This is a genomic window from Bacillus sp. BHET2, assembly GCF_005938125.1.
GTDB lineage: Bacteria > Bacillota > Bacilli > Bacillales > Bacillaceae_B > Rossellomorea.
Map to the genome: position 1 here is coordinate 1381443 of NZ_VCQN01000001.1, position 57671 is coordinate 1439113.

Here is a 57671-nt window from a genome sequence, read left to right on the forward strand (position 1 = left end):
TTGCACTAATGTCGCCTGCTTGCAATTCTTTGAATAATATTCTCATTTCATCATTTTTGAGAACAGGTAATTTGGAAGTATCTACACCACAAATCTCGACTTTATTACGTGTCATTCTTTCCCCTCCTTGTAGGAGCTGCTGTACAAAATTCAGTATTTCCTTGAAGAGGAAAAATATGCATTTCATTCGAACAAGTTGTGGTCAATTCATCCCAAACCCCTTACGTTATCTGGATAAATCAGAGAAAATTTATTCGGAAATTGCTGTAAACGTAAAAGGCTGATCTTTTCGATTGAAAAGATCAGCCTTCACATTATTAAACCATTTTATTAAATTCTTTCTTTAAACGTTTTATAATCCGCTTTTCTAACCGGGAGATATAAGACTGGGAGATCCCTAGCATATCCGCTACATCCTTCTGTGTTTTTTCTTCTTCTCCCATTAAACCGAAACGAAGCTCCATGATTTGTTTTTCACGGTCTGAAAGCTGATGTAACGCATTAAAGAGCAATTTTTTATCAACAGTAGCTTCTAGGTCTTTTGTAATAATATCTTCATCGGTTCCAAGTACATCAGACAGTAGCAATTCGTTCCCATCCCAGTCAATATTAAGTGGTTCATCAAAGGAGACTTCTGAACGAATCTTGTTATTTCTTCTCAAATACATTAGGATCTCATTTTCTATACATCTCGAAGCATATGTGGCTAATTTGATTTTTTTCTCAGGGTTGAAGGTGTTAACTGCTTTAATGAGACCAATCGTTCCAATGCTGATCAGATCTTCTATATTGATTCCTGTATTTTCAAACTTTCTGGCGATATACACTACAAGCCTTAAGTTACGCTCAATCAGTAAAGAACGGGCCGCTTTGTCCCCATTAGGCAATTTGTTGAGTAGTACTTCCTCTTCCTCTTTCGTCAACGGAGGGGGAAGGGCTTCACTACCACCTATGTAGTAAATTTCATCTGTCTTTAGTCCAAGCTTGATTAAGAGTTTGTACCAATAGTATAAAAATTTAAATTTGAACTTTTTCATTGTTGCTCCCCCTTCTATTTCTTTAAATTGTGAGTATAGTAGTTATAATTGAACTACGAAACGTTCAGTACCGGTTTCCGTGAAGCCATTTTCGGATGAACGATTGCTTGAAAATTTCCATCAGCTGAAAATGGTTCTTCCCGAAAGGCAATTAATCCGTTTGGGATATTCCATTCTGATTCATGATCCATCAACACCAATGAATCCGGTTTGATAGCAGCTAGAAGCTGACTCTTTCTGCCTACCGATTGTGCAGGAACGATTCGCAGTCGATCAGTCCAGCGTGTATCAATGCTTTTCTCTCCTGAAAAAATATCATCAACATCATGGCATAATGCCTTTACTTCAGACGGAATACTCCCTTCTAATTCAGCAATCGATAGGATCATCACAGGGCTTTTGGAGATGGGGTCCTGGAGCTGATTCCCGCTGTCTACAAGGCCGGTAACAGTCCAATGATAATCTTCAATCTTGATGCTTACTTTCAGGAGTTGGTCGTATTGGAGCTTCACGTGCTCAATACTATCCAATCTCCCTTTTGAAAAATACCAGGCAATCGGCAACGCAAGCATAATGAATATCCAGCTTATCGGATCACCAAACCCCCGAATATTAGCTAATATAACCGATGATTCTGCACTGGGATCAAAACGAATAAAATAATGAGACCCAATCAATATCCCCCCTGTAAAGAAGGTAACAAAATAAAACATCAGAAGATTTGATAAATAATAGCGTAATCTTCTATAACCAAAGGCTGAATACACCATGAAAATGGAAAATAATAATTTAATAAATGGGTTTCCAGTAATATGTGCATAAGGTGAAAATGCAAGGAGAATAATAATTGATCCTATTAAACTCCCCATTCCAATTCTCCAGAAGGCATATTGTCTCTTTAAGATGATCCCTGTAAACCATAGCAAGAAAAAGTCTACTAACAGATTTAACAACCAGATGACATCCAGATATAAAGCCAATCTCTACCCTCCTTTTGAAACTTCACCTAGTCTATGTTTCTTGTCTCAATCTTTTATTCTTACGATGGGAATGACTTATCAGAAGTATATCCTACATACCCTTTAAAAGGTTGTCATTTTTTGTATGCTTCATAGAAAAACTTTTCAGAGATAAGAACGAAATATGTCATTATTTTTTTGTAATATTCATGAATATGTGCATAGGCTGTATTCGGTAGGATTTATGCTTAAAAAAAGCGAATAGTGGTTGAATACCGCTGAGTTCCTTCATAGTGATTAAATATAAGGCTCTTTTCGTAAACTTTGTTGCTATTGAAGGTAGCGAGTGGTGGTTGATTTCCGCTGCAGGTGCTCGCTTTCCGCGGGGCGTGAGTTGAGCCTCCTCCGGCTTTGCCCTGCGGGGTCTCAACTTTCCCGCAATTCCCGCAGGAGTCGAGCACCTTCCGCTACAATCAACTTTCTAAGCATGATGATGAATCTAATACCAAACACTTCTAGAAAATATCAATTTTCAACCTGTACAGTGATCGATTTTAGTTTCAATAGTTAAATTACTGTTGCATTCGTTTTTGTCACTATTAAGCTCTGTCACGACATCTTTATTGGATGGTGAGGGGAACGGCGTAGACTCCTGCGGAAAAACGGGCGTGCCGAGACCCCGGAAGCGTGAGCTGAGGAGGCTCGGCCGTTCGTCCGCCGGAAAGCGAAGCCGTTCCCCTCACCATCTATCGCACACACTCTTTGACAGAGCCTTGGCAGTTCCTATGTTAGAAAACAACAATCTTTACGAATACAGCCAAATATAAATAAAGGATTAGAAAATAGCATTTTTCGAAGTGTGCAGTAGTGGACTTAATCTCGTATAAGGAATTTCCTTTTTCGTTTTTCCTGGCTGATAGCTTAAGGATTCTTCCTTACCTTAGCCCAGTAAGTAGAGAGCTCTTTTTTTTATAGGTTTATAGCCTCTACTGACGTCCTATCATTGCATAAAAAAATCCCACCAGGCAAAAAGTGCCTGATGGGATTTCCTTGGTAAGTTTGTCGTGCTAAGCTAGCCGCACCTGCTTTACTTCTTATCGGCGGCGGTTACGGTTGCGCAGGAAAGTTGGAATGTCCAGAGTTTCTTCCGCACCTTGATTTGAAGAGGTTCTCACCGGCTCTTGCTGTTGAGGTTGCTCTTCACGCTTAGGTTGTTCACGTTTTACATGTTGGCTTGGATTCTGACTTTGATTTGGTTTCATTCCACCAAATGTAGGCCTTGTTTGCTTTGGAGGCTGAATTACCTCTTCATTGAACCCGGTTGCAATAACGGTGACGACGATATCATCTTTTAACTCTTCGTTAATGACAGAACCAAAGATCATGTTGACCTCTTGATCTGAAGCAGAAGCTACAATGTCAGCAGCCTCCTGAACTTCATAAAGGCTTAATGAAGTGCCTCCCGTAATATTCATCAGGACACCTTGTGCTCCATCAATGGAAGTTTCTAGCAAGGGACTTGAAACAGCTTTTTTAGCGGCTTCCGTCGCACGGTTTTCGCCAGATGCTGCACCGATTCCCATTAAAGCAGACCCTTTGTTAGACATGATTGTCTTAACATCAGCAAAGTCCAGGTTAATGAGACCAGGAGTAGCGATTAAATCTGAAATACCCTGTACACCTTGTCTCAACACATTATCCGCTTCACGGAAAGCTTCGAGCATCGGAGTACTCTTGTCCACAATCTCAAGAAGACGATCATTTGGGATAACGATAAGAGTATCTACTCCTTCTTTCATTGCAGCGATACCACCGCTTGCTTGATTAGAACGCTTTCTGCCTTCAAATGTGAATGGTCGTGTCACAACCCCAACGGTCAATGCTCCAATTTCACGAGCAATTTGAGCGATTACAGGAGCTGCACCAGTCCCAGTTCCTCCACCCATTCCAGCGGTAACAAAGACCATGTCCGCTCCTCTAAGAGCTTCTTCAATCTGTTCTTTACTTTCTTCAGCAGCTTTTTTACCAACTTCAGGATTGGCACCTGCGCCTAACCCTCTAGTTAATTTACCACCGATTTGCATTTTTATTTCGGCTTTTGATAGATTCAAAGCCTGTGCATCGGTATTTACAGCGATAAATTCAACACCCTGTACACCATGCTCGATCATGCGGTTAACAGCGTTGTTTCCTCCGCCACCGACACCAATAACTTTTATTGTCGCTAAAGAATCTAAATTTGTATCAAACTCCAACATGACAAATCCTCCTAACTCGTCGAATCTATGGATTCCTTTATTTATTCAAAGAAGTATCCAAAGAACTTTTTCACTTTTGACATGGCCTTCTCATCTTCATGTTCTTCTTCTTTAACCTTTGCAGGCTTTGGCTTTTTATTTACAGGTTTAGATTGACGCTTCTCAGCAGCCTCTACAGGCACTGGTTCTGCACTTACGGATCTTCCTTGCAATCTAGCATTCTTTTGAGCGTATTTGATTAAACCAACCGCAGTCGTATACTGGGGCTCTCTCACTCCGATATAATCCGGAATGGCCACTCGTACACGATTTTGGAAAACGATTTGTGCTAATTCTAACACACCTGGGAGATTTGCTACACCACCAGTTAGCACATAGCCACCTGGGAGGTCCCTAATCCCCAATCGTTTCAGTTCATGGTTAATGAGGTCTAAAATCTCTTCTAGCCTTGCTTCTATAATATCAGAAATTTCTAATTGATTAAATTGCTGATGTTGATCGCTGCCAATAATTGGTACACTGAACACTTCATCTTCTGACGCATGATCATAAAAAGCATGTCCATATTTGGTCTTGATTTTTTCAGCATCGTCCGTTGATGTACGTAAGCCGATAGATAAATCCTTCGTAATATGTTCTCCACCTACAGGCAGTACTGTTGTTGCTTTCAAGTGACCCTGTTCAAAAACCGCTATCGTAGTAGAGCCACCTCCAATATCAATTAATGCAGCTCCAAGACTCTTCTCATCTTTTGATAAAGCAACCGTACCAGCAGCTAAAGGCTGGAGGACGATATCTACGATTTCAAGGCCTGCCTTTTCTACACAACGGAGAGTATTATGTAAAATCGTCTTTGATCCCGTAATGATGGTTCCTTCCATTTCCAATCGGACACCAATCATTCCACGGGGATCCGTAATCTCATCCAGTCCATCAACGATAAACTGTCTCGGGATTACATTGATGATTTCTCTTTCTGGAGGAATAGATACAACCTGGGCCGCATCCATAACTCTAAGAACATCTTCATCGCCTATTTCTCGATTATCACTCGATACTGCTACCACTCCATGACAAGATTGAAGGGACACATGGTTTCCTGTAATGCCTACGATGACCTGGCTTATTGATAAACCAACCATTCTTTCAGCTTGTTCAACTGCCTTCTTAATTGTATGAACAGTTTCGTCTATATCTACGATGGAACCTTTTCTGATTCCTTCTGAGTTCACATTCCCTACACCGATTATGTTCAAGGAATCATTTGACATTTCACCAATGATCACTTTCACTGTGGATGTACCGATGTCTAGGCTAACGTAAATTTCATTGCTGTTCACTCTATGGCACCTCCTTAAAGAATGTTTGTTTGGAACAACAATCCTAGAAAAACATTATTCTAAGTATATCTTATTATGATATTCGTCGTAACAAAAACGATTCCCTTTTAAAATTCTAATTTTTTTCTCTTTTTTCTTGATTATTTGACCAATTACTAATCAATATTCTTCTAATCACTGCAATGTTCTGGAATAATCTCACTCCAAAAGCAAACACAGCCGCCAAGTATAAGTCTACACCAAGATGTACACCTAGAAAAGCTAAACTTGCTGCTAGTAATATATTAAAAAAGAATCCAGAAACAAAGACCTTGTCATCATAAATATTTTGGAGGTGAGCACGAATACCGCCAAATAATGTATCCAGTGCTGCTAGAACGGCGATCGATAAATAATTCGAGTACTCTTCTGGTATTCTTATATCTGTAAGAAGCCCCAAGACGACCCCTACTAGCAACCCTAAAACGGGAAGCCACATTTAATCGTTCCCTCCTCTTTCTTTAACCGGTTCCATAAGGCGGACACGGATTGTTTCTTTATATGGTGGTACAACCACTTTTTCTAAAGGCTTGGAAATAGTGACTCGTAGATTATCGATAAAGAAGTCTTCCACAGACCTTGAAACTTGCATTCGGCTATAGAGATCTTTTGCAGCTTTTAAATCTTTGGTCAACACCTTTACTTCAAACGGTATTTTCCTAATCGAATTTCCGTCCACTTTGGTCTCCCCATTAATATCCCGGATGACTGATGTATTGACTAGGCGATGATCATCTATCGAGATATCTACTGCATCGTAGAGATTCAATTCATTTACCAGTCTTTCCAAGAGCTCCGGTGATACATTCTGAACCTTCTGGCCGAGAAGCACTTCCTCCATGGCCGGTTCAATTGTTAAAATGAGACCTGGGCCAGTTTTCTCAGTCAGACCAATCTCAGTCCTTAATTCCTCCCACGTTTGCTTTAATGCCTGTTCGGGACTGGACGCCTGCTCTGTCTTATATTGTTCGAGCTTAGCCTCAACCGAACGCATTTCAGAATATAGACTGGAATTAACCTCTTTCTCTTTCAATAATGCTTCCCTCAGCTCCCAAATATCTCGTGTATCCCGGACAACAGGTTCTTTGACGGTTTGGAACTGAATCGCAATCATAAACCCGATGATGATTGTAATCACGGTAAAGCTAAGCTTAAGTTTGTTGTCCATTTAGTGCACCTTACTTTCACATCTAACCCGCACTTGGCAAATGCGCTATTCGTTCAAAGGAAAATGAACAAGCTTATGATTCACCGATGGTGGGTTCTAAAATAACTGAACTCTCTTTCTTCATTTCAAAAATGATATTATCATTGACGAGTTGATCTTTTACCCCGCCTGTTATATTCATAGCAGATGATAATACTTCCGAATCCCCTATAGCCGTAATTTTAAACGGGGCAGGATATTCGATTCCATCAATCTGGATAACCGGACCATTACACAATATGTAAGAATCATGCTTAAGTCTTTGTCCATTAATCGCAACAGCAGAAGCCCCTGCAATATATAATTCATTGATCACCTTAAAGACATGATGTTCATGGACAATATAATTGTTTGCGTTCTCTTCCTCCGGGTCGTATTTAGCATCGGACAGCGTTACGGTCACACCGGGTCCCTTCACTTTGGTTTTGCCTAGGTACATTCGATACTTCTCAGCATCCTCTGCCAAGTTAAAATAGATTTGTTTCTCCTTAGAGAATTCCTTCTCCATATTGACTACCTTGTCTTGTTTCTCATAAAGATCTTCTTGAAGATTATTATTCTTCTGTTGAAACTCCAGGATCTGGTCCCTTAATGCCTCTTCCTGTTTCCACTGGCCATTTGTTCGACTACCCTGTTCAGCTTGTTCTGAATTGGCCAGACTAAATGAAAATGCAAGGATGAAGCCCAACACTAAACATACAAGAGAGAGGACAACATGCTTACCTCTCACCTTCATCCTCTTCATCGTTTTGTTCACCTTCCGTTTCATATGCTCTGAAATATGAGCCTACCTCTAAATCAATGATCCCTTTTACTGAAGGATCTAATTGACTGACGATTGAAGGATAATGCACCATCTTTTCTGAAAAACTCCTTATGGTCGCGCTCACTTCGAAACCATCATTCATAAATAGGGTCAAGTGATATTGGTCCGTTTTCTTTGGAACAAGATTAATCTCTGAAATAAGGTGCTGAACTTCTTTCGGAAGCTCACCTAATTCTTTCACCATTTTGAGCAGAACCTTATCTTCTTCGAACCCTCTTAATAAAGGGGCATCGACAGGTATCGACTCTGTCCCTTTATCAAGTACCTTTCCATTTTCTAAAATGACAAAAAATTTATTGCCCTTCGAGAGATACGCTTTTTTACTATATTCTTGAATCGTAACCTCATAAGAATTGGGAAAGGAAAGCTTCACCGTTGCATTCTTCACTTCAGGTAGTTCCTTCAATTGATTTACTGTTTTCTCTTTGTTTACACTCCACACATTCATTCCATTGTTAATCCCACTTTTTTGAAGAACCGCCTTACTTGAAACAAGCTCATTTCCGTGTACGGTCACTTCCTTCACATGACTAAGAGGTGATTGAAAATATACAACCGATAATATCATGAGTAAGAATAAAGAAAGTAAAAACAGCAGCCTGCGGTTTGCCTTCTTTTTTCTGTGTTGTTTTAATTTAGGAATACGCTCTTCAATGGAAACAACATTTTCTTTTTTCATTTCGTTCTCCTCAACTTCACTTTGAATTCATTAAGCCATGAATACACTATTCGCACCACGTCTTATAATGAAAGTACACTTTACATTGGGATACCTTCTATTCTATACGAAGGAATCAGATGTTAAAAGAGGAACAGAACGCAATTTATGACCAAACACCATTTTTCGGAAACCCAATAAAAAAATAGAGTTGTAGGATGGACCAGTGCTCACCTTTTTAAATGGAAACGGAATAAAAGGAATGATTTAAGTAAGATGGATTATCTATACCGCTTTTCCTATATGTACGTATATTCCATATAAAGGGCCACCCTATGTATTACACTCTTGAACTCTATTTTAAACAACAATGCATGCTTTATGAATGCATGTCATTGAATTGTAAAAGTTTTGGCTAACAAAAGTAATAAACTCTCCTTAATTTTGAAAAGGTATGATCATTATGCATTACGTATATGTAATTTATTGTAACATCTCATCTTTCATTATCCTATTGTTATTTCTATAAAAAACGTAGAATTTATACGTTTTTCTAGAGCTTAGTGCCAATATCGTTGAAGTTTGATTCAATATAAGTGATCTTCAACCTTGAGTATAGAGTAAATCAATTCTTTAGAGTAAATACTTTCTACCAACTCTCATGAAGTATCAGTGAACAATCACTTGTGATAAAAGGATTTATTAGCACCATTCTTTTAGAAATAAAAAAAGAGACGGACAGGAATACAGGGAAGAGTGAAGAGTTAAACCCTGGAAACCGGATTTTCACTTTTCGTTTCTCGTCCTCTGTTATTCATCGTCAATCTCATTTTTTATCATTAATTCCTCGTGTAGCGGCTAATGTTCAACAGAACCCCTACAGCCATTAACATTAGGGTCAATGAAGACCCTCCGTAACTAAGAAATGGAAGAGTGATCCCAGTAACCGGCATAAGGCCCGTCACAACCCCCACATTGATCATCACTTGGATAGCGATCATGGAGACAATCCCTAAAGCCAGAAAGCTTCCAAATAGGTCCGGTGCACCTAATGCGATTCTGATCCCCCTCCACAATATCAATGAAAACAGAAGCAGAACCAGGGTGCCTCCTATAAAGCCGAGCTCTTCTGCCAAGATGGCAAATATAAAGTCGTTTTGTGGTTCTGGCAGATAAAAGAACTTTTGTCTGCTCTGACCAAGACCCAATCCGAACAAGCCACCAGGACCAATTGCATACAGTGACTGAATAATTTGGAAGCCACTATTTAACGGATCCTGCCAAGGGTCTAGAAAAGATGTAATTCTCTTGACTCGGTATGGTGCTGAAATAACGAGACCAACAAAGCCTATTAATCCTATCATTCCAAGTCCCACAAAGTGTTTAATTCTTGCTCCTGATATAAATATCATGACAACGGAAGTTCCGACCATCACGGTACCTGTACCTAGGTCAGGTTGCAGCATAATCATGCCAAATGCTGTAAACACCAACAACAAGGCTGGCAGGACACCTTTTCTAAATGACGTGATGTACTTTTGGTTCTCAGATAGATATTTTGAAAGAAATGCAATCATGGCAAGCTTCATGAACTCTGATGGCTGAATCGAGAAAGCACCAACCCCAATCCAGCTCCTTGAACCATTCCGTAATACCCCTATCCCAGGGATTAGAACGAGTAAAAGTAGGACGAAGCAAATGATGATGATGATTTTCGACCAATTCTTCCACGTCCAATACTCAACATTCATGATGAAGAACATAGCAAACAATCCTACACCGGCAAAGAGCACTTGCCTTTTCGCAAAGAAAAAGGAATCAGCAAACTTGTAATCCGCCCATACAGCACTCGCACTGTACACCATGATTAATCCAATCGCAAGCAAAGTAAGTGTGACCACAATGAGTATAAAATCGGGAGTCGATTTTTTTAAGGGCAATCTTAAACACCTCGAATAGACAATTTTAGAGCCGTTCGAGCAAAGAAAACTACTTATCTTGGATTGAATGACTGGTTGTAAAAGTATGGATGCTCTTTATGGACAAGCCCTTATTAAAGCTTATGCACTGCATCGATAAAAATGTCACCGCGTTCTTCAAAAGTTCGATATTGATCCCAGCTCGCACAAGCTGGAGACAACAAGACGACATCTCCTTCTTTAGCATGTTCGAAAGCAACAGGAACAGCCTTTTCAACATTATCGACAGGAATGATAGTCCGTATCCCTGCCTTTTCACCTGTTTTAACGAACTTCTCAGACGTTTCCCCAAATGTGATTAATACTTTCACTTTATCTAGAAACGGAAGAAGATCATCAAATTCATTCCCTCGATCCAAACCGCCTGCCAGCAATATGGTAGGGGATTCAAAGGCATTGAGGGCACTTTTCGTCGCTAGACTGTTCGTCGCTTTAGAATCATTGTAGAATTTAATGCCATTTACTTCACGAACAAATTGAGTCCGATGTTTCACTCCTGCAAACCCACTAAGCACCTTCTCAATGCTATAGTTGGATACACCATAAATCTTGCATGCAGCGACGGCACAAAGGATGTTTTCAAGATTATGTGCACCTGGTAACACGATGGAAGCTAATTCAACGACCCGTTCTTCCCTGAAGAAAACAGCGCCATCTTTAATATAAATTCCACCATCTACTTCTTTCTTTGTTGAAAAAGGAATCACTGTGGCTTTTGTAAAACGAACTGCGTCCCAGACATGTTCTTGATCCCCATTGATGATCAAATAGTCCTTTTCAGTTTGATTTTTTGTAATATTGGACTTCGCTTTCCAATATTCATCCAGATTTCCATGATAATCAAGATGGGCATCATACAAGTTCGTAATGATGGCGATATGAGGCGCAAATTCTTCGATCCCCATCAATTGAAATGATGAAAGTTCCACTACCATCTTCTCGTCTTCTTTCGCAATTTGGGCCACTTCACTAGCGACTGTCCCGATATTCCCCGCTATTAGAGGATTTTTCTTATCTTCATTCAGCATGTCGAACAGAAGTGTTGTTGTCGTGGTTTTCCCATTTGTTCCGGTAATCCCGATCATTTCTGCCTCTGAAATTAAATAAGCAAGCTCTACTTCCGTTAAAACAGGGATGTTCTTTTCAAGTGCCTTTTTTATTAATGGATTGTGATAAGGGATTCCAGGGTTTTTCACGACATATTGAAAGCCCTCGTCAAGCAGTTCGATTGGGTGGCTACCGCATATTACTTTGATTCCTTCCTGAAGAAGGCCCTGCGCTTCAGGGTTATCCGATAAAGGCTTTTGATCGTTTACTGTCACAAATGCATCTAACTTATGTAGAAGAGAGGCTGCACTTACCCCACTTTTCGCTAAACCTAATACGAGTACTTTTTTATGTTTAAACTTTGTAATGTTCTTCAATTATAACCACACCTCAATATAGATTCCTAAAACAGCAAAAAGCAATCCCACTGTCCAGAATGTTACGACAACACGCCACTCAGACCATCCGACCAACTCATAGTGATGATGCAGTGGACTCATTTTAAAAATTCGTTTCCCTGTGGTTTTAAAGGATGCGACCTGCAAGATGACTGAAAGAGTCTCAATGACGAAAACTCCACCAATAAGGATTAAGATTATTTCCAATTTGGTTAATATGGCAATCGCTGCGATTGCTCCACCGAGTGCCAATGACCCCGTATCTCCCATGAATACCTTCGCAGGATGAGCGTTGAATACTAGGAAGCCCAGTACCGCCCCAACTACCGCCACACCAAAGATTGCAACATCATACTGTGATTGATTCCAGGCTAAGACTGCTAGAGCACCGAAAGCGATTGCGCTTGTTCCGGATACCAACCCATCCAGACCATCTGTTAAATTGATTGCATTTGAAAATCCGACCAGCCAAAAGATGATGAATAAGCAATAAAACCAGCCTAATTCAAACGAAGTGTCCGTTAATGGAATTGAAACCGTTGTCGGGAAATCGTTCTGTTTAAAGATGAGATAAAAGATCACCGATATGACAATTTGGCCAAATAGTTTCTGCTTAGACGTTAATCCCAAATTCCTTTTCATAACGACTTTAATAAAGTCATCTAGAAAGCCCAATAGTCCAAAGCCGACAGTCACAAGAATCATTAAATATGTTTCAGGTCCTGGCTCAGAATATTTTCCTGTCATAACAAAAGTTGTAATAACAATGGCTACTAAAAAAACGATTCCACCCATCGTTGGTGTTCCAGTCTTTTTTTGATGGGACTCTGGTCCTTCGTCCCGGATGCTTTGCCCAAACTTCAATCTTCTAAGGAAGGGAATAAACACGGGGGCAAGTAATACGGTTATAAGAAATGACATGATAATTGTAAATAAGATCACTTGTTCCATCATTTTAATTCCCCTCCCTTTCCGCTGTTTGGATCCTTATTACTGTTGAATTCATTACTGGTTTGTTTTGTTTCGGATTCATTGCTGAAAATAAACTTCGTCATAATTTCCCACTTTTCTTGATTGTGATTTTGTTTGTATTGCTCCTGTAAATTTACATATGCTGTATATACATCTTCAACCATGAATAACGGAAAGTGGTTTGGAACAAATGATGGTATCAATTCACTCTTCGGCCAAAAAGAAGCAATCGCTCCATTTTCAATGCTTTTAAAAAGATTTATTTCATCACCAAAAGGGACATATAGTCCCTTTTCCATTCCCATCCTAGTTGAATTTGAAACTACTAGAAACGTAAAACCAGGCAGAAGTATTCCTTTTGTATCTGGAAATAATTTTTTCACCTCATCATAAAAGAGCATTTCTACATCCCCTTTATAATGTTTCTTGCAACTTCACGGTCATCGAAATCGAATACATTATTTCCGATGATCTGATACGTTTCATGACCTTTTCCTGCAATCAGTACCACATCTTCCGGTTCAGCAAGACTTATTGCTTCTTTGATTGCATCCTTACGATCTACGATTAATTGGTAGTGTTTCCCGACAACACCAGATTCCATATCATGCAAAATCTTGTGTGGAGCCTCTGTTCTCGGATTATCTGAGGTAAAAATGGCATAGTCCCCATAATCACATGCAATTTCTGCCATGATTGGCCTCTTAATCTTATCCCTGTCCCCTCCACAACCCACTACAACAATCACTTTCCCTTTCGTAATAGTCTGGATGGTTTCTAATACATTTTTCAAACCATCAGGAGTGTGGGCATAATCCACTATGACTGAAAAGGGCTGGCCCTCAGAAACCGTTTCAAACCTTCCTCTGACACCCTGCGCCATTTCAAGACTACAAATACTGTCTTCAATCGATATACCCGCAGCAGAAGCCGTTGCGATTGCAGCAAGTGCATTGTATACATTAAACTGTCCTGCTAACTTCAGGACCATCTTCCGCTCTCCAAATGGTGAAACAAGCGTGAAAATGGACTCTGTTGCTTTTAAGACGATATCTCTCGCATGGAAGTCAGCTGAGGGGGACAGGCCATATGTAAAAACATGGGCGGCTGTTGATTTAATGAAATAAGCAGCTGCTTCATCGTCTTTATTAATAATGGCATATTTAGGGGATTTCTTAAAATAAGTATTCCCTAATTGAGAAAACAATAAGCCTTTAGCGTTACGATATTCCTTCATGGATTTATGATAGTCAAGGTGATCCTGGGTGAGGTTTGTAAACACCGCTATATCAAAGTCACAACCATGAACCCGACCCTGATCTAGGGCATGGGATGAAACTTCCATGATCGCAGATGTAACCCCCTTATCACAAAATCGTCTAAAGGTTTGCTGCAAGGTTAAACTGTCTGGAGTCGTATTATGACTAACTTGTAACTCATCCCCCACTTTTATATGCAGAGTTCCGATTAAACCGGTCTTCATTCCACTATGAGCAAAAACCTGATCTATCAGATGGGTGGTCGTGGTTTTCCCGTTTGTACCTGTCACTCCGACCAAAAGAAGCTGATGGGAGGGCTGCTTATAAAAGTAATCTGCCAGAATGGCCATTGCTTTTTTCGTATCAGGCACAATGATCACCGGGATATCAGCCTCCAACTCCCTCTCGGCAAGAATCGCAACGGCACCGTTCTTCTCAGCAACCCCTGCAAGTGAATGACTATCGATTTCTAACCCAGTAATACAGATAAACAAATCACCAATCTTCACTTTCTTATGGTGGTTAGCGATGTTTGAAATAGCTGGATTCCCTTCACCCTGTACTGAGAAAAACGGTAGTACTTCCAGCAAAGTGTGCAATCTCATCTTTTCAACTCCTCACAGGTAGAAAGCAACCTTTTTATATTTTACAAAAAAAAGCGTTTGAAAGCTATCAACCTTTTAACTTAGTTCAATATTTTTATTGGAAGCTATCAAACACCCTATACAGACCAAGGGCTTTCATCACATTTAAAAAATTAAGCCCATGGCGCAAATGAAAAGTATATCATTAATCTGTTCCGATGTAGACCATCGTTATTGTTATTCCGACAAGTAGACCCTCACTTTTGATCCCTGTTTGATCTTCACCCCTGGGTCTGGTGACTGACTCACCACCTTTTCGCCATTTCCACTAATATCCAGGTCGAGGTTTACGAGCTGTTCCCGTAATTCATTTTTGGTCAATCCGATTAAGTCAGGGGTTTCTACCAATGGAATGTCCGTCCACGTCAATTCTTTTTCAATTTGCCCTTTACGTTTCGGCACACCCATTGCTTCTAGACTATCACCGATGATGCTCCCACCGATAGGGGCAGCAACTACTCCACCGAATTGAATCGTACCCTTCGGATTATCCACTGCAACATATACGACAATTTCAGGATCATCCGCAGGCGCCACTCCCATAAAAGAAACGATGTGATTGTTTTCTAGATATTTACCATCTTTTGCTTTTTGTGCGGTTCCCGTCTTCCCTCCTACCCGGTATCCATCTACAAAGGCTTTCTTACCACTACCTTTTGCAACAACGCTTTCCAACGCTTCACGAATTTGTTTCGAAGTTTCTTCGGAAATGACTCTTTTCTTGATTTGAGGTGTCTTTCTCATAACCACTTCTCCGGTTGAGGGATCAATAAGCTCTTTTGCAATATAAGGTTGATACAACACTCCACCGTTGACTGCTGCAGATACAGCCGCAACCTGTTGGATAGGGGTTACAGCCACACCTTGACCAAATGCTGTTGTCGCCTGCTCAACCGGCCCCACCCGGTCCAGATTAAATAGAATTCCCTTTCCTTCTCCTTGAAGATCTATTCCCGTCTTTTGACCAAATCCAAAATCATCAATATAACTGAACAATTTTTCTTTCCCAAGTCTCTGACCCAGTTCTACAAACCCAGGGTTACATGAGTTTTGTACCACTTCCAAAAACGTCTGGGTCCCGTGGCCACCTCGCTTCCAGCAATGCAGGGTCGATCCGGCAACTTCAATATAACCAGGGTCATGAAATGTTTCTTTATAAAGATCGACTTTCTTTTCTTCAAGGGCTGCAGCCAGGGTTATGATTTTAAATGTGGACCCCGGCTCATACGTGCTCCAAATCGGTAAGTTCCGGTTATATACTTCTTGAGGCACGTTTCGGAAATTCGCCGGATCAAAGGTCGGTCGGCTGGACATTGCCAATATTTCACCGTTCTTAGGATTCATGGCAATGGCGATAATACCATCCGGATTATAAGTAGCCTGGGCTATATCCAATTCACGCTCCACAATTGTTTGTACCTTTGAATCGATCGTTAACTTTAGATCCAGCCCATTTTCTGGTTTTTCAAAATCATCTGCCATGTCTGGCATTCTTTTTCCTTTTGCGTCAGAGAAAAACTTCACATATCCTTTATCTCCGCTAAGCTCTTCATCATATGAAAGTTCGAGTCCCATCAGGCCCTGATTATCAATACCAGCAAACCCAAGAACATGGGATAAATAGCTCCCATATGGGTAATATCGTTTAGAATCTTCGCCTAAATAAACACCCTTCAAGTTTAGATCCCTAACTTCCTTTGCTTTCTCATACGAGATCTTCCTCGCTTCTTTAATTAGCACCATATTGGCTTTCTGTGTTACATATTTATATGCAGATTCTACTGAAATATTAAGAACCGCCGCCAGTTTATCCGCAGTACCCTGAGGGTCTGTGACTTGTCTAGGGACGACAAATATCGTCGGTGCACTTTGATTTCCAGCGAGTTCAACTCCATTGCGGTCGACTATTTTCCCTCTCTCCGGTTGAAATGGGATATTTCGACTCCAGGAATCTTTCGCCAAACCGGTAAGCCAGTCCCCTTTGAAAAACTGAACATACCCCAACCTTATATCAATGATGGAGAAAACAAGGACACCTACCACAAGCGCTATAGCTAACCTTTTCCTTACTGTTACATTGGATACTCTTTTCACAAATGGAACCTCCCCTTCTATGGCTCGTTCCATTATATGCTTGGACTTATTGGGGTATGTTTGAAATCAATGATTGGCGTTTTGTATATACTTCACTACCGGTACCATTTCAAGGTGAATTTCTGGATAATTTGATTTGCAACATGATCAAATTATGAAGCGAAACAACAAAAAAGGGTGACCCGGACGGGGACTTTCCTTTTCCTGTTTCATCATCCTACAGGTAAAGGAAAGTCCCTCACATACACGAGTCAACCCTTTTTGCTAATTTAGCGGCTCTTCTTCATCTTCTTCCTTTGGCTCCGCTGCTTCTTCAGGAGTCTTGAAGTTAACGACAAGAGGCTCTCCCTTCTTGACATTTACCCCAGGCTGAATGTTTTGGCTAACCGCATAACCATTTCCAACCATATTGATTTTTAGGCCGGCAAGGTTAGCCACCTTAAAGACATCTCTTACTGACCATCCCTTCATATCAGGAATTGTCACTTCACCGTCGGTTTTGATTACCACTCTCTCACCTTCGAGAATTCCACTTCCGGCTTGAGGGAGCTGTTTAACCACTTTGGAACCATTCCCGACAACGATTGGTGAAACCCCTGCTTTTACGAGTTCTGTTTTCGCTTCTTCTACAGTCATGTCTCTTGTATCAGGAAGCTCCTGTTTTTTTAAGCTAACTTTTTCCTGTGGTTTGATATTTAAATATTTCAAGCTGTTTTGCATAACAGGTCTGAAAATAGCAGAGACAGGATCTGAACCTATCTCGGTCGGCTCCAATTCTGGCTGTTGAACTCCAACGTAAACAATTAATTGGGGATCATCGATCGGAGCCATTCCCATAAATGAGAAAAGATAATTTTCTTTTCCTACCATATATCTGCCATTAGCAGGATCAGGAATCTGACCGGAACCGGATTTACCACCGACACGATACCCTTCTATCGCAAACTTCTGCCCAGTCCCATGTTCAGAAGTGACGGTAGTTTCCAGGTACTCCCTTGTTTTTTCGGCCGTCTCTTTCGTAATGGGACTTCCTGATACTTCAGGCTTTGTCTCTTTAATCACTTTCTTTGTGTTCGGATCGACGATTTTAGATATAACATAAGGCTTCACCATTTTCCCATTGTTGGCAATCGCAGATTCGGCTTGGATCATTTGAAGCGGTGTTACGGTAGTACCTTGTCCGAAAATAGTCGTGTATTTCTCGATAGGGTAATGATATAAAATTGAACCTGATGCTTCATTGGGTAGGCCAACATGGGTGGTCTCACCAAATCCAAATTCATGTAAGTAATCCTCATATTTTTTGAATCCTATTTTATCCAGAAGGTTAGCAAATGCCACATTTGAAGATCTTTGGACACCTTCTAAGTAAGAGATGGTTCCCCAACCTTCCCCACCGTTATGATCCCGTATCGGGTTTGGGACATTATCAACGTAGAACTTACCAGATTCATAGGTTTCATTCGGATTAAACTTCCCTTCGTTCACAGCAGCAGCCAAAGAAAAGGACTTCATTGTGGAACCCGGCTCATACGTATCCTCGACAATGATGTTGGTCCAGTTGTCCAATAATCCTTCTCGTGAATCAGGATGGAATGTCGGCCTTTGAGACATGGCCAGTATCTGCCCAGTTTTCGGGTCTGAAACGATCGCAAACATCTTCTTCGGTTTATACTTCTTTTGGACTTCATTCATTGCTTCTTCAAGAAACGTTTGAACCTTCTTGTCTATCGTCAAATAAATGTCGTCTCCGTCTTCTGGAGGTGTAACATGCTCATCAGCATTGGGCAGCAGGTAGCCCCAAACATCACTTTTGTATGCTACTGAACCATCTTTCCCCTTTAAAACATCATTAAAGCTTGCTTCTACTCCCATCTTCCCAACAGTTGTAGAATCGCCGTTATCTAAGGTTGTTTTTTGAGCAAACCCTATCAAATGTGAAGCAAATGAACCATTCGGATAGAACCGTTTCGCTTCTTTCCTGAATGTAACACCTGGCAGGTTTTTTTCTTTAATGTCCAACATTAATTGGTGGGATAAATCTCTCCCTGCAGCCCCGAGTTCCACTTGATAAGGACCCTTTTTATTTAATCGGGCGTAAATTTCACTTTCCTTCATGTCCAGATACTGAGCCAATACCTTAGCCGTTTTCCCGGGATCGGTCACATGTTTCGGTTTTTTAGGGTCACTCGTAATGCTGGGATCCAAGATAGCAACGAGTGTATATGCAGAGGTATCCTCCGCTATGACCTCTCCTTTACCATCGAAAATCGTTCCTCTATGGGCTTCTAAAATATGACTTTTTATATATTTTTTTGCCGCTTGGGATGCAAGTACTTCCCCTTCCGCTTCCCCCGTTACCTGAATCGTGACAAAGCGAACCATTAATACAAAAAAGAGCAAGCCGAAAATCCCGAAAAGGATGGCTGCCCCTATGTTCATACTTGGTCTTTTTTTCATTACTGTTCAACAACCTTAACATTCTTTTCTTTTAAGTTAAGTCCAAGCTCTTTGGCTTTTTCAAGGATACGCTCGTACGTACTCAATTCACTGACTTGAAGTTTCAGGTCATTGTTCGCCTTTTGTTGTTTTTCAATTGTGGATTCAACATGCTGAACCTCTTTATTCACATCATAGATAGCGGCTTGAGTAGAAACAATTTGCACCGCTAAGAAGCAGAATATCATTGCGAAGATAGCCACAAGGATTTTTTCACCCGGAGTGACAACTGACCTTCTTTCTTCTCTGAGACGCTGAGGTTTGGCTTGTACAGACTGATAGGAATTCTCCACTTTTTGTTGCTCATAATTTCTGGCTAAGTTACTCAAAATTCTCCCTCCCGATTCCTTCTATTTATATATTTTTTTCTGCGATTCTTAATTTAGCTGACCTAGCTCGATTGTTTTCTTCTAATTCTTCTTCACTAGGTAAGATTGGCTTTCTCGTAACAAGTTTAAGCTCTGCTTCATAACCCTCTGGAATAATTGGCAATCCATGGGGCAGGTCTGGCCCTGACGCTTTTTCCTTAAACATCGTTTTACAAATTCGATCCTCTAAGGAATGAAATGTTATGACACTAACTCTTCCGCCTTTATGAAGCAGTTCAATCGTCTGCTCAAGGGAATCCTCAAACGCTCCAAGCTCATCATTGACGGCAATTCGGATTGCTTGAAATACTCTCTTAGCAGGGTGGCCACCCTTTCGTCTCGCAGGGGCAGGAATTCCATCTTTGATCAGTTCGACAAGTTTTCCGGTGGTTTCAATTGCTTTAACCTCCCGGGCTGCTTCAATCTTTCTTGCAATTTGCTTAGAGAACTTTTCTTCCCCGTATCGATAAAAGATGCGGACTAAGTCTCCAAACGACCAATGATTTACAACATCATAAGCGGTTACGTCTCCTTGCAGGTCCATTCTCATATCGAGTGGTGCATCATGATGATAACTAAAGCCTCTTTCTGGAGTGTCCAGTTGAGGTGATGACACACCTAGATCGTATAAAATCCCATCCACACTATGTACTCCAAGATGTTCAAGCTCTTCCTTAATGTTTCGGAAATTTGATTGAACGAATGTTATTCTGTCTTGGTATGAAGAAAGCTTCTCTTTCGCGTGGTTGATGGCTGTTTCATCCTGATCAAAGCAATACAGATGTCCTTCAGACGATAACTGGCTGACAAGATATTCACTATGTCCAGCCCCGCCTAACGTACAATCTACATAAATTCCATCTTCTTTAATATTCAAGCCATCTACCGTTTCCCTTAATAATACAGTGGTATGTTTAAACATGTTGATTTCACCTTTCCAATCGAACGTTTTGTGGGGATTAGATATCGAACCCTACCATATTCTCTGCAAGCTCAGCAAAAGAATCTTCAGACTGTGTAAAATAGTCTTCCCATAATGACTTACTCCAAATCTCAATTCGATTGGAAACTCCCAAAATAATGCATTCTTTATCCAATTTTGCATAATTCACAAGTGTAGCAGGAATATTGACTCTACCTGTTTTATCCAGTTCACTCTCAGTTGCTCCCGAGAAGAAAAAACGTGTAAAGGCACGGGCATCTTTCTTTGTAAGTGGCAGGGCTTTGAGCTTTTCTTCAAGAGCTCTCCATTCTTCCATGGGATAACCAAATAAACATTGATCCAGCCCCCGTGTGATGACAAATGCATCTCCGAGGTGATCACGGAACTTGGCAGGTACGATTAAACGGCCTTTATTATCAATGTTATGTTGATATTCGCCCATGAACATATGCACTGCCCCCACTTTCTAACACAAATGTACCACATCCCCCCACTTTTCTCCACTCTTTTCTAAATTCTTTCTTTACAAAAAATCCCCTCTATTTTTCATTAGTCTTTTTCTTTCTTTTATAGACAATTTAGCACCGCAGAAATTTGTCTTTATACAACGTAAAAAGGACCTAATTCGCAAGATAAAGCGAATTAGGTCCTTTTATTTTTATGATTGTCGAGAATTACTTTTTCTATTAAAGATATACCACCTTATGGGTACCATCAAAAGTGAAGTCTTGAAGGGTGAGATCTGTCACGAAACCGGGACCATATTTATTAAGGAAGTAGAGGAGATTCCATGTTCTTTCCTGTGGTCCTCCATTTGGCCTAATGCTATTTTCCACCTTCATAAACTGAGCAAACGTTAATGAGTGCTTATCCTCCTGTGCTTTATCCACTTTTTTTCGCAAATAATTGAATTGAGCAAGGTGAAATTCAAGGTTCTTATCGATAATGGAATTCAATCCTTTATCAATCATAGCCGCCTGTTGCCTGATCATTTCATACTTCCGTTTAAGTTCTTCTTCTATTTCTTTCATTTCTGACTCTAATCGCGGGCTTTCAAGAGACTTCCAGAAGGCATCACGAGCAGTTGAAACCCCTTCAGTTATTACTCCATGAAGAGTTAATTGAAGGTCGCGGATCTTCTTATCCACTTCTCTTTCCACGATTGTAATATTCAGTCGAGGTACAACCGGAGGCATCTTTAGGTCTACAAATTCAAATGCTTTTTTTAATTCTCCCCAATAGGCAATTTCACCTGGACCTGCTATGAACGCAAGTGTAGGGAATAGCCATTCCTGCATCAAGGGTCTTGTCACAACATTGTTGCTAAATGTCTCCGGGCTTTCTTCCAATTTTGATAACAATTCCATTAAAGAATAGTTTCGGCCATTATTCTTCTCAAAGAACGTATTCCCATCTCTATCTAACAAAGCCCGCTCATTTCGGATTTGCAGAAATAGGTTCGCCGATGTCGGAGCGATGTCCAATTGAGGATGAAATCCATTTCCTCGAATCTCATCTTGCTGCTTAAGAACCTCATTAGTAATCGACTGACTGTTTTCAATTAAGTATTGAAAATGTTGGGATTCAAGTCTTCTTAAAGAAGGATAGGAAGAATCTATGACTAGTAAACCGAAATCCTTGAATAAACTCATGATAATACGAGCAAAGAAGCGAACGATGGATTCTTCATTGTCTATCATCTCATAGAGCTCTACAGAAAGAGGTTTTGTATATTCGGTTTCTCCAAAGGCAGCCAAAATCTCATCAAGCCACTTCTTCATCACGGATTTGGTATAAGTGATTTGAGATGTCATCTTCTTATCAATCACTCTTTCAGGGTAACCGGTCTTTTCTAACTTTGAACCTTTCTCTACATAAATATGGTTCACTTCTTGATAATCGTGATCTTCTCCAGCAATCCAAAATACGGGTACAACAGGATGTTTTAATTCAGCTTCCTGCTGTCTGGCCAATTGAATAACTGATATTATTTTATGTATCGTATAAAGTGGGCCTGTCAATAAACCTGCCTGTTGACCGGCTACGACAGTTACTGCGTCCTTTTTTATCTTTTCAAGTGATTCTTCTACTTTTTTAGACCCTGGCAATTCTTCCATGTAAGATGATATGCATTCTGCCAGTCCTGCTCTCGGAAACCCGCGTGACTGTATATCGTTCATCCGTTCAGAGTAGACTGTTGGGCTGTTTAGATTATAGTGAAAAAAAGAAGTGACAGGCTCTTCTTGTTTTAAGTATTGAGAGGCAAATCGATTTATTGCTGGAATGTTTAAGCTTTCCAATTCCATATGAATTACTCCTTTTCTAGCTCTTTATATCCTAACGATGAGTATATCATTCCACATTCGGAAAAGGAAAAAACTTGCCTGACTTTTTTACGGGGCACGTTATGCAAGTGTGTGGAGTGAAGCGTAGTGAACCTCTGCTCACACAAAGGTTACATAATCCGCCTTTTAGTACAAGTCAAGAATACGGAGTATCAAGCCTGTGATCATTAACGTAATGTACGCTGTGAAAAATAACAGGAAATTCATGCGCCAGAAACCCCTTAACAGCTTCGGATAGTGAATTTCTCCTTTCACCTTCCAATATGTAATGACAAAAAGAACCCCTATTGAACAAATCGCCAAAAAAATGAGCCATAAATAAGAGGTTTGCCAAATGGCAATCACAATAAAGTGCACAGAGATAATTAATAGAAATGTGGTAATATCGATAGCGACATGAACCGCTTTACGGTGATTTTTCAGGATTTCCTTTGCCAGGATAAAGCTAATAAAATATCCTAAAAATGGAATCATCACGAAAATGGCGATAATCGTTGAAAAAACGGAAGCCATTTTATCCCCCCAGACCTTCTCTTTCTATTCCTTTAACTAAACTGTAAAGTATATTCATGATGGGCACAAAATGGTTTTCTTCATGGGCTCTCTCTAGCAGAACGCCTAAGATCGATTCGATTTCTGTTTTTCTTAGTGTCTCAATATCCTTCAACATAGATGATCTGTTTAGATATGTATTATGACAAATTCCTATTACATCCTCTATAGAAATTATGCCTTCCATATGAGGAAACAGGAGAAGAAGCTCATGGAATAGTTCTCTCTGTATTCGGTGAAAATGCGGGTTATCAACTAGCTTTCCATTCGTCACGCCGGTTAAAGCTGTCAGAGGATTGATCAATACATTAATAAATAACTTTGATAGAAGCATTTCCTCGTAGTCTGACTTATATAAAAATGGAAAGGTATCAATGCTCTTTGCTGCTACTTCTTCTACAACTCCCCATTCTCCCCTAATTAAAGCAATATTTGTCTTTGCTTCCCCGAGATGACGCACTGTATCGTCATTTACTCTCATTGCTCCATGCTCGACCGATGCTGCGACAAGATTGGGGTGGGGCAACGATTTCACCCAATTGATGTGTCCGATTCCATTTTGAACAAATAGTATTGGCAGAGTTATCCCAATTTCAATAAGCTCGTTTTCAATAGAGCTCAAATCGTATTCCTTTACTGTCACTATTACGAGATTGAAATCAGACTCGGCTTTCATGCTAGTTGTCGCTTGTACGATCGTTGTGATGGAAGTGCTCTCTTTGTGGATCGTCACCCCATTCCTTAATAGGGCATTTACTTGTGACTCTCTTCTTACGATAAGTGTGACATCGAATAATTCCCCTAAATATCCTGCAAATAGGAGACCTATTGACCCACCTCCAACAATTCCTATTTTCATAATAACCCCTTGTTGTTCATAATTACTATTATTTTACCAAATTTTTCTCATTAAGAAAACAATAGGCTGAAAGAATCACTCTTCAAATATAAGGAAGGACCCGTTCTATAGAACGAGCCCCACTCAAATCATCTTATACAGGATAGACAGGATGTTTTCTTTCACTGAATTGAACATCCTTTGTTTCATAAAGCTTATAACGTTGGATCAATACCGAACGTAATTCGTTTGGAGCGGTGATCTCATCAACAATCAATTCGGAAGCCAATTTGTAAATATCAATATGCTCTTTATATTCTTTCTGCTTTTGTTGCACATACTGAATTCTTTCTTTCGGATCTTCGATGGCTTGAATTTTGTTCGAATAAACAGCATTCACCGCGGCTTCCGGTCCCATTACAGCAATTTGAGCTGTAGGAAGTGCGATGCATACATCCGGATCGAAAGCGGGGCCAGCCATCGCATATAATCCTGCTCCATAGGCTTTTCTTACGATTACAGAAATCTTGGTGACCGTCGCAGAACTCATGGCTGCGATCAACTTCGCACCATGACGAATGATTCCAGCTCTTTCCACTTTTGTCCCGATCATAAAGCCTGGTACATCAGCAAGGAATAGTAACGGAATGTGGAAAGCATCACATAACTGAATGAATTTTGCCCCCTTGTCAGCCGAGTCATGGAAAAGGACTCCTCCTTTGACTTTTGGCTGATTGGCAATAATCCCTACTACATTCCCATCCAGTCGTCCGAAACCTGTAATCAATTCTGGAGCAAAGAGCTTTTTCATCTCAAAGAAGCTACCTTCATCAATCAACGTGTCTATACAGTCGTACATATTAAATGGTGCATTTTGATGTTCTGGAATAATGTCTTCTAATAGCTTTTCGTGTTTAGGAGCCAGTCCATCTTTTACTTTAGGCTTATTTTGATAATTCGCCGGGAAATAGCTTAAGTATCGTTTGGCCTCTTCAATCGCTTCCTCTTCTGAAGCAGCGAGCAGGTCTCCACATCCACTCACAGAGCAGTGCATTCTTGCTCCACCCATTTCCTCCAGAGTAACCTTCTCCCCTATTACTTTCTCTGCCATACGAGGAGAACCCAGATACATGGAAGCATTCCCATCTACCATGATTACAATATCGCAAAACGCAGGAATATATGCTCCTCCGGCTGCAGAAGGTCCGAAAAGGACACAGATTTGCGGAACCATCCCTGACATCTTCACTTGGTTATGAAAGATCTTACCTGCTCCACGTCTGTTTGGAAACATATCCAACTGATCGGTAATGCGTGCCCCTGCTGAATCCACCAAATAGAAAATCGGCACTTTTAAATTCAATGCCGTTTCTTGTATCCGGATGATTTTCTCAACCGTTCTAGCCCCCCATGACCCAGCCTTTACTGTGGAGTCATTGGCCATCACACATATTGTCTGACCTCCCACTTTCCCAATCGCTGTGACGACACCATCGGCAGGTAGATCTTCGGCTTTATTGTTTGCAAACATACCATCTTCTTGATAATCCCCATTATCAAAGAGTTGTTGAAGTCGATCACGAACAAACATCTTCTTTTGTTCTTTTAATTTCTCATGATACTTAGATTGGCCGCCTGATGCGATCCTTTCTCTCGTTTCTTCGAGAGTATCGGTGATTGTTTTAGATGTAGACATACTATCCCCTCCGTCGTAATATACATGATCCTATTCCTCATAATTCAGGTTCTAATTAATCGTCAAATGATGGAGAAGTCAGAGATTAAGGAATAATCTCTGACAGTCTCGATTGATTAGTCTATCACCCTTCAATGACCAGTAATACGTCTCCTTCGTTCACGAAATCTCCTATATTTACTTTTATTTCAGAAACTTTCCCTGCAGATTCAGCTTCGACAGGTATTTCCATTTTCATTGATTCAAGCATTAGCACCGTATCTCCAATAGAGACTTCGCTATTTTGTTCTACCATTACATTTAATACCGTACCAGCCATAGTTGATGTGATTTCTTTCATGATTGATTCCTCCAGTTTGTTCTCTTTATAGTTGAGTGGTGTTAGTTTACACACCATTAGTTACGTCCGGTTGGCAGTTAAAAAGTCCTGAAGCCATTGGGTCGTATAGGTTCCTTCAATAAAGCCTGCATCTTCTATAATATCCTTGAATAATGTGACATTCGTTTTGACTCCCTCAATAGATACACCATCGAAGAAGAGCTTCGCTTTATGTAATGCATCTTCACGATCGCTCCCTTTGATGATACATTTTGAAATCATGGGATCATAGAACGGAGTGACTTTATTCCCTTCTTCATATCCGCTATCGATCCGGACATATTCCCCTTCTCCCCAAGCCAATGTCGTTAACTGACCAGGTGATGGGTAAAAGGTCTTTGGATCTTCTGCATAAACTCTAAACTCAATGGCATGGCCATCAGCAGATATTTCTTCTTGCTTACATAGCGGCAAAGCTTCTCCCGCTGCCACAAGAAGTTGCCATTTCACTAAATCTAATCCTGTAATCGCTTCAGTGACCGGGTGTTCTACCTGGAGGCGCGTATTCATCTCCAAGAAGTAGAAATTTTCTTCTTCATCCACAATAAATTCGACTGTTCCTGCATTCGTATAGTGAACAGCCTTGCCAGCTTTTACAGCCGCAGCGAACATATTCTCTTTCGTTTCCTTCGAAAGTGCAGGGGAAGGTGATTCTTCAATTACCTTCTGATTTCTCCGTTGTACGGAACAATTACGTTCAAAAAGATGAACCAAATTCCCGTGGTCATCTCCGAAAATTTGCACTTCTACATGGCGTGCATTTTCGATGCATTTCTCAAGGAAAACTTCTTCTTTACCAAAATAGGCTTTTGCACGATTTTTAGTAGAATCAAAGTTTTGAACGAGCGCTTGCTCATTTTCACAGCGAATCATTCCGATTCCACCGCCACCACCACTTGCTTTCAACATGACCGGGTATCCGATTTCAGCTGCCACAAGTTTAGCTGTTTCAATGTTTTCCACACCCCCGTCACTTCCGGGCACAACAGGAACCGACGCTTGTTGCATCGCTCTCCTAGCTTCTACCTTATCCCCCATTTTTTCAATAATGCCATGAGCTGGCCCAATAAAGACCATTCCCTCTTCTGTCACTCTTCTAGCAAAATTTGCATTTTCAGATAATAGACCATAGCCAGGATGGATCCCATCTACTTGTTCTCTTTTCGCTACATCGAGTATATTCTCCATTACCAAATATGAACGATTCACTTGCGATTCACCTATACGGTGTGCAACATCCGCTTCTTTAACAAAGGGCATATCCTGATCTGCATCTGAATACACAGCGACTGTTTGAATGTTTAATTGTTTACACGTTTTAATAATCCTTGAAGCAATTTCTCCCCTATTTGCAATTAAAATCTTTTGCACAATCTCTCCCCTTTCTTCTAAAACACACCTGTTCATAATACGAATTCTACAAAAACCGTCGAATTCCTTCTTCTCTATTGTAAACGTTTTCTTAATTAAGTGCAGAATTTTTTGTTTTTTTGTTATATAATAATAATAAATACTTGTTTAACCATTTGAACAATTGCACAAGGATACATGATTCATCATGTTTTCCTAGAATTATTTTTCAGTATTTTAGGAGGTAAAACGATGGCAGTGAAAGTAGAGAAATTAAAAGTAAATTATAAAACTCTTGAAGAGTTTAAGAAATTTAAAGAATATGGTGTTCAGGAATTATCTATGTTGGAGGACTTACAGGCAAACATCATTGAAAATGATAGTGAGTCACCATTTTACGGAATATACTTTGGTGATACACTGGTTGCTAGAATGAGCTTATATCAACGGAATACACGGTTTGATCAGTACTTCGATCCACCCCAAAATTACCTGGAGCTTTGGAAACTTGAAGTACTTCCCAAGTACCAAAACAAAAGCTATGGGAAAACGCTTGTGGATTTCGCCAAAAGCTTTGGGTTACCGATCAAGACAAATTCACGAATAAAATCTCAAGGATTCTGGGATAAAATGGGATTCGAAGCCGTAACCTATGATGTGGAAAGAGATTTAGGTGAAAATCCATATGTATGGTTCCCTGAAGGAGTAACTGAGCAAAAAATCGGTTAATACCCTTTCACTTCTTTTATCAGTGACAAATATGAGGGGAACTTACCGGTAGGACGCCTTCCGGCTCTCTGGTAGATTCTTCTTATGTTCCTGGGACACCTTCAAGTACTAAATGATTTTGACACTACTTACATAAAAAATACGAAAATAGACCGGCCAATGAGATTCTTTGGCCGGTCTATTCTTCATTTCATTTATTCAACCTTTGTAAATTCCCATTCTTATCCATTTGAAATTTCACTTTGTCCTCATTCCCTTGCAGAAGTGCCATTTTTCTGGCCTTTTCAAAAATGGACAACAATGATTTATGATCTTCTTCAAGAAGGTTAAATTTTGCTTCATATTCTTGCAAAACTGTTTCTGCTTCTTGAAGCTTTTCCTGAAGTTGAGAGATTTGTTCTTTAAACTGGCTGTTTTCAGTTCTAACTATTTCTTCATTTCGAACAGCCTCTTCAGCTTTTTGAAGGTATTTTATCATACCGTCCATTGAAAATACTTCTGGAGTAACTCGTTCTGTCGCACTCTCTTCCTTCGTTCCCTTAGGTTCAGTATATGTTTTACTTACATGAGAATGCTTCTTAGATTGTTTCCTTTGTTTTTTAGCAAGTTCTATCCCAGATTTGTATTGTTTTCGTACGAACGAGTTCCAACGAAAGCCACATGCCGCAGACGTTCTTGATAGTTTTCTTCCAACCTCTTCAAATGCTTGCAGTTGTGTTCCGCCTTCTCTTATATATCGTAATACTACTTCTGCCAACAACACATCTTCATCTTGACTCCATGCATCTTGTCTATTTGAAGACATTTCCATCCCCCCTGTAAAGGTCAGTTTCTCCATACATATGCTCTTACTAGAGAAGATAGAATCTGCATCGAATTTTTTAACCCAAAAAATAGGAACAGGTTCATCCTTTCACCTGTTCCCTCGCAGGATCAATACCCTTATTTATTTAAGAAGCTATCCACCGCTTCATGATGCTCATCACTTGCCCAAAGCTTGGCACATTGCCTAACTTCTTTCATGATATTTTCTTCTATCCTTTTTTTATCCCACTTATTCAGAATTTGCTGTTTATATGCCTTTAACACGCCCTCAGATTTAGATGAAATCATCTTTATAAAAGGGATCTCATGGACTAGCATACAATCATCAACTAATTCGTCTATAAAACCTATGTCCAAAAGGGTTTCAGCGTTTTCCACACGGGCAGTCATTAGCAGGGACAGGGCGATATTTGCTGGAAATTTTTCTAACAGCAGCGTCCCTCCTCCCCAACCGGTGGTGATGGCAAGCTTCCCCTGTACAAACCCCATTTCAGACGTTCTTTTTGATATTCTAAAATCGCATGCGGTTGCGATTTCACATCCACCTCCAATGGCAGTCCCATTGATGAAAGCAATCGTAGGTTTTGGAAATAAGGCCAGTCTTGTCAGGATTGAACCCATTTGACGTAGCATTTCAAAGCTTTCATTCTCTGTTTTCAAACTGTGAAACTGTGATAAATCCCCACCGGAACAAAAAGCCTGATCACCACTGCCAGTTATGAGTACAGCCTTCACATGGTCATTCTGAATACCTTCATCCAGCGCTTTGCTGAGCCCCTCCATGACTTCATAACTCACAGCATTTCGTTTTTCAGGTCGGTCTATGATAAACTGCATGATCCCTTCTTCGTTCGTATGTATCAAATATTCTCCCAAATCCGTACCCCTCCTGTCTTACTTATAGTGTATGGTTTTTCATATTGGATGAACAGATATTTCTATCTAATATTCCATTAATCTGGGTGATAGTCTACATTTACATCATTCGTCCATTTCCCGACTATTCTTATATACACCAAAAAAAGCGTGAAGAGCCATGGCCTCTTCACGCTTTTTTCCGAAGTAAACAATTATTTGCTTACAACTTCTTTTCCTTTATACGTTCCGCACTCTTTACAAACACGGTGTGCTAATTTCATTTCACCACAGTTTGGGCATGCTACCATACCTGGTACACGTAGTTTGAAGTGTGTACGACGTTGTCTTTTTGCTGTTTTAGAAGTTCTTCTAAAAGGTACTGCCATTCTTCCCACCTCCTTAAAAGAGATTCATACTTATTATGAAGCCAGTCGAACTGGTACTTCGCTTTTAAGATTTCTTGTTTTGATCAAGAAGTTTTGCTAAATCAGCGAGACGAGGATCCACTTTCTTCTCTTCCTCTTGTTCGACTTGATAAGCTTGCTCTTCAGTCAGAACTTCCCAGTTCTTACCAGAAGGCATCTCATCTTGTTCTCTCGCTTCATCACTGATTACTTGCATCGGAATCTCAAGTAATAGTAATTCTCTTATAGCAGGTTTCAAATCAATAACATCACCTTGGATACGATGTATTTCCTCTTCTTCGTACTGATCATAATCAGCTTCATTTAGAAGATACGTTTCAATCGTATTGATGTCAACAGGTAAATCAACATCCACAAGGGTTCTTGAGCAAGGTAACACTAACTTTCCTTCTATATGAAGATGGAAAGTGACACGGTTGGAACCGATATCTGCCTTTCCAGACACTCGAATAGGCGAGACTTCTATAATTTGGGGATCGATTTCTTTCAGTTCGTCCAAATTAATTGATTCGTCTATGGAAAGTCCCTTGTCTCTAAATTTTTGTAATTGTATTATTGACCATTTCAATGTAATCACCTCAAGGCAACAAAGGTAATTATAGCTTTCATAATACCGTTTGTCAATATTTTTTCTTTACACTCATTACAACCATAGTGATGTAATTATAACGTTTAAATACAACGTCTTTCAAATATTTTATTTCTTTCGTGATGATTCTTTCAAAAAAGGGGAGAAACTATATCATTTCCTTATATAATGAACAGTATAAGCACATAGTGAGAATATAGAAAGGATGAGTGGAATTTCATGAAAGCCACAGGTGTAGTAGTAGAATATAATCCCTTTCATAATGGGCATTTACATCATTTAAGGAAAACCAGGGAAACGACAGGCGCGGATATCGTAGTCGCTGTGATGAGCGGTCACTTCCTGCAACGGGGTGAACCGGCCCTTATCTCCAAATGGTCCCGTACAAAAATGGCAATAGAAGCTGGTGTTGACGTTGTCATTGAGCTTCCATATAGCTTCGCCACTCAGCATGCCGAAATCTTTTCGAAAGGAGCTATTTCACTACTAAATAGCATTGGCTGTGAGAGCTTTTGCTTCGGAAGTGAAGACGGGGACATTGATGCCTTTGAGGAAACGATACGGTTTATTCAGGGAAATCGAGCTCAATATAATTTTCACATTAGAGAATGTATGCAGGAAGGGATGAGTTATCCTTCCGCACTTGCCAAAGCATTCAAAATGTTAGGGGAAAAGGAATCAATTCTTGATTTAAGCAAGCCGAATAATATCTTGGGATTTCATTACATGGAAGCAAGAAATCAACTTTCATCTTCATTAAAGGCCTATACCATTACAAGAGAATCTGCAGGATACCATGATCAACACTTTTCTTCCCCTTCCATCGCAAGTGCTACCAGCATACGAAAAAGTATATTCGATCCAGACAGCAAAGATGAAATCGGGTCTTATCTACCCGATACGTCTGTAGACGAGCTACAAAAATATCAAATTGAGTACGGAGGTTATCATCGTTGGGAAAATTATTGGTCTCTCTTACAATACAAACTCTTATCTTCTACTAAAGAGGAACTGAAGGGAATATATGAAATAGAAGAAGGCATCGAAAACAGGATGATCGAATGTGCGATAGCGTCTTCGTCCTTTGAAGAATTCATGACGAATTTGAAGACAAAGCGTTATACTTGGACCCGACTCCAACGGATGCTCCTTCATATATTAACCAATACCCACAAAGAAACCATGCGGGAAAGGCATCATTCTCCTAGCTACATCCGACTGCTTGGCATGAACCAAAAGGGGAGAGGATTTATTCATCATCAGAAAAAAAAGCTATCTCTGCCTTTGATCAGCAAGCTCTCTAGTGCCAACCCACGGGACATTGAGTTAGACATCAAGGCTGCTGAAATTTATGCAATGGGATTAGAAAATGTAACTGCCCGTAAAAAACTGCTTCATCAAGAGTGGTCTCAACCACCTCTTATGATTTAGGCATAAAAATAACAAAGAGACTGCCCTGATTGAAGGCAGTCTCTTTGTTTATTCCTCTATTGAATTCAGGAAAGTCAATGCTTCATCAAACGTTTTGACAGGTATCACTTTCATATCCGTACCAATGTCTTCTGCTGTTCTTTTTGCTGCGATATAATTTGACTCAAGATCAGGGTATTTATCTTTCATTTCCTTCGTAATCGTTTCATGTGGAGCAAGAAAATACTCTGCACCTGCTTTGTCTGCTGCAATGATTTTCTGTTCAATGCCTCCGATGCGCCCCACTTCCCCATCCTCAGAAATTGTACCGGTCCCTGCAATCCGATGTCCTTTCGCAAGGTCGTCTTTTGTTAATTGATCGTAGATTTCAAGACTGAACATTAAACCGGCAGATGGTCCACCAATTTCGTCGGTATCAAGGTCTACCGGGGGATCTGTCTTGATCTCTTTATCATCGCTTAGTGTGATTCCGAGACCAATTTTATCTTTCATATCCGGAAATGATTGCAGGGGAATCGTTTCATCCATTTTTTTATTATCTCTGACAAAAGTGATTTCTACCTTATCCCCTTGCTTTTTCCCACTGACATAGTTAATAAATTCTTCTGATGACTGAAATATTTGACCATCGATGGCAGTGATGCGATCACCAGGTTTAAGTATCTTTTCAGCAGGCATAGAAGGATATATGTTCAAGACGTAAATTCCATTATACTTGTATTCATAGGGTTTTCCTGCTTTTTTATAAGCGACTTCAATGGCATGACTTTGAGAATTGGCCATGAGCTGCAGCTGGCGAAGATTGTACTCTTCATCACTTTCGTGGGGACTTCTGATATCCTCTACTGGAAAGATATATTCATATTTCCTTATGCTCGCCATAAGATAAGCATAAATATTCGCCCTTCCCATTCTGACGGTTGTAAGCATCAATTCACCTTCATCATCATACCCATTTTCCACATGGACGATTGGATCCAGTTCATGTGCACTTCCAGGTTTCGTTACATAAAAGGGTAGATAATAAAAAGAAGTGGCCACCATAATAATCGTCATGATGACTAGGGTTCTTATAAGTGTTTTCGTTTTCATACGTTTACTCCTTCCAATTGTCTAATGCTTTTTGAATTGAAGGAATAACCTTCTTCGCCTCTTCTTCACCCATATCGATAATTTCTTCAATATTCTTGAAAGCCCTGGTACTGTACATTTCTACATGGGGTCTAATCATGAAATCAGAAGCAAATTCCCGGTGAGCGACAATTTCGAGCTGTAGGATATCGATGCTTTGCATGATCACGTCATAAATGTTTGTGATTTCTGCATTTCGCTTCACGTGGGATACATCGACCCCTATCACAATATCCGCACCCATCTCTTTCACAACGGAAACCGGGACACGATCAATTACTCCCCCATCAACCAAAAGACGGCCGTTTATTCGTTCTGGCACAAAAATCCCTGGTATTGCAATACTTGCCCTAACAGCACTTGAAATAGGACCAGTGGTAAAGATGACTTTTTCCCCGTTTGTAATGTCTGTTGCCACAACACTTATTGGAATATTTAACTCTTCAATATTTTTATTATGTGTAAATAGTTGAATGAATTCTTTAATTCTTTTGCCTGCGATAAAGCCCATTTTAGGCACGGTAAAGTCTAAGTAATACTTCCTTCTGAAAGTGGTGGAAAGCTTATATAGGTCCTCCATCTTATGACCCACTCCATATAAGCAGCCGACCAACGCCCCCATGCTGCTTCCTGCAATCATGTCAATCGGAATATTTGCATCATCAAATGCCTTTAATACACCTAAGTGAGCAAATCCTCTTGCGCCGCCCGAGCCGAGGGCTAATCCGATTTTTGGTCTGTCCATGCCCTTCCCCCTTTTCCCGAGTTATCGGTTTATTCATCATATGGTCTATTTCCATTATGTATGAGTATATTGAATAATATGAGGACAAGTTGAATTAATCTCATTTTATCATTCTTTTCCTTTTTCACAAGGAAATGAGATAGAGGATACCTTATTCATAAGAGGGGGACGTCCGGTTGTTTAAATCAAAGCTCAAAACCTTGGCATTATCCATCGGCATCACCGTATTTGCTTCATCCCTCATCCTGATGCCAGGGGAATCTCTTGAAGCATCCATCAGGGGATTGGATATGTGGTGGGAGATTGTATTTCCATCTTTATTACCTTTTTTTATTGTTTCTGAGATGTTGATCGGATTTGGCGTAGTCCGGTTTATAGGTGTAATGCTTGAACCATTAATGAGACCCTTATTTAGAGTTCCAGGTGTCGGAGGATTTGTGTGGGCAATGGGGATGGCCTCTGGATTTCCCTCTGGTGCAAAATTGACGGCTCGTCTTCGTCAGGAAGAACAAATCACGAAACTTGAAGCAGAACGTCTCGTTTCCTTCACCAATTCCTCCAATCCCCTCTTTATATTCGGGGCTGTTTCCGTCGGTTTTTTTCAAAACGCCACGCTCGGCATTGTATTAGCTGCCGCTCACTATATTGGAAACTTCTTTGTGGGAATCACCATGAGGTTCTATGGCGGAAAAGAGAACACTGACATAAGAGAAAGTGCATCAAAGAAAAACAGGTTCATCCTCATGGAAGCCTTTACAGCTCTTCATCAAACAAGACAAGAGGACAAGCGTCCCATCGGGAAGTTAGTAGGGGATGCCGTTACCTCATCTATTCAAACTTTATTAATGATTGGAGGCTTCATCATCTTATTTTCCGTCATTAATAAAATGCTTTATCACTTGCATATCACGACCTTTATTGCTGAAGGCTTATCTTCTCTATTTATACTGCTCCAATTGCCTGAACAGTTGAGCATTCCGTTAATTTCAGGCTTGTTTGAGATTACATTAGGGTCAAAACTCACAAGTGGGGTGTCAGAAGCGAGCCTTCTCCATCAAGCGATTATTACTAGTTTTATTTTGGGTTTCAGCGGGTTCAGCGTTCAGGCACAAGTAGCGAGTATTCTGGCCGAAACAGATATTCGGTTTAAACCTTTTTTCTATGCACGTTTTATTCATGGACTTGCAGCCGCAGTCATAACCTTACTCATTTGGAAGCCGGTATATGAACGATTCTCCGATGAACAACTCTCCAATGCCATTCCAGTGTTCGCAAGGGGCAATGACGCATTCTGGGGCGAGATGCTTTATTGGTTCAAAACATGCGGTCCGGTTATTACCATTCTCAGCCTGATAGTGTATATGATCCTGTACAGAAACAGGTCTATGAATGAAAAACAGGGATGATATCCTATGCCTTCTTCACAATTTGAGAAAGGTAGATGGAATCATCCCCGTATTATTAATCGTTCTTATTTAATTCATGGTATTTTTCCTTCAACGATTCTTCCACACGCTTGGGTACTAGTTCAGAGATATCGCCACCGTATTTAGCTACCTCTTTCACAATGCTTGAACTCAAGAATGAGTATTGGTTATTCGTCATAATAAAGAATGTCTCAATATCATCATCAAGAACCCGGTTCATAGATGTAATTTGCATTTCGTATTCAAAGTCTGAAACTGCACGCAACCCTCTTATAATCGCTTTTGCATTCACGTTCTTTGCATAATCGACTAATAAGCCTTGAAATGAATCAACTACTACATTTGGAATGTTACCCGTGACTTCTTGAATTAATTCAATTCGTTCCTCCACAGAAAATAGCGGTTTTTTAGAAGAGTTATTCAACACTACTACATAAATTTGATCGAATACTTTGGCTCCCCGTGTAATAATATCTAAATGCCCGTAAGTAATGGGATCGAAACTCCCGGGACAAACTGCAATGCTTGGCATTTTCTTACCCCCTACCTGATTACCTATTCTTCAATCATTCACTCTGGAAAAAATCGATATCCTGATGATTCCATAGGTCTCTTCCCTGATTTTCTTCAAATTCCCTGACTTATCCGCCAATGTAATTTCCGATCCATGTTCACACATAACGAAACCGCTTTCATTTAGAAGATTGTGTTCGTCGATGAATTCCAGGAGTTGTTGAAGCTTTTGCTGTTTATAAGGGGGATCCAAGAAGATGTAGTCAAAGACTACCTCTCTTTTCACTATCGCCTTTAACGCTCTCGTCGCTTCATTTCGATACACTTCACTTTGATCCGAAAAATGGCAGTCTTCAAGATTGGACTTGATGGTTTGAAATGCCTTTGCGTCTCGGTCCACGAAGATGACCGAATCCAGTCCGCGGCTAAGGGCTTCAATTCCCAGACCACCACTTCCTGCAAACAAATCCAAACCAGTCCCGCCTTCAAAATAGGGTCCTAGCATATTAAAAATAGATTCTTTCACTTTATCTGTTGTGGGTCTCGTGCCGCTTCCAGGAACAGCCTTGAGCGGCCTACCCTTTAATGTACCTGATATTACTCTCATAATCATCCACCATATATGTATTTTTTCTTCACTATCCTATCATATCTTGACACATATCGCCACAATCTAAAATTGATCAAAAAAATGTATAAAAACATTTTGGTAGGTGATAATAAAACTAACAGCATCCTAACTGATGTTGTTGCCAACCGCGGAGAAGACTTACGATTCCCCATAAGTTCTTCCTCCGGTTTCTCCTCTCCCTTTGCCTTCTTTCCAGAGATGGATATAGAAGGACCCTGCAGAAAGTTCTGCAGGGCTTTTTATGTTTCATTTAAAACCTGGATGGAGTCAGTCTTTCTCCTCACCTTTACCTTAAACAATTTCTCAAACCAGTGGACATCCATATAAACGGAATCACCTATCGTCTGGACAGGCTTTATGAGTAGCCCATAATTTTCTTCATTATAGATAAAATAATCTTCATTCACATAGAACCTAAATGTATTTCCATTCTTAGATGCAAAAAATACTCCAGGCTGAAGTTCTTTGATTTCTATTCCCAATCCCTTCACTGCTTCAGGAAATTGAATGAATTCCTTCTGTTTATAAGAGATATAAGTGAATTCAACTGATTCCTTATTGAAGACGATGGGCTTATTCGTGATCAGGACAAGAGGGATATTCTCTTTCCCTTTATCATTTTCAGTAAAAAAAGAAGTTTGAAACCCTGTCACAGATTCTACTATAGCATCAAGTTTCATGGCACCTACTGATTGAATCCTCTCATTGTCAATCCTTTGTCTAAACTTATCGAGTTGAGGTGGACTCAATCCTTCGACTATCTCCTTATACGACCATGATGACTTTGAAGTATAAGGAGGAGCTTTGAGGAGGATTGCCGCAATAAATTCCTTCATCCAGTCATCTTCGTCCTTTGAGGAATAAGATTGATACAGCAAACTTCTCATTAAATCACCCCGAGTCTCTCCTGTGATTTCATTCAACACAATCAAGTGAGGGGAGTGATGTGGTTTGATTTTATTTGATATGATTACCGTCAGGAAGCCTTTGAAAGTCCCCAAACCTTCTAACTGCTCCTGAATACCATCTAAACCCGCACCATCAGAGTATACTCTTCCAGTGGACGTTTCCTTTTCATTCCATTCATCGATTGTCCACACTAAATCAGATGGTTCCCCTTTACCATCAAAGAAATAATAATCAATATAATCAAGCTTTTTATGACTCGACGATTGATAACCCGCTATCCATTTACCATTCCTGAAGCTCTTTTCCGTTAATTGAATATCTGTTTGGACTGTAGCAACGGATGAAAGAACTGGATACCAATCCTTTACTAACATGACATCAGATTTAGGTGGCTGCTTTAAGGAATACGTGATAATGATTTCCTTACTATCATTATTCACATTAATCAAAAGGAATTTCCCGTTCTCTTTCGATAGACAATCTACTCCTTTATTATTACTGCAAGCATAACCCTCAGCACCTTCCGGCCATTCAATTGTCATCCGCTCAGGTACCGTTGATAAGAAACGGACGGTTTGAGTGATCAGGAACCGATCAGCCTTATGTGTAACGGAATAAGACTGATTCACCTCAACGGTACCAGACTCTTCAGCACTTTCTGTAGAAAAACCCATCCATTGGAAGATGAGGATGCTCGAACTAATAAGGACCATACTAAAAATGAAAGTGAATAGAAAACGTTTCATACCTTACCCCTTAACTCCTTTTATTACTTATACGATAGCAGATTATTAAACCTGATGGTGAACTTTTTTGGGGGAAATGCGAGGTTTTCATCCCATATCCATATTCTTGCTTTCAATGAATGCTGTGTCATTATCTAAATGGTCTGTAAGTATTTGAATCCATTCTCCTTCATCCACAACTCCATGAACGAGTAGAGCGTGTTGAAGATCAATCAGAGTGAAAGCTTCCCATTCTTTTTCCTGTGCAAGTGAAATCATTCCATGGGCGGCTAAAGCGGAAAGGGTTGCCGTGACAATAAATGAATCACTATCTTTAGTCTGAATATCTTTTCCCTCACTTCTTCCTCCTATCATATACATGACCGATAATCCTAGGACGATACAAAGGAATACCCATATCATTTAGATCACTCCCATACCTTATTGTAGAATCTTTACTTATGACTATATGTTTGAAATAATAAGGAATTGATTAACTCAGTGAGAAAAGGGGATTAGAAGAATGATTCAACGTTTTATTGAATTAGGAGAAGGATATTCAGATATTTATGAGCTTATGGAGCTTGCAGAATCGAATAAAGGACGCTTACAGCACATGATGGCGTTCCATACCGTTGTAAAGAATCGTGCTGTAACCTCTTTAGCTCTTGTCATGAACCCGACAGAACAAGGGAAGTTCCAAGCCATCTATGTGTCCAGAGAAGGAATTCCGAATCCGAATATCACACCAAACCAGCGCTATTCGCTTTTTGAAGAGACTGCGAAAAAGGTGGACAAGGTCATTATCCAAATGGATGTAAAACCTTCCTCACTTTTTCCTGAAACGGTACTTTACTATCAACACTTGATTGCCATCCTGCGATTAAATCATTACATACTTCCTCTTCAATGATTGTTTAGGTCCACAGAGTAGCTTTTAGCAAAAGAAAACATTTTGTGGGCCTATAAAAAAAGCTGCCAAGACAACATTCTTTGGCAGCAATCACTAAAATCCCATTTTGTAATCATATTCCTTCGCTTTATCTGGTCGGGAATTTTCAAAAACTGACTTGATAAATGGTTTAAAAGAAGGATCTACTTTTTTTACATATGAGTAAGTAGATATTCGTTCCATCACCGAATCAATTTCATCCTGATTACAATAAAGCACAACATATTTCATTTTCTTCGATACATAGTGAACATTCCCAAATCGTCTAAGGGACTTGGCATGTTTCAAGCTATGTAACCAAACAACTAAACCTTGTCTTTGCGTTAACATATAGTTTCCCCTCTAGGAATCACTTTTTTATAAGTCTAGCATAAAAATATGGGAATTAGCAATACGAAAAGCGTAGGTGGCTTGCCCAGAGGCGACAAGCATAAGCCAAGTTAAGCGGAAAGGTGCTTTTTACCTTTTTGGTTAACTTGGCTTATGACCTCGAGCCTCTAGCCACCGGAGCTAGACAATACGAAAAGCGTAGGTGGCCCGTCAAGCACAACTTTCTCACACAAATTGAGATTTATGCACACTATCATTAAATATTGGGTAAAGTGAATACTACATACTGAGGATAGGAAATGGGGGATATTCATGGATTTGAATATGATTTGGGACTTTTTCATCGAACAACTTCAGCTGGAGGACGGGATTGAGGCTGCACATGTAAAAAGAAGTGCAGGCATTCCATTTCTCTATATTCAATCCAATAAAGATAAACCTGATATTGAGCATTCTATTAAAAAGTGGTCTGCCAAGGCAATGCGTGGAAAGAGATTACATTCAGACACGATATTTTTCAGGGAGAAGGAATCACTATATGTATATCGACATCGGTTCTACGTTCCCCAGGAAAAAATGTTTTGCTGTGGAAACCTTTGCGTTGATTGTGTTCGTTTAAAGCAATAGACTAAGGTTTTCTCTAATAAGAAAAAGAGCAGACAGTATGTCTGCTCTTTTTCTTATTATGCTGAACATCCGCAACCTCCGCCAGAGCCGCATCCGCCTCCGCAAGAACTTCCACTTGAGAAGAAAGGATTTCCTGATGGGACCTTTACACTTTTAGACACGGAATGTCCAATTAAGTGGCTCACTTGATCAAGGAGATCTTGCAGTTCATTCTCTGCCCTTCGGAATTCGGCTACATTTTCATCTAGATCCATTTCTCTTTTGATCTCACGGATCTCTTTCATGATGGTCTTGTAATCCGGGTGGTACCGGCCAAACCGCTGAACTTCTTCGTAACTCTCTTTCATTCGGGAAAAGGTTTGTACTTTTCGCTGAGTACCTGAGTTGTTGCGAAGTTTATATAAAGACTTACGATAGTTTTCTGCCACATCAGATTCCAAAATCCACTGAGATAATTCATCAGCTGAATCTAATATTTCCATTCTTTCTATAGTAGCAAGCATTATGCCCACCTCCGTAAAGACATTTTAACACGTTTCACGAAAGGAAGCGAATAGGCTAACACAATAAAAAGGAAAAAACATACAGGAATATCCTTTATGGTTAAGGCACGGAATGTTTTTACTAAGAATATGAGAAAAAGCCGTCATGATGGTATATCTACCGGCGGCTTTTTTCCATTCCCTATTGAATCGTCACATAGAATTGTTTTTTCATCCCTAGTGGTTTGTTGTTCTTCCCCACTATTTCAACATTGAGAAGATGAACTCCTTTTGGTAAGTTTTTCACAACAAATGCTGCAGTATGGTACTCTTTGTAAAGATTACCAGTATTTGAACGGACGACAATCTTCCCTTTCTCCGCCCCTTTTTTGCTAGAAGTGAATGTTACGTTGGGAACGATACATTCAATATATACCTGATTACCTTGTACCATATGTTTAATGGAAAGGTCCTTGTTCTCATGATTAGCTGCTTCAGCTTTTTTAGTGAATGCAAAGCTCTCAGGTTCAGGCATTTTTTCCTTACAGCCGCTTAATAGTATTAGCAAACATACAGATAGAAAAATGATTTTCTTCATCGTCTATACCACTCCTTACTTATAGCCTTTCCCAACCAAGACGATTATTACTCAATTCAATGTAAAGAGAGGCTGATCCACGCTAACCCAATGCATGAATTTCTTGTTAGATGTGAGACCCTTCACACTCCTTTAGAAAATCGGCAAAAAAAAATAGTGCATCAATTATCGGCACTATTCATTGATTGAAACATACTGATCATCATGGAGGCCATTTGGACTCCATTTGAGAACTTTTGTACACGGTGTGGAATGGTTTTCTGAAAATGGTTTATGGACGCAATCTCGAATTTCCCCAGCTCATTGGGGCTTCTGGAAAGGGTACGGTACCACTGTGGTTGATCTCTTAAGAATAATTTCAAATCTTCTTTGGAATAAATATATTCAATAACATCTGCTCTCATTTTCTTTATAGCCCCCTAGTCTTTACGAAATGAGAAAGGATGGGAAGGTTTGGATGGTGTTTCCGTTTTAGTCGAAGTTGAGCCCCCCCGATTGCTGCCGCTTTGAAATTGACTAAGTACCCCCTGGACTGTTCCAAGTGCCTCACTCAAGCTGTTAATATGCTGCTGCAATTGATTAGCGTCCATCTTCTTTACCATCTCTCCCACTTGATCCATCCACCCCCCTTTATTTTCTGGGTTATTTGAAGTCGTATCCTTTTCTTTCATCGAATCGTCTTTGTATTTTTCCCATCTCGTATCATCTTCTCCAAGTAGGTACCAGTCTTCAAATAGGTCTTGCCAATTTGCATCCCCATTCCTAACATCTTTCACAATTTTGGGATGTTTTTTCACAAACCCTTTAAACTCTTTGACTTTAGGGTGTAATGTTTTACCCATCTTTTGAACACCTCCATTACAGTCATCTACCTATTACACTTTATGAAGAGATGAAAAGAATGGTGATACATTCCTTTTTGTAGTAATATTTACATGTATCTCGGTTCATTATTAAACAAACAGTTACCGATAGATGCTAGCTGTGAAAACAGAAAAGGATGTATAAAAGATGAAGCAACAGGTTCAGGAATTATTTAATGAATGTCTTTCAGGAGCGACAGATGAAGAACTTCTGATTATAAACCAGCTTTTAGAAGGTGTACAACGGAAGAAAAAGAATGAAAATGGATCCATCATTGGCGGAATATTCGCCATGGACCGTGAAGTGAAAGACGGAAATTTTGAAGTGAGTATTCCGATCACCTCGGTTACGCATAATTCTCTGCAGATCGTCCATGGAGGAGTAACTGCTACATTGGTGGATACAGCCATGGGAACATTGGCCAATATGGTTCTTCCGGATGGGTTTGGTGCTGTAACGACCAACTTAAACGTACATTATTTGGCCCCAGGGGTCGGTGAACGCCTGACAGCTCATGCGACTATTGTTCATCAAGGAAGCAAGACACTCGTAGTGGACGGCAAAGTCGTGAGCTCAGAAGGTAAGGTCGTGGCTCATTCAACGGGATCCTTTTTTATATTCAAAAAGAAAGAATAAACAAAAGATGGATCCCCCAATCAGTATTGGAGGATCCATCTTTTTGTTTATTCTTCTTCATCTGTTTTTTCGATAAAATTCTGAGTATATAAACCTTTATACACACCTACCCCTATGTGGGTGAAATCCTGTTCCAGTAATATCTTTCGATGGCCTTCAGAATTCAGCCAGCCATGTACAGCTTCAGGGGCATCGGAATACTGTGAAGCAATATTTTCTCCAGCTGCCTTAAACATTACTCCTTCTTGCTCCAAGCGCTGGCTCAGATCACCATATGTAGGCGATTCATGAGAAAAGTAATCCTTGTCGTACATTTCTATACTGTGTCCTCTTGCAACCTGTGCTGTGTCTTCATCCCATTCAAGTGCATTTTCTTCGAATTGGTGTCTGAGCACGTTGGTAATATCAAAAATCTGTTGCTCACTTGCCCTATTCACTTTTTCCCACTCATCATCACTTCGTTCTTTCTCTTCAGCCAATTCACCTCGATACATCATTTCATAAGGATGCATTTCAATCAGCGTCTGGCTATCCAGAAAGCGTATGCTTGTCAGCTTACCTGTGAATTTATCCAAATAAAGCTGCGCATAGATATCACCTAAAGGTACTAGTAGCCGTGTATTCAAATCTTCTTCATTTAATTCAAATTGATAGGCGCCCGAATCATCGTTCACGACAATTTCCGAGTCCACAATCGTAAAGCGATAGATGTCTTCTAACCTTTGACCAAGCTTATAAGGTGCAACATCCACTTGATTACCTATTGCGTACAGTGTAACGACTTTATGATTCTGAACACCCATTTGTATGTATTGATTCGTTGATATCGGGTAGACCCACCATTCATAACCATAGGAGCTTGGTTCGATCCTTTTAGGCTCGCCAAATGATTCCTTTACCTTTTGGATGTCTTTTCCAATCCATGTGGTCAATCCGGATGTTGGCCTTTCCCCTGGTGTTTCAATGTGTTGATTCAATTGATTATCTTTGTTTTCCTTAAGAGTTTGGGTTTCTGGTCCTCTAAGTGGTTCATTTTCCTGTTTTTGACCTTGATAAATACCAATAATTAAAATAATGACAAGAATGATCAAAATACGCAAAACCGATCTCAGAATTTTCCCTCCTCTCTACTTTCCATATCAACATATGACACAATTACTAGAATTATTATACCACTAATGTTGATTCTAAAAATTGTGTCTACTAGTAAGAATAGCATATTTTCTTTTCTTCTAAAACTAACGAACTCTTCATAGATTACTGACTAACAAAAAGGAGATGATCATATGATATGACCACCTCCTTACGATTAAAATGGTTTATTCCTAAAATTCGATTCTGAAATATTTTCAAGCGCGACATAAGCTTGTCTACCCAAAGATTCCCTAATGGCAAAATCACCTAACGAAATCATTCCAATCAAACGTTGACCTTCTACAATGGGAAGTCGTCTGACCTGATGTTCAGCCATAATATGAGCTGCTTCATCAGCTAATGTGTCTGGACCTACTGTTATTAAATGTTTGCTCATTATATCTTCTACTTTCGAAGAGGCTGGATGTTTTTCAGCAATACATCTGAGGACAATATCCCGATCTGTCATCATTCCGACAAGTTTTTCTGCGTCTACAATTGGGATGGATCCAAGGTTATGTTCTTTCATTTTTAGGGCAACCTCATAAACATTGTCGAGTAACGAGCATGTTTCAACTTCTTTTGTCATAATATACTTGAGTTTTGTCATAATGATCCTCCTCTAGTCCTCTAGCTATGTTCATCTTCCCTTTAATTTTTCCTTTTTCAGGAAATATATTCACCTTTTGTCATTTCGTCCTAATCAAATGATCGAAGACATTGCAAGATAAAGATTTTTCCACTATTATTAAGAATGAGAAATACCGCATTTAGTATCAAAATACATATTGCGATATAAATGCTGCTACCATACGAACAGCATCTGGGCTAAATTGAACAAAAAAGTCCTCATGCAAGCCAATATAGGAGGGAAACATTATGCGTTTTGAAGCAACTGAATTTGAAAGCTTAAAAGTAGATTTAAACCGATTAGACGAAATCATGGAATCTCACGGACTTGTTCGTGCAGGTCAATGGGATTATGAGCGTGTGACATATGATCGCAAATTCGAAATTAGAGAAGGTATTTTCTATTTGCGAATCCAAGGTCTTGCAGTGGAAGGGGATATCGGAAAACATGATGCCGTAATCCAATTAATGACTCCGCTTCTAGGGAAACATTACTATCCACATGGAGTCGAATATGGTGAAGGCGAAGAATTCCCTAAACACCTTATCACTTCATGTGAAAAGCTGCTTGCAGATGTTAAAAAAGATGCAACCACCTTCGCTTGGTAATACTCATGTAAAGACTGTCTGCCCTTAAGACAGTCTTTATCTATATTTTCTTCACTATGTGATTCTTTTCCCATCATATTATCGAAATCCTGTCAGGATAAATAAATTGCTCCAACTCCTTCAAAATTTCACTTTCTACCCTCTGTTCATTCTTCTCCCACTCTAATATAATAAGAAGAAGAGGTTCCTGTTAGAAAGGGGTACACAATTGTCCAAGTTTTTCACTAAAAAGGTATTAATGATCACCTTGATCATCACCATAATAGCCATCATCGCATTTTTCGTTTTACCTGTTTCCGTCACGCTAATTATGGCGATTATTACCGCTCTTTTTTTAGAACCTGCGGTAAGCTTTATTCAAAGGCGCTTCTCGGCCAAACGTCGAATTGCGGTACTCTCTGTTTTCATTCTGTTTTTGCTTCTTATTAGCGTTTCAACCTTTTTTGTCACAACTAAAGTAGTTGGAGAAGGGATAAATCTAATTGAAGACGCTCCAAAGTATGTGAATCAGTTAAGTGATATTTGGCTTGAATATGAAGATAGACTATTAAATGCAACTGAGGATCTTCCGGATGAATTGGTGAAAAGCTTTAGCGAAGACGTGCAGAGTTTCTTAAACAGCGGGAAAACAAAAATCCTGAACTCGTTCAATATAGAAAGAATAAGCGTATTTTTGTCGTACATTCCAAATTATTTAGTTAGCTTCCTCGTATACTTGATCGCTCTCTTTCTGTTCATGTTAGATTTACCCCGGATTAAAAAGTCTATCTATGGACACCTTACGGAAAGAACAGCTGAGAAAGTTACCTTTATGACTTCGAGGCTGACTTACGTCATTTTTGGATTTTTCAAAGCACAATTTTTAGTAAGTATCATTATCTTTTTCGTTTCGTTGATCGGCCTTCTCTTTATCGCTCCGGAAGTTGCCGTTGTGATGTCGATTATTATTTGGGTCATTGATTTCATCCCTCTGATCGGGTCCATTGTAGTCCTGGGTCCCTGGGCCATATTCCATTTGTTGACTGGAAGCATTGCATTAGGAACACAATTAGCTGTATTAGCCGCCATTCTATTGATCATCCGCAGAACCGTAGAACCTAAAGTAATGGGTACTCATATTGGATTGTCTCCTCTTGCTACGCTCATTGCCATGTATCTCGGTTTGAAACTCTTTGGTGTATTGGGATTTATTATCGGACCATTGATCCTTATAGTGTTTAATTCGGCTAAAGAAGCAGGAATCATTAAAACGAATTTCAAATTATAAAAGGCAAATCCACATGTAGTGGATTTGCCTTTATTTGATTCATACGAAAAAAACTGCCATGTTAACATTCATGACAGGTTTCCTTCATTAATAACCCAGGATGGCTCTGATAGCAGATGTTGTTTCTCCGCCCTTGTAGAAAACATAAAGAAGCATATAAACAGCAACGCCTGTTATGGCAGTAAAGAACCAAATGAAGCTCGTAATTGGTCCAAGCTTCCGATGCCTCTTCAAACGATCGTTATAACCTGTCCAGAGGCTCAAAATACCAAACACAGCGCCTACTGTAGCCAAAGTAATATGAAAAACTAAGAAAATCGTATAATAAAGCTTGATAGAATCAGGTCCACCAAAAGAGGTATTTCCGATAAAAATGGTTCTACTTAAATAGATGATGAAGAAAGTGAGCGCAAAGATCCCTGCAAGTGTCATCGTCTTCTGATGTTGCTCGATCTTTCTCTGTTTAATCTGCCACCAGCCGATGGCCACTGTAATAGCACTCAACACGATAAAACTTGTGCTAATGGAAGGTAATATAGGTAAATCCATCTGGTTTCCTCTCTTTTCTTAAAAATTATTAATCAGGTCAGGAATATTGATTCCCCTTCTTCAAGGCGATAATAACATAACCTATGTACTTTCAGGGACAACTGATCTAAAAGGTGTTATCCCTATCCTCTCTTTATTGTTCAGGCAATGTCGAATCGACTACAGGATCGTAGGAAAGATTTTCTTGCTGCTCCTGATCCTTTCGATACCACTGGAAGAATAAATTAAAGAGAACGACTCCAAATACAATTTCCTGCACGATTTTCATCAGTACTCCACCTAACTGCTGGTCGTTCAGGGTAGACATGGACGTAAACAATTCCGGCCCTGTCAATGTCAATCCTTCAAGTGTATTCACCGGCACACAAAGTGATAATGCCTGAAGCCATTCATTTGGGTCATAATAGGTCGCATACATTGGATTTTCAGCAAAAATGATTAATCCGCATGCAGGAGTTAATAATACAGCACTTCCAAGTATATATCCCATTCGTTTTAATCCGCTTAGTTCAATATCATCATCCACAGGGTTAATCAATGGCCACCACATAAATAATGATAGAAGAAACAATATGAAGGTGGTCAAGGAGTGTAAAGTAATATCTGTTCGGACGTTATCAAAAATTAACGGGATATGATAAACCGAGAAGACCAAGTTGAATGACAATAAAGAAATAAGAGGCTTAGTCATAAAGGTGAATACCTGCTTCACTACCGGTAATCCGAGTGTTGCTTTCCACAACCAGTTTGGTATACCTAAAATCATTAAGGGAGTAAATACGAGATATAAAAAAGCCATCTGCGTCATATGAGCAGAGAATAAGATCCCACTCAATACTTCAACGGGTGATCCCTTAATCGCATACAATAGAATCATTGAAGAAAGAAAAAATGCAGCTTGTTTCACCGTCAGCTTTTTACTTTCTTTGAAACTATCTCTCCACTTTATTGTAATTAAAAAATAAAGGACTGTCAGGAACGTTAGAGTCATGAGAAAAAACGGACTCCATAACGCCATAAATCCAAAAATACCCAAAGGCATTCTCTCACCTCATTTCACATTTAACACCTATTATCATTATACTGACAACCTGCACTCACTTCAATGCAAGGTCATGACAAGTTCTTGACAATTCGAAAAGTGGAGGGGCTTTGCCCAGAGGCGACAAGCATATGGCGAACCTGCCGGAAAGGCGCTCTTTGCCTTTTTGGCAGGTTTGACTTATGACCTCGAGCCTCTAAGCCCCGGAGCTGGACAATTCGAAAAGCGGAGGGGCTTTGCCCAGAGGCGACAAGCTTAAGGCGAACCTGCCGGAAAGGCGCTCTTTGCCTTTTTGGCAGGTTTGACTTATGACCTCGAGCCTCTAAGACCCGGAGCTGGACAACTCGAAAAGCGGAGGGGCTTTGCCCAGAGGCGACAAGCTTCTTCTCTACTTCTGGCACAAAAAAAGTCAGCCAAATGGCTGACTTCTCCTTTAGATCCAAACAATTGTTAAAAATGTTAACACTGTGATAAATGCAACAAGTGCACCAGAATACAAGAATAATGAAGGTGCTTCATGTCCTTTATGACTCATATGCATGAAGTAATAAAGTTGAAAAATGAGCTGAACGACTGCTAGTAAGAGTATGAACGGTACAATAAAATACTTGTCAAAATCTCCTGCGACAGCAATAAATGCAACTAATGTTAAGAAAATCATTAACATAAAGGACGTTAACTGCATTCTCATGTCTTCTGCATTCTTTTTACGACGATATTCGTAATCTACACTTGGGTTACCTGAATTTGATTGTTGATTCGCCATCAGTTTATCCCACCATTCCCATTAAATATACTACTGTAAAGATAAATACCCATACAACGTCGATAAAGTGCCAGTATAAAGAAGCTAAATAGAACTTCGGAGCGTTATATAGATTCAATCCACGGTTAGCATTACGAAGCATTAAGCTTGTAATCCATAGGAGACCGAAAGCGACGTGACCCCCGTGGAATCCTACTAGTGTGTAAAAGGCGGAACCAAAAGCACTACTAGTAAATGTATGTCCGTATTCATGTACATAATGATTAAACTCATAAATCTCCAATCCAAGGAACCCTGCTCCCAATAACACGGTGATTAATAACCAGGCTTGCATTCGTTGGAAATTAAAGTTTTTCATATGGTACATGGCGTACACACTTGTCAATGAGCTTGTTAAAAGAAGCATCGTTGCTAAAAACGAAAGCGGTAAATCAAAAAGATCCGTTGTTAGTGCATGACTATCACTTGGAACTCTGTTTTTTAGCGCTAAATATGTTGCGAAAAGTGATCCGAAAAGGACTGTTTCCCCACCAAGGAAAAACCAGAAGCCCATAAATTTATTTTTCCCCTCAAGGGTTGCCTTTTCAGGGGAGGCTGGCCAGGTCTTTGGCGTGAATTTCTCTTCAGCGTGCATTATGCCTTACCCCCTTTATCGTCATCCATCAAATCTTCTTTATGAACATGATAACCGTGATCATCTACAACAGAGCGAAGGAACATTGATCCTAAAGTGATAAGCATACCAATAATCAGTACTGGAAGTGCCCAAGCTTTATCATCCACGTGATACATAGCACCGAACGCGGCGATAAATAATCCCAATGAAATAAAGAATGGAAGAATGGAATTATTAGGCATATGGATATCACCAATTGGTTCAGCAGGAGTCAAGTCTTTCTTCCCTTCCATTTTTTCTAACCAAAAAGCGTCTAATCCACGGATAAGTGGTGTTTGCTTAAAGTTATAAAATGGTGGAGGTGATGGGATTGCCCACTCAATGGTACGTCCGTCTCCCCAAGGATCATTTGCAACTTTCACACCTTTAACTTGTGTGACGATTACATTGATCACAAGAACGATAACCGCTACGCCCATGAAGCCGGCACCGATTGAACTGATCAAGTTTCCAGTTTCAAACCCTTGACCAGGTAAGAATTTCCACACACGACGAGGCATCCCCATTAAGCCAAGGAAATGCTGAATGAAGAATGTTAAATGGAATCCGATGAAGAATAACCAGAAAGAAATTTTCCCTAGGAAATCATTTAACATGGTTCCAAACATCTTAGGCCAGTAGTAATGTACTCCTGCGAGTAATGCAAAGACCACACCACCAACGATTACGTAGTGAAAGTGAGCAACAACGAAATACGTATCATGGAACTGATAATCTGCTGCTGCAGATGCAAGCATGATACCCGTTACTCCACCGGCTACGAATGTAGGAATGAATGCTACAGCGTAAAGCATTGGAGTCGTAAATCTCAAACTTCCCCCCCACATGGTAAGAAGCCAGTTAAAGATCTTGATACCAGTTGGAACGGCAATAGCCATTGTAGCTACTGCGAAGATTGCATTTGCAATCGGTCCTAAACCTACTGTGAACATATGGTGAGCCCATACCATGAAGCCTAAGAAACCGATTAATACGGTTGCAAATACCATGGATGAGTAACCAAATAAACGTTTTCTTGAGAAATGTGGAATGATCTCAGAGAAAATTCCGAATGCAGGCAATACAAGGATGTATACCTCTGGGTGACCGAAAATCCAGAAGAAGTGTTCCCAGATAATCGTATTACCGCCATTCGCAACATCGAAGAAATTCGCTCCAAACATGCGATCAAATAACATTAAGAATAAACCTACTGTTAAGGCTGGAAATGCGAATAAAATAAGTGCAGATGTAACTAATACTGTCCAAGTGAACAATGGCATACGCATGTAGGTCATCCCTGGAGCACGCATATTAATAATGGTAACAAGGAAGTTGATACCACCTATTAGTGTACCTGCACCGGCAATCTGCAATCCTAAAACATAAAAGTCGATTCCATGACCCGGTGATGCCATGGAAAGAGATGCGTAGGATGTCCACCCTGCATCTGGTGCTCCTCCCATAAACCATGATAAGTTAAGGAATACTCCACCTAAGAAGAATAACCAAAAACCTAATGAGTTCACGAAAGGAAACGCAACGTCACGAGCACCGATTTGTAATGGTACAACCGCATTCATGAATGCGAATATTAGCGGCATGGCAGCCAAGAATATCATCGTTGTACCGTGCATTGTTAATAATTCGTTGTATAAACCTGCACTAACAAAATCATTGTTAGGAACTGCAAGTTGTATACGAATGATAAGAGCTTCTAAACCGCCGACTAGGAAGAAAAATCCTCCCGACATAAGGTAAAGGATGGCGATCTTCTTATGGTCTACAGTTGTCATGTAATCCCATACAGTCGCGCCGAAGCCTTTTTTCTGTGCATAGCTACTCACGATTAAACCTCCCTTTTACTAATCCCCAATTAATCTTGAACTTTTAAACCCATTAAATATTCTGCAAGTGCATCAATTTCATCTTCCTGCAGGTTACCATATGTACCTGTCATTTTATTGCCTGGTTTGTACTGCTCAGGATCAGTTATCCAGTTTTTAAGCTCTTCTTTATTATGATCCAAAACTCCAGCAATACGGCTACGTTCACCGAAGTTAGATAAGTTTGGAGCAAGTCGAGCTGATTCTGGTCTTCCATCCTGTGGTGATACCGCGTGACAGCTTAAGCATTTTTTGTTGAAGATTTCTTGTCCTTGTTGAGCTATATCAGAAGTCGGTTTAGGCTCTCCTGCATTTTTCATATCTTCAACCCATGCTGTAAATTCTTCTTTAGGAAGCGCTTTAACTTTAAAGTCCATCAAAGCATGAGAAGGCCCACATAGCTCAGCACATTTCCCATAAAATGTTCCGCCTGCTTCTTCGGATTTTTTTCCGTCAAATTCAAGGAAGAATTTGTTTACACCATCAACGTTTGTATCAATCTTTCCTCCTGCAGCAGGGATCCAGAATGAGTGTTTTACATCAGAAGCTGTCACATTGAAATATACCTTTTGATCAGTAGGGACAACTAAGTCTTGAGATGTAATGATTTTTTCATCGGGATATTCGAACTCCCACCAGTAAAGGTTGGCACGAACATTTACAACCAATGCCTCACGATTACCGTCTGCATCTTTTTTGTCCATGGCCTTTGTATCTGCTAACTGGAATGTTGCAGTTACAGTAGGCACAGCCAAGATTAGAAGAAGGATGATTGGAACAACTGTCCACACGATTTCAAGTGTGTGACTACCTTCAACTTGTTTTGGGATTTTTGTATCCCCTTTCTTTCTACGGAAACGAACAATCGCAACCATATAGACGACCATGACTACAATGATAACCAATACCATAATTAATGTAGCTAGTATCATCAGATCATATTGTGTCTGTGCTACTTCACCAGCTGGCTGCAGTGTGGAGAGAAATGGCTCTCCACAGCCAGAAAGAACTAGCGCCAACATTGCTACAATCGAGAATAAGCGCCACTTAGATAGCCTTGCTTTCATAGCTTAATCAAACCCCTCTTTCATGTAATGTACTTTGGAATAAAACAAGGACTCATAAAAAATATCTATTTGGATTTCTTATCAGAAAGAATTCCCACTAATCTTAAAGTACCGTAACGATGACCATTGCTACGAACAAGATAGTTAAATAATTTAATGAATAGACAAACATCAGCTTAGACCACTTGATATCGTCTTTCATTTTATAACCTGCCAAACCGAGTGCCAGCCAGCCAATATTAAAGGCTGTCGCAAGAACAAAGAAGAAGACTCCAAGGTCCATCAAGAAGAACGGTAATGGCAATAATGCCGCAACCCATGCCACGATATGATGCTTTGTTGTAGCGAATCCCTTGACTACTGGGAGCATTGGTATATTCGCTGCTCGATATTCTTCCACTCTCTTCATCGCTAATGCGTAGAAATGAGGAGGCTGCCAGATAAACATCATAAGAAATAGTACCCAAGCAATCGGATCAAGATTTCCATCTACTGCTGCCCAGCCGATTAATGGCGGAACCGCGCCAGAGATACTTCCAACGATGGTGTTACTCACATATTTTCTCTTAGACCACATTGTATATAATACAACGTAACTAAATACCCCTACCAGACCGATTACACCTGCAGTGACCGTTGTCATAAACAACATAATGAGACCCACTGCAATCATGATGAACCCGAGCATCAACGCCTTGGGTCCATTGATTTTGCCTGTTACGGTTGGACGTTCCTTCGTTCGTTCCATCAAGTGATCAATGTCTCGATCGTATACATTATTAATTGTGCAGGAACCAGCAATAATTAGAGAAGAACCTATCAACGTAAGAAACATTGTATCCAGGGAATTTAGAAAGTGTGTATTCGTAAAGTAAAAAGCTAACCACATTCCTGTAAAGGTTGTAATTAAATTAGAATTAACGATACCAATTTTGATGAGTGCTAAAAAATCCTTCCAAGCAGTTGAAGCTGTCACATCTGCTTTTTCAATGTCTGTCATCATTCGACTATTAGACATTTTTTTCCTCCTCTCTATAAAAAGCAAGAGGTACACTGTCACCTCTATACTATATAGGAAATGATTAACTATTTCTATATGCATCTGTAAATTCATTCATAGATAAGAAATAGTATATATGCTATCAATATTATATTAAACCATATATTTTTTCCTTTTTGGGGGAGAATTAGGCAATAATGTGAAGAAATTGTGAAGAAAGAAAATCGCAGAGAATTCTTCAAATTTCTACAAACATTTTAATCTCATCATACCATAAAACAGGGCTAAGCGCTTACAGATTTTGTTTTTCATCAAATTAGTCCATCTCTACTATTATTATTCACTATAGACTTAATATAAATGCTCATAATTCTGTAACATTTTATCGGTTGAGTTTTAGAGACCTTTTATGTATTATCGTAGGGGCATATATATTTTTCTACTATATTTATTTATAGAAAGTGTGTAGAGTCTATTAATTAAGAAGGTGAATAGATTGCATAAAGGTGTTCACAAAGGATTAAAGTGGCTTTCTGTTCTAACTACTCTTGGTATGCTATTTGTTCTATTAGGAGGAGCCCTGGTAACGAAAACCGAATCCGGGATGGGCTGCGGGAGGTCTTGGCCACTTTGTAACGGGCAATTGATTCCAAGTGATATAACGTTTGAGCTTGTTATAGAATTAGCACACCGGGTCGTATCAGGTGGTGTAGGTTTATTAGTAGTTGCATTATCGATTTGGTCTTGGAGAGCCATCGGGTATAAACGGGAAACGAAACTTCTTGCAGCCCTATCATTCTTTTTCTTGGTCTTGCAAGGACTTATCGGAGCTGCAGCCGTTTTATGGGGACAATCAGATTTCGTCCTTGCTCTGCATTTCGGTATTTCTCTTATTTCCTTTGCATCCATTTTATTATTGACGCTTCTCATATTTGAAGTAGATCAGAAATTTGAAGCGAATTCATTGAACATCAATAAGCGTATGAGATTTCATACAGTTGGAGTTACGCTATACAGCTATCTTGTCGTATACACCGGTGCTTTAGTGAGGCATACGGAGTCAAGCCTTGTTTGTAAAGATTGGCCATTATGCGTCAACTCTTCCCCAGGGCTGCCCACAAATCTGTATGAGTGGATTCAAATGGGCCACAGGGCTGCTGCTGCTTTCATTTTCATATGGATCGCTTACATTACTTTCATTGCAATTAAAGAACATAAGCAACAGAAAGTGATTTACTGGGGCTGGATCATTGCTTTTACCCTCGTATGCCTACAAGTGTTTTCAGGTGCGCTTATCGTCTTCACACGACTGAATCTGGCGATAGCCTTGATGCACGCTTTAATTATTGCATGTCTGTTTGGATTACTCTGTTACCTTAACCTCCTTGCTTCAAGAAGTAAGCGTAGAGAATAGAAAAAAAGGATTCCGAGATTTGTCTCGGAATCCTTTTTTTATGCTTTATTCACTTCAATGAGTAAATCACCAGGACTGATTGCATCTCCATTTTGTACATAAATATCTTTTACCGTTCCTGCAAAAGGAGCTTGTACGGTCGTTTCCATTTTCATGGCTTCTGTGATCATTAAATGATCTCCCTTTTCAACCGTTTCACCCTTTTCTGTTATAACCTTGATTACGGTTCCAGGCATGGAAGCACCAATATGACTTTCATTTTTAGCGTCAGCCTTCATTTTCTCAGCAACCGTAGATTTAATGCTTTCATCTTTAATGACGATTTCGCGAGGCTGTCCATTCAATTCGAAATAAACGATTCGTGTACCGTCTGCCTGAGCTTGGCCCATGGAGACGAGCTTAACAATGAGTGTTTTCCCTGTTTCAATTTCCACTTCAATTTCTTCACCAAGCCTCATGCCAAACAAGAAGGTTGGTGTATCGAGCACGGAAATGTCTCCGAATTGGTCCATCGTTTGGGCATATTCCATAAACACTTTTGGATACAGCGCATATCCCAACGCATCAAAGCTAGTGACTGGACGCTGAAGCTCTTCGAATAACTTCTCTTTAAGGGCTGTGAAATCTACATCATCCAGTAGCTCTCCAGGGCGAACGGTTAATGGATTGCGTCCCTTCAAGATAACTTTCTGTAATGCATCTGGGAATCCACCGTGGGGCTGTCCAAGGTATCCCTCAAATAATTCTACGACCGAATCAGGGAAATCAATTTTTTCTCCTTTTCCAATCACATCTTCTTCTGTTAATTCGTTTTGAACCATGAATAATGCCATGTCCCCTACAACTTTAGAAGATGGAGTGACTTTAACAATATCTCCGAAGAGATGATTGACTCTTGCGTACATTTCTTTTACTTCTTCCCAGCGATGTCCCAATCCAACGGCTTTAGCTTGTTGCTGAAGATTGCTGTATTGTCCCCCTGGCATTTCATGCTTGTATACTTCTGAATGAGGTGACATCATGCCGCTCTCAAAATCTGTATAGTACTTTCGTATATCTTCCCAGTAGTGAGAAAGTGTTTCCAAGGATGTAATATCTACATTTGGTTCTCTTTCCGTTCCTTTTAAAGCGTAGTAAAGGGTATTGGCACTCGGTTGAGATGTTAGACCGGACATCGTACTCAGAGCTGTGTCCACAATATCCACACCTGCTTCAACAGCTCTTGCATATGTGTATATCCCGTTTCCACTCGTATCATGGGTGTGTAAATGGATTGGCAAGTTGACTGTATCTTTCAGTTCTGAGATAAGTCGGTAAGCTGCCTGTGGCTTGAGGAGTCCCGCCATATCCTTTATCGCTAATATATGGGCTCCGCTTGCTTCTAACTCTCTTGCAAGATTCTTATAGTAATCAATACTATATTTTGTACGGGTCGGATCATCAATATCGCCCGTATAACAAATGGCTGCCTCAGCAATTTTACCGCTTTGTCTTACAGCATCAATGGCGACTTCCATCCCCTTTACCCAGTTTAAACTGTCAAATATCCTAAAGACGTCAATGCCGGCAAATGCTGATTTCTCCACGAATTCCCTAATAACATTATCAGGATAGTTCTTATATCCAACGGCATTCGAAGCTCTCAGGAGCATTTGGAAAAGGACATTTGGAATTCGTTCCCTCATTGTTAATAATCGATTCCATGGATCTTCCTTTAGGAAACGGTACGCTACATCAAATGTTGCGCCTCCCCACATTTCGTAAGAAAACATATCCGGAAGTAACTGGGAAGTAGGTTCCGCTATCTGCTTGAGATCATTGGTCCTAACCCGGGTAGCCAGCAGGGATTGATGGGCATCCCGGAATGTCGTATCAGTTAATAATACTGAGTTCTGTTCTTTCACCCAATTAACCAGTCCCTCTGCTCCATGCTGATCCAAGATTTGTTTGGTACCAGGTTTGAACTCCTTTTTCACATCAATGGACGGTACTCTCGGCTTTTGGAACACGGGCTTTTTCTTCTGCTCAATTCCCGGGAAACCATTGACGGTTACATTTCCGATATACGCAAGCATCTTCGTTCCCCTGTCTTTACGTTTTGGGAAAATGAAGAGCTCAGGAGTAGTGTCGATAAAGGATGTATCGTACTGACCCGAAATGAAATTTTCATGCTTTACGACATTTTCCAGAAACGGAATGTTCGTCTTGATGCCACGAATTCTAAATTCTTGGAGATTTCTGACCATTTTGGATGCAGCTTGGTCAAATGTAAGTGCCCACGTAGAAAGCTTAACAAGCAGAGAATCATAATAGGGTGTAATGACCGCTCCCTGAAATCCGTTACCAGCATCAAGGCGTACGCCAAATCCGCCTCCAGAGCGATATGCCATTATCTTTCCGGTGTCTGGCATGAAATTATTTAATGGATCCTCTGTGGTAACACGGGATTGAATCGCAAATCCATTCGTTCTGATGTTATCCTGAAGAGGAATCCCAAGCTTTTCACTATGGAGGGCATGTCCTTCTGCAAGCATTAAT

59 protein-coding genes (2 of these 59 cut by a window edge) are annotated in these 57671 nt (G+C 40.0%); 9 read left to right on the top strand and 50 right to left on the bottom strand.

All coding sequences use genetic code 11. The features are described 5' to 3' along the window. The 25 genes from sigG to FGG79_RS07180 all read right to left on the bottom strand — a co-directional run. On the bottom strand, positions 1-115 hold the beginning of the coding sequence (gene sigG / locus FGG79_RS07055; protein WP_138777007.1) for an RNA polymerase sporulation sigma factor SigG. 662 nt of this gene lie to the left of the window's left edge; 115 of the gene's 777 nt are visible here — the first part of the coding sequence; its start codon is at positions 113-115; the stop codon falls past the left edge of the window. Positions 116-317: 202 nt separating this feature from the next. Further along, positions 318-1037 carry an RNA polymerase sporulation sigma factor SigE gene (gene sigE / locus FGG79_RS07060; RefSeq protein ID WP_044337469.1) on the bottom strand — a complete coding sequence of 240 codons (720 nt, stop codon included), beginning with the start codon at positions 1035-1037 and terminating at the stop codon, positions 318-320. 53 nt (positions 1038-1090) lie between these two features. After that, positions 1091-2017 (bottom strand): sigma-E processing peptidase SpoIIGA, encoded by a 927-nt coding sequence (gene spoIIGA, locus FGG79_RS07065; protein ID WP_138777008.1) that lies wholly within the window; start codon positions 2015-2017, stop codon positions 1091-1093. 1073 nt (positions 2018-3090) lie between these two features. Beyond that, the gene (gene ftsZ / locus FGG79_RS07075; protein ID WP_138777009.1) at positions 3091-4254 is read right to left on the bottom strand and encodes a cell division protein FtsZ; all 1164 of its coding nucleotides are present in this window, start codon (positions 4252-4254) and stop codon (positions 3091-3093) included. 41 nt (positions 4255-4295) lie between these two features. After that, the gene (gene ftsA, locus FGG79_RS07080; RefSeq protein WP_138777010.1) at positions 4296-5594 is read right to left on the bottom strand and encodes a cell division protein FtsA; all 1299 of its coding nucleotides are present in this window, start codon (positions 5592-5594) and stop codon (positions 4296-4298) included. Positions 5595-5709: 115 nt separating this feature from the next. Then, positions 5710-6072, bottom strand: a complete 363-nt coding sequence (locus tag FGG79_RS07085; RefSeq protein ID WP_138777011.1) for a small basic family protein — start codon at positions 6070-6072, stop codon at positions 5710-5712. Continuing rightward, a complete protein-coding gene (locus FGG79_RS07090; RefSeq protein WP_138777012.1) occupies positions 6073-6801 on the bottom strand; it encodes a DUF881 domain-containing protein in 729 nt (242 codons plus the stop codon). It lies immediately after the preceding gene. Between the two features lie 73 nt (positions 6802-6874). After that, positions 6875-7585: a DUF881 domain-containing protein gene (locus FGG79_RS07095; protein WP_240794209.1), complete on the bottom strand. Its 711-nt coding sequence runs from the start codon at positions 7583-7585 to the stop codon at positions 6875-6877. Further along, positions 7560-8345, bottom strand: a complete 786-nt coding sequence (locus FGG79_RS07100; protein WP_138777014.1) for a cell division protein FtsQ/DivIB — start codon at positions 8343-8345, stop codon at positions 7560-7562. The genes FGG79_RS07095 and FGG79_RS07100 overlap by 26 nt, the downstream gene beginning before the upstream one ends. Before the next feature lie 818 nt (positions 8346-9163). Next, positions 9164-10264 (bottom strand): stage V sporulation protein E, encoded by a 1101-nt coding sequence (gene spoVE, locus FGG79_RS07105; protein WP_138777015.1) that lies wholly within the window; start codon positions 10262-10264, stop codon positions 9164-9166. Positions 10265-10377: 113 nt separating this feature from the next. Continuing rightward, positions 10378-11727, bottom strand: a complete 1350-nt coding sequence (murD, locus tag FGG79_RS07110) for a UDP-N-acetylmuramoyl-L-alanine--D-glutamate ligase (protein ID WP_138777016.1) — start codon at positions 11725-11727, stop codon at positions 10378-10380. Beyond that, on the bottom strand, positions 11728-12702 hold the full coding sequence (mraY, locus tag FGG79_RS07115; RefSeq protein WP_138777017.1) for a phospho-N-acetylmuramoyl-pentapeptide-transferase: 975 nt from the start codon (positions 12700-12702) through the stop codon (positions 11728-11730). Then, the gene (locus FGG79_RS07120) at positions 12699-13121 is read right to left on the bottom strand and encodes a hypothetical protein (RefSeq protein ID WP_171050829.1); all 423 of its coding nucleotides are present in this window, start codon (positions 13119-13121) and stop codon (positions 12699-12701) included. Before FGG79_RS07120 ends, mraY begins: the two co-directional genes overlap by 4 nt. 2 nt (positions 13122-13123) lie before the next feature. After that, positions 13124-14584, bottom strand: coding sequence for a UDP-N-acetylmuramoyl-L-alanyl-D-glutamate--2,6-diaminopimelate ligase (locus FGG79_RS07125; protein WP_138777019.1), 1461 nt, complete (start codon positions 14582-14584; stop codon positions 13124-13126). Between the two features lie 216 nt (positions 14585-14800). Continuing rightward, positions 14801-16717 carry a stage V sporulation protein D gene (locus FGG79_RS07130; RefSeq protein ID WP_240794210.1) on the bottom strand — a complete coding sequence of 639 codons (1917 nt, stop codon included), beginning with the start codon at positions 16715-16717 and terminating at the stop codon, positions 14801-14803. Positions 16718-16981: 264 nt separating this feature from the next. Then, entirely contained in the window at positions 16982-19177 is a 2196-nt protein-coding gene (locus FGG79_RS07135; RefSeq protein ID WP_138777021.1) for a penicillin-binding protein, read from the bottom strand. After that, positions 19177-19545, bottom strand: a complete 369-nt coding sequence (gene ftsL / locus FGG79_RS07140) for a cell division protein FtsL (RefSeq protein WP_138777022.1) — start codon at positions 19543-19545, stop codon at positions 19177-19179. The genes FGG79_RS07135 and ftsL overlap by 1 nt, the downstream gene beginning before the upstream one ends. Positions 19546-19570: 25 nt before the next feature. Beyond that, positions 19571-20506, bottom strand: coding sequence for a 16S rRNA (cytosine(1402)-N(4))-methyltransferase RsmH (rsmH, locus tag FGG79_RS07145; RefSeq protein WP_138777023.1), 936 nt, complete (start codon positions 20504-20506; stop codon positions 19571-19573). A 37-nt stretch (positions 20507-20543) separates the two neighbouring features. Continuing rightward, positions 20544-20975, bottom strand: coding sequence for a division/cell wall cluster transcriptional repressor MraZ (gene mraZ / locus FGG79_RS07150; protein WP_138777652.1), 432 nt, complete (start codon positions 20973-20975; stop codon positions 20544-20546). Positions 20976-21213: 238 nt separating this feature from the next. Then, positions 21214-22833: a bacillithiol biosynthesis cysteine-adding enzyme BshC gene (bshC, locus tag FGG79_RS07155; protein ID WP_138777024.1), complete on the bottom strand. Its 1620-nt coding sequence runs from the start codon at positions 22831-22833 to the stop codon at positions 21214-21216. 165 nt (positions 22834-22998) lie between these two features. Further along, a complete protein-coding gene (locus tag FGG79_RS07160; RefSeq protein WP_138777025.1) occupies positions 22999-23385 on the bottom strand; it encodes a DUF3397 domain-containing protein in 387 nt (128 codons plus the stop codon). A gap of 1 nt (position 23386) precedes the next feature. After that, positions 23387-24283 (bottom strand): 2-dehydropantoate 2-reductase, encoded by an 897-nt coding sequence (locus FGG79_RS07165; protein WP_138777026.1) that lies wholly within the window; start codon positions 24281-24283, stop codon positions 23387-23389. A gap of 133 nt (positions 24284-24416) precedes the next feature. Next, positions 24417-25958 (bottom strand): acyl-CoA carboxylase subunit beta, encoded by a 1542-nt coding sequence (locus FGG79_RS07170; protein ID WP_138777027.1) that lies wholly within the window; start codon positions 25956-25958, stop codon positions 24417-24419. A gap of 124 nt (positions 25959-26082) precedes the next feature. Then, positions 26083-26298 carry a biotin/lipoyl-binding carrier protein gene (locus tag FGG79_RS07175; RefSeq protein ID WP_138777028.1) on the bottom strand — a complete coding sequence of 72 codons (216 nt, stop codon included), beginning with the start codon at positions 26296-26298 and terminating at the stop codon, positions 26083-26085. Positions 26299-26358: 60 nt separating this feature from the next. Then, a complete protein-coding gene (locus tag FGG79_RS07180) occupies positions 26359-27708 on the bottom strand; it encodes an acetyl-CoA carboxylase biotin carboxylase subunit (RefSeq protein WP_138777654.1) in 1350 nt (449 codons plus the stop codon). Positions 27709-27939: 231 nt separating this feature from the next. On the opposite strand from FGG79_RS07180, the gene FGG79_RS07185 reads away from it, so the two are divergent. Next, positions 27940-28416 (top strand): N-acetyltransferase, encoded by a 477-nt coding sequence (locus tag FGG79_RS07185; RefSeq protein WP_138777029.1) that lies wholly within the window; start codon positions 27940-27942, stop codon positions 28414-28416. A gap of 190 nt (positions 28417-28606) precedes the next feature. Here the strand turns inward: FGG79_RS07185 and FGG79_RS07190 are convergent, their stop codons facing one another. The 4 genes from FGG79_RS07190 to FGG79_RS07205 all read right to left on the bottom strand — a co-directional run bounded on the left by FGG79_RS07190 (position 28607) and on the right by FGG79_RS07205 (position 31101). Continuing rightward, positions 28607-29221, bottom strand: coding sequence for an RsfA family transcriptional regulator (locus tag FGG79_RS07190; RefSeq protein WP_138777030.1), 615 nt, complete (start codon positions 29219-29221; stop codon positions 28607-28609). A 137-nt stretch (positions 29222-29358) separates the two neighbouring features. After that, positions 29359-30117, bottom strand: coding sequence for an enoyl-CoA hydratase/isomerase family protein (locus FGG79_RS07195; RefSeq protein WP_138777031.1), 759 nt, complete (start codon positions 30115-30117; stop codon positions 29359-29361). A gap of 194 nt (positions 30118-30311) precedes the next feature. Next, positions 30312-30485: a 50S ribosomal protein L32 gene (gene rpmF, locus FGG79_RS07200; RefSeq protein ID WP_138777032.1), complete on the bottom strand. Its 174-nt coding sequence runs from the start codon at positions 30483-30485 to the stop codon at positions 30312-30314. 64 nt (positions 30486-30549) lie between these two features. After that, positions 30550-31101: a YceD family protein gene (locus FGG79_RS07205; protein ID WP_481747255.1), complete on the bottom strand. Its 552-nt coding sequence runs from the start codon at positions 31099-31101 to the stop codon at positions 30550-30552. A gap of 231 nt (positions 31102-31332) precedes the next feature. Between FGG79_RS07205 and FGG79_RS07210 the strand changes: the two genes are divergently transcribed. Further along, the gene (locus FGG79_RS07210; protein WP_138777034.1) at positions 31333-32544 is read left to right on the top strand and encodes a nucleotidyltransferase; all 1212 of its coding nucleotides are present in this window, start codon (positions 31333-31335) and stop codon (positions 32542-32544) included. Positions 32545-32592: 48 nt separating this feature from the next. Here the strand turns inward: FGG79_RS07210 and FGG79_RS07215 are convergent, their stop codons facing one another. After that, the gene (locus FGG79_RS07215) at positions 32593-33636 is read right to left on the bottom strand and encodes a SepM family pheromone-processing serine protease (RefSeq protein WP_138777035.1); all 1044 of its coding nucleotides are present in this window, start codon (positions 33634-33636) and stop codon (positions 32593-32595) included. 4 nt (positions 33637-33640) lie between these two features. Then, positions 33641-34420 carry a patatin-like phospholipase family protein gene (locus tag FGG79_RS07220; RefSeq protein ID WP_138777036.1) on the bottom strand — a complete coding sequence of 260 codons (780 nt, stop codon included), beginning with the start codon at positions 34418-34420 and terminating at the stop codon, positions 33641-33643. Between the two features lie 176 nt (positions 34421-34596). Here FGG79_RS07220 and ylbJ point away from each other — a divergent pair, with 176 nt between their 5' ends. Next, positions 34597-35826 carry a sporulation integral membrane protein YlbJ gene (gene ylbJ, locus FGG79_RS07225; protein WP_138777037.1) on the top strand — a complete coding sequence of 410 codons (1230 nt, stop codon included), beginning with the start codon at positions 34597-34599 and terminating at the stop codon, positions 35824-35826. Positions 35827-35881: 55 nt separating this feature from the next. On the opposite strand, the gene coaD is transcribed toward ylbJ, so the two are convergent. The 4 genes from coaD to FGG79_RS07245 all read right to left on the bottom strand — a co-directional run bounded on the left by coaD (position 35882) and on the right by FGG79_RS07245 (position 39048). Beyond that, on the bottom strand, positions 35882-36379 hold the full coding sequence (coaD, locus tag FGG79_RS07230; protein WP_138777038.1) for a pantetheine-phosphate adenylyltransferase: 498 nt from the start codon (positions 36377-36379) through the stop codon (positions 35882-35884). 30 nt (positions 36380-36409) lie between these two features. Beyond that, positions 36410-36967, bottom strand: coding sequence for a 16S rRNA (guanine(966)-N(2))-methyltransferase RsmD (gene rsmD, locus FGG79_RS07235; protein ID WP_138777039.1), 558 nt, complete (start codon positions 36965-36967; stop codon positions 36410-36412). Positions 36968-37230: 263 nt separating this feature from the next. After that, a complete protein-coding gene (locus tag FGG79_RS07240; protein WP_138777040.1) occupies positions 37231-38646 on the bottom strand; it encodes a hypothetical protein in 1416 nt (471 codons plus the stop codon). 87 nt (positions 38647-38733) lie between these two features. Continuing rightward, positions 38734-39048: a hypothetical protein gene (locus tag FGG79_RS07245; RefSeq protein WP_138777041.1), complete on the bottom strand. Its 315-nt coding sequence runs from the start codon at positions 39046-39048 to the stop codon at positions 38734-38736. Positions 39049-39148: 100 nt separating this feature from the next. Between FGG79_RS07245 and FGG79_RS07250 the strand changes: the two genes are divergently transcribed. Then, positions 39149-39538 (top strand): DUF7147 family protein, encoded by a 390-nt coding sequence (locus FGG79_RS07250; RefSeq protein WP_138777042.1) that lies wholly within the window; start codon positions 39149-39151, stop codon positions 39536-39538. Between the two features lie 93 nt (positions 39539-39631). On the opposite strand, the gene FGG79_RS07255 is transcribed toward FGG79_RS07250, so the two are convergent. Further along, complete coding sequence (locus FGG79_RS07255) at positions 39632-39907, bottom strand: YlbG family protein (RefSeq protein ID WP_138777043.1); 276 nt, start codon at positions 39905-39907, stop codon at positions 39632-39634. A 312-nt stretch (positions 39908-40219) separates the two neighbouring features. Between FGG79_RS07255 and FGG79_RS07260 the strand changes: the two genes are divergently transcribed. Next, positions 40220-40534, top strand: a complete 315-nt coding sequence (locus tag FGG79_RS07260) for a hypothetical protein (protein ID WP_138777044.1) — start codon at positions 40220-40222, stop codon at positions 40532-40534. Positions 40535-40590: 56 nt separating this feature from the next. Here FGG79_RS07260 and FGG79_RS07265 read toward each other — a convergent pair whose 3' ends face one another. From FGG79_RS07265 to FGG79_RS07280, 4 genes are all read right to left on the bottom strand, one after another. Then, positions 40591-41037, bottom strand: coding sequence for a YlbF/YmcA family competence regulator (locus FGG79_RS07265; RefSeq protein ID WP_138777045.1), 447 nt, complete (start codon positions 41035-41037; stop codon positions 40591-40593). Between the two features lie 181 nt (positions 41038-41218). Further along, positions 41219-41614 (bottom strand): hypothetical protein, encoded by a 396-nt coding sequence (locus FGG79_RS07270; RefSeq protein ID WP_138777046.1) that lies wholly within the window; start codon positions 41612-41614, stop codon positions 41219-41221. A 161-nt stretch (positions 41615-41775) separates the two neighbouring features. Next, positions 41776-42018 carry a YlbE-like family protein gene (locus FGG79_RS07275; RefSeq protein WP_138777047.1) on the bottom strand — a complete coding sequence of 81 codons (243 nt, stop codon included), beginning with the start codon at positions 42016-42018 and terminating at the stop codon, positions 41776-41778. A 15-nt stretch (positions 42019-42033) separates the two neighbouring features. After that, a complete protein-coding gene (locus FGG79_RS07280) occupies positions 42034-42456 on the bottom strand; it encodes a YlbD family protein (protein ID WP_138777048.1) in 423 nt (140 codons plus the stop codon). Positions 42457-42625: 169 nt separating this feature from the next. Here FGG79_RS07280 and FGG79_RS07285 point away from each other — a divergent pair, with 169 nt between their 5' ends. Further along, positions 42626-43114 (top strand): PaaI family thioesterase, encoded by a 489-nt coding sequence (locus tag FGG79_RS07285; protein WP_138777049.1) that lies wholly within the window; start codon positions 42626-42628, stop codon positions 43112-43114. A gap of 47 nt (positions 43115-43161) precedes the next feature. On the opposite strand, the gene FGG79_RS07290 is transcribed toward FGG79_RS07285, so the two are convergent. Then, on the bottom strand, positions 43162-44214 hold the full coding sequence (locus tag FGG79_RS07290; protein WP_240794211.1) for a CAP domain-containing protein: 1053 nt from the start codon (positions 44212-44214) through the stop codon (positions 43162-43164). A gap of 209 nt (positions 44215-44423) precedes the next feature. Then, a complete protein-coding gene (locus tag FGG79_RS07295; RefSeq protein ID WP_138777051.1) occupies positions 44424-44858 on the bottom strand; it encodes a CBS domain-containing protein in 435 nt (144 codons plus the stop codon). Positions 44859-45127: 269 nt separating this feature from the next. Here FGG79_RS07295 and FGG79_RS07300 point away from each other — a divergent pair, with 269 nt between their 5' ends. Both FGG79_RS07300 and ytvI read left to right on the top strand, forming a co-directional pair. Next, complete coding sequence (locus FGG79_RS07300; protein WP_138777052.1) at positions 45128-45487, top strand: YugN family protein; 360 nt, start codon at positions 45128-45130, stop codon at positions 45485-45487. Between the two features lie 208 nt (positions 45488-45695). Continuing rightward, positions 45696-46754 (top strand): sporulation integral membrane protein YtvI, encoded by a 1059-nt coding sequence (gene ytvI, locus FGG79_RS07305; RefSeq protein ID WP_138777053.1) that lies wholly within the window; start codon positions 45696-45698, stop codon positions 46752-46754. Between the two features lie 87 nt (positions 46755-46841). On the opposite strand, the gene FGG79_RS07310 is transcribed toward ytvI, so the two are convergent. The 7 genes from FGG79_RS07310 to cyoE form a co-directional block, all read right to left on the bottom strand. Further along, positions 46842-47303, bottom strand: coding sequence for a DUF420 domain-containing protein (locus tag FGG79_RS07310; protein ID WP_138777054.1), 462 nt, complete (start codon positions 47301-47303; stop codon positions 46842-46844). Positions 47304-47436: 133 nt separating this feature from the next. Further along, entirely contained in the window at positions 47437-48345 is a 909-nt protein-coding gene (gene ctaG, locus FGG79_RS07315; protein ID WP_138777055.1) for a cytochrome c oxidase assembly factor CtaG, read from the bottom strand. 433 nt (positions 48346-48778) lie between these two features. Beyond that, the gene (gene ctaF, locus FGG79_RS07320; protein WP_098350904.1) at positions 48779-49111 is read right to left on the bottom strand and encodes a cytochrome c oxidase subunit IVB; all 333 of its coding nucleotides are present in this window, start codon (positions 49109-49111) and stop codon (positions 48779-48781) included. 4 nt (positions 49112-49115) lie between these two features. After that, the gene (locus FGG79_RS07325; protein WP_138777056.1) at positions 49116-49745 is read right to left on the bottom strand and encodes a cytochrome (ubi)quinol oxidase subunit III; all 630 of its coding nucleotides are present in this window, start codon (positions 49743-49745) and stop codon (positions 49116-49118) included. Next, entirely contained in the window at positions 49745-51562 is a 1818-nt protein-coding gene (gene ctaD, locus FGG79_RS07330) for a cytochrome c oxidase subunit I (protein ID WP_481747269.1), read from the bottom strand. Before ctaD ends, FGG79_RS07325 begins: the two co-directional genes overlap by 1 nt. An 80-nt stretch (positions 51563-51642) precedes the next feature. After that, positions 51643-52719 (bottom strand): cytochrome c oxidase subunit II, encoded by a 1077-nt coding sequence (coxB, locus tag FGG79_RS07335; protein ID WP_138777058.1) that lies wholly within the window; start codon positions 52717-52719, stop codon positions 51643-51645. A 103-nt stretch (positions 52720-52822) separates the two neighbouring features. Then, positions 52823-53737: a heme o synthase gene (gene cyoE, locus FGG79_RS07340; RefSeq protein WP_138777059.1), complete on the bottom strand. Its 915-nt coding sequence runs from the start codon at positions 53735-53737 to the stop codon at positions 52823-52825. Between the two features lie 478 nt (positions 53738-54215). Here cyoE and FGG79_RS07345 point away from each other — a divergent pair, with 478 nt between their 5' ends. Continuing rightward, the gene (locus FGG79_RS07345; protein WP_276607954.1) at positions 54216-55133 is read left to right on the top strand and encodes a COX15/CtaA family protein; all 918 of its coding nucleotides are present in this window, start codon (positions 54216-54218) and stop codon (positions 55131-55133) included. Positions 55134-55171: 38 nt separating this feature from the next. Here FGG79_RS07345 and pyc read toward each other — a convergent pair whose 3' ends face one another. Then, positions 55172-57671, bottom strand: the 3' portion of a protein-coding gene (gene pyc, locus FGG79_RS07350; RefSeq protein WP_138777060.1) for a pyruvate carboxylase. The gene runs 941 nt beyond the window's last position; 2500 of the gene's 3441 nt are visible here — the last part of the coding sequence; the start codon falls outside the window, past its right edge; it ends in the stop codon at positions 55172-55174.

Coding starts and splice junctions, on each gene's coding strand:
- FGG79_RS07270 (WP_138777046.1), bottom strand. CDS start 41,614: ATGAAGAAAATCATTTTTCTATCTGTATGTTTGCTAATACTATTAAGC.
- FGG79_RS07215 (WP_138777035.1), bottom strand. CDS start 33,636: ATGAAAACGAAAACACTTATAAGAACCCTAGTCATCATGACGATTATT.
- FGG79_RS07220 (WP_138777036.1), bottom strand. CDS start 34,420: ATGGACAGACCAAAAATCGGATTAGCCCTCGGCTCGGGCGGCGCAAGA.
- FGG79_RS07175 (WP_138777028.1), bottom strand. CDS start 26,298: ATGAAAGAAATCACATCAACTATGGCTGGTACGGTATTAAATGTAATG.
- FGG79_RS07280 (WP_138777048.1), bottom strand. CDS start 42,456: ATGGGTAAAACATTACACCCTAAAGTCAAAGAGTTTAAAGGGTTTGTG.
- FGG79_RS07095 (WP_240794209.1), bottom strand. CDS start 7,585: ATGAAGAGGATGAAGGTGAGAGGTAAGCATGTTGTCCTCTCTCTTGTA.
- FGG79_RS07275 (WP_138777047.1), bottom strand. CDS start 42,018: ATGAGAGCAGATGTTATTGAATATATTTATTCCAAAGAAGATTTGAAA.
- ftsZ (WP_138777009.1), bottom strand. CDS start 4,254: ATGTTGGAGTTTGATACAAATTTAGATTCTTTAGCGACAATAAAAGTT.
- ctaG (WP_138777055.1), bottom strand. CDS start 48,345: ATGCCTTTGGGTATTTTTGGATTTATGGCGTTATGGAGTCCGTTTTTT.
- FGG79_RS07265 (WP_138777045.1), bottom strand. CDS start 41,037: ATGCTTGCTACTATAGAAAGAATGGAAATATTAGATTCAGCTGATGAA.
- cyoE (WP_138777059.1), bottom strand. CDS start 53,737: ATGTCTAATAGTCGAATGATGACAGACATTGAAAAAGCAGATGTGACA.
- coaD (WP_138777038.1), bottom strand. CDS start 36,379: ATGCCAAGCATTGCAGTTTGTCCCGGGAGTTTCGATCCCATTACTTAC.
- FGG79_RS07090 (WP_138777012.1), bottom strand. CDS start 6,801: ATGGACAACAAACTTAAGCTTAGCTTTACCGTGATTACAATCATCATC.
- FGG79_RS07185 (WP_138777029.1), top strand. CDS start 27,940: ATGGCAGTGAAAGTAGAGAAATTAAAAGTAAATTATAAAACTCTTGAA.
- bshC (WP_138777024.1), bottom strand. CDS start 22,833: ATGGAATTGGAAAGCTTAAACATTCCAGCAATAAATCGATTTGCCTCT.
- FGG79_RS07135 (WP_138777021.1), bottom strand. CDS start 19,177: ATGAAAAAAAGACCAAGTATGAACATAGGGGCAGCCATCCTTTTCGGG.
- rsmH (WP_138777023.1), bottom strand. CDS start 20,506: ATGTTTAAACATACCACTGTATTATTAAGGGAAACGGTAGATGGCTTG.
- FGG79_RS07100 (WP_138777014.1), bottom strand. CDS start 8,345: ATGAAAAAAGAAAATGTTGTTTCCATTGAAGAGCGTATTCCTAAATTA.
- FGG79_RS07190 (WP_138777030.1), bottom strand. CDS start 29,221: ATGTCTTCAAATAGACAAGATGCATGGAGTCAAGATGAAGATGTGTTG.
- FGG79_RS07165 (WP_138777026.1), bottom strand. CDS start 24,283: ATGAAAATAGGAATTGTTGGAGGTGGGTCAATAGGTCTCCTATTTGCA.
- mraZ (WP_138777652.1), bottom strand. CDS start 20,975: ATGTTCATGGGCGAATATCAACATAACATTGATAATAAAGGCCGTTTA.
- ctaF (WP_098350904.1), bottom strand. CDS start 49,111: ATGGCGAATCAACAATCAAATTCAGGTAACCCAAGTGTAGATTACGAA.
- mraY (WP_138777017.1), bottom strand. CDS start 12,702: ATGATGGAACAAGTGATCTTATTTACAATTATCATGTCATTTCTTATA.
- FGG79_RS07260 (WP_138777044.1), top strand. CDS start 40,220: ATGGATTTGAATATGATTTGGGACTTTTTCATCGAACAACTTCAGCTG.
- FGG79_RS07245 (WP_138777041.1), bottom strand. CDS start 39,048: ATGATATGGGTATTCCTTTGTATCGTCCTAGGATTATCGGTCATGTAT.
- sigE (WP_044337469.1), bottom strand. CDS start 1,037: ATGAAAAAGTTCAAATTTAAATTTTTATACTATTGGTACAAACTCTTA.
- FGG79_RS07085 (WP_138777011.1), bottom strand. CDS start 6,072: ATGTGGCTTCCCGTTTTAGGGTTGCTAGTAGGGGTCGTCTTGGGGCTT.
- FGG79_RS07210 (WP_138777034.1), top strand. CDS start 31,333: ATGAAAGCCACAGGTGTAGTAGTAGAATATAATCCCTTTCATAATGGG.
- FGG79_RS07255 (WP_138777043.1), bottom strand. CDS start 39,907: ATGTTAACGCAAAGACAAGGTTTAGTTGTTTGGTTACATAGCTTGAAA.
- FGG79_RS07250 (WP_138777042.1), top strand. CDS start 39,149: ATGATTCAACGTTTTATTGAATTAGGAGAAGGATATTCAGATATTTAT.
- FGG79_RS07285 (WP_138777049.1), top strand. CDS start 42,626: ATGAAGCAACAGGTTCAGGAATTATTTAATGAATGTCTTTCAGGAGCG.
- FGG79_RS07160 (WP_138777025.1), bottom strand. CDS start 23,385: ATGGCTTCCGTTTTTTCAACGATTATCGCCATTTTCGTGATGATTCCA.
- ctaD (WP_481747269.1), bottom strand. CDS start 51,562: ATGACAACTGTAGACCATAAGAAGATCGCCATCCTTTACCTTATGTCG.
- FGG79_RS07120 (WP_171050829.1), bottom strand. CDS start 13,121: ATGCTCTTTTATGATGAGGTGAAAAAATTATTTCCAGATACAAAAGGA.
- FGG79_RS07300 (WP_138777052.1), top strand. CDS start 45,128: ATGCGTTTTGAAGCAACTGAATTTGAAAGCTTAAAAGTAGATTTAAAC.
- FGG79_RS07240 (WP_138777040.1), bottom strand. CDS start 38,646: ATGAAACGTTTTCTATTCACTTTCATTTTTAGTATGGTCCTTATTAGT.
- FGG79_RS07125 (WP_138777019.1), bottom strand. CDS start 14,584: ATGAGATTGCACACTTTGCTGGAAGTACTACCGTTTTTCTCAGTACAG.
- FGG79_RS07325 (WP_138777056.1), bottom strand. CDS start 49,745: ATGCACGCTGAAGAGAAATTCACGCCAAAGACCTGGCCAGCCTCCCCT.
- rsmD (WP_138777039.1), bottom strand. CDS start 36,967: ATGAGAGTAATATCAGGTACATTAAAGGGTAGGCCGCTCAAGGCTGTT.
- rpmF (WP_138777032.1), bottom strand. CDS start 30,485: ATGGCAGTACCTTTTAGAAGAACTTCTAAAACAGCAAAAAGACAACGT.
- FGG79_RS07310 (WP_138777054.1), bottom strand. CDS start 47,303: ATGGATTTACCTATATTACCTTCCATTAGCACAAGTTTTATCGTGTTG.
- coxB (WP_138777058.1), bottom strand. CDS start 52,719: ATGAAAGCAAGGCTATCTAAGTGGCGCTTATTCTCGATTGTAGCAATG.
- FGG79_RS07295 (WP_138777051.1), bottom strand. CDS start 44,858: ATGACAAAACTCAAGTATATTATGACAAAAGAAGTTGAAACATGCTCG.
- FGG79_RS07170 (WP_138777027.1), bottom strand. CDS start 25,958: ATGTCTACATCTAAAACAATCACCGATACTCTCGAAGAAACGAGAGAA.